Here is a 57,671-nt window from a genome sequence, read left to right on the forward strand (position 1 = left end):
CTCAACTTCGAGAACATCATAACCGGGAGCGGCAATGACAATGTGATTGGTAGTGAAGCAAATAACACAATCATCACTGGGGCTGGTAACGATACAGTTAGTGGTGGTGGTGGCGATGATTACATGGATGGTGGTGCTGGTATAGACACCGTTGATTACACATACTGGAATGGTGGAGGCACTTACAACCTGGCAACTGGTGTTGCATCCTTCCCAGGCTTCTATAACGAAGACATTCTCAACTTCGAGAACATCATAACCGGGAGCGGCAATGACAATGTGATTGGTAGTGCCGCAAATAACACAATCATCACTGGGGCTGGTAATGACTACATAAAAGGTGGCAGCGGACAAGACGTACTGTATGGCGGTGCTGGCGCAGATACATTTGTCTTCGATAGCTTCTACGAAGGCGTTGACATTATCAAAGACTTTGAGTGGAAAGAGGGTGACAAAATCCAGATTTCTAAGTATGGCTTTGGCGCTACCTCTAACAGCCAGTTCAGCTACGACTACAATAATGGAAACTTATCCTACAATGGAAGCCTATTCGCTACCATCGAGAACAAACCCTCTGGTCTTAGTACTAATCTAGACATTGTGCTGGTGTAATTGCTATTGAGCTTGTGCATCAATTAATTTCAAAAATAGAGTGCGATCGCACTCTATTTTTTGGCTATTTTTACTTGGGGTATTGCATCAAAATTCGGCATCAAAGGTTCTAACATCAGAGCGATCGCTTTGGTCTGTCAATGCTTTATTTTGTAACAAAATCTGTAACAGCAATGCTATTTTACCTATCTCTCGTCTAGATTGATGACAAATCTACGGGGAATCCCTGAATTAAGGGTTGATGTTACTAAAAGATATACGAGATTATCAGATTTTATTTTTGGGCTTGTTCCTAGTCTTGGGAATCGGTACACGAGATTGGACGCTGCGACCAGAGTTAATTGCGGTAGCGATCGCCACAAGTCTAGCAACTCAATGGATATTGTCATGGGTAACAGGCAAAGAACAAGTAGCAAATTTTCGCAGTGCTTTAATTACATCACTGGGACTGAGTTTACTGTTGCGGGCTGACCATTGGACGACAATGGCAATAGCCGCAGCAATTGCGATCGCTAGCAAATTTATCTTCCAAGTCGGCGATAAGCATTTCTTCAATCCCGCCAACTTTGGCATCATATCTGCCTTAATTCTCACCCCGGATGCTTGGGTTTCGCCGGGACAATGGGGTGAAGAGTGGTGGTATGGGCTATTATTTCTCGGTACTGGCGGTATGATTTTGCAGCGCATTGGTCGTTGGGATACCACAGCAGCTTTTTTGGGTTCCTACTCTTTGCTAGAAGCCATTCGCAATTTCTGGCTGGGTTGGACTTGGGATGTTTACTGGCATCGATTGATGAGTGGATCTTTGCTGCTGTTCGCCCTATTTATGATTACCGATCCGCGATCGATTCCCAATTCCCGAATTGGGCGTATAGTTTGGGCAATTTGCATCGCCGGATTAACCTTTATCCTGCGAAATTATTTCTTTGTTTCCACAGCAGTTTTCTGGGCGCTGTTTGCCCTTGCACCGTTGAGTATCCTCCTAGATGGTTTCTGGTTAGCCCCAAGGTTTACTTGGCAAGAAAAAGATCAGGAAGCAGAGATAGAACTCCTAACTCCTAACTCCTAACTCAAAAAGATAGAGGTATAAAATAATGAAGTTTTTTCGACTTTTAACACCATTATTGTTAGCAATTGTAGCTGTTTTGTGCTTTGCCCCCGCAGCTTGGGCATTTTGTGGATTTTATGTAGCCAAAGCTGATACAAAACTGTATAACAAAGCTTCTCAGGTAGCGATCGCGCGGGATGGCGATCGCACTATCATGACAATGGCAAACGATTTTCAAGGCGAAGTCAAAGATTTTGCAATGGTAGTACCAGTGCCAACAGTGCTGCAAAAAGAACAAGTTCGCGTCACTGAACCTAAGATTATCGAGCGGCTAGATGCTTTTAGTGCGCCGCGATTGGTAGAATATTTTGACCCAGATCCTTGTGCCCCAGTTTACGAAAGAGAGTTATCAGCAGCACCAGCGCCAGCAGCAGCGAGAAGTGAGGCGGGAAGTGCAAGGGACGATGCTAGTTTGGGTGTGACGGTTGAAGCACGTTTTAACGTTGGCGAATACGATATTGTGATCCTCAGTGCGAAAGAATCTGGTGGGTTGGAAACTTGGCTTAAACGCAATGGCTACAAAATCCCCAGAGGTGCGAAACAGTTACTTCAGCCTTATATTCGCTCCTCAATGAAATTCTTTGTTGCTAAAGTCAACTTGGATAAATTCGAGCAATCTGGCTACCAGTTTCTCCGTCCGTTACAAATTTCCTACCAATCACCTAAATTCATGCTGCCAATTCGTTTGGGCATGATCAATGCTAAGACAGAGCAGGATTTAATTGTCTACATTCTCTCGCCCCAAGGACAGGCAGAAATCACTAACTATCGGACGGTAAAAATTCCCTCCGACGCGAATATTCCCTTATTTGTCAAAGATGAATTTGGTGAATTCTACAAATCCATGTTTCAAACTATCTACACCAAAGAAGACAGGAAAGTTGGTTTTTTAGAATACGCTTGGGATATGGGTAGTTGCGATCCTTGTTCTGCCGAACCCCTGACTCCAGAAGAACTCAAGCAAGCAGGTGTATTTTGGCTAGATGATAATTCTCCAAGTAATGTGCCAGTACCCCCCAGCTTTCGTCGTCCCTCTCCTAGAAGTAACGTCTTCATCTCTCGCTTGCATGTTCGCTATACCCGCGACAAATTCCCTGAAGACTTGATATTTCAACAAACAGCCAACAGTGAATCTTTCCAAGGACGTTATGTTTTGCAACATCCGTTCCAAGGGGAACTCAAATGTCAGGCTGGTAGACAATATAAGCAGTCTTTACCTAAACGTTTTGAACAAGAGGCGCAAACTCTAGCTAAACTAACCAACTGGAAAATCCAAGATATTCGCAACAAAATGAAATTGAGTGTAGGTAATCTGAGATATTCTTGGTGGGAAAATATCCTATCCTGGCTAGGATTATATTAAAGAGAGTGGGGAGTAAGATAAAAATCAAATCTGATACAGCAGAATTCAGAAGGAAAACCTGGTTTATATCTTGGTGACAGAGTTAGCTAGTGTAACTCCCCAACTTGAAATATACTATAATTTTATTACCTTAATTTTTATCATTTGATAAAAATTAAGGTATTGTTGTAAGTACTCTTCACCGAACCTCTCAAATCTCGAATAAGCTAATCTTAATTATTGAGGTCGCTCCGTTTTTTACGGTTTAATAATCCAGACATACTTATTCCTGTCACCAGCAACCCAATCAATCCCAATCCATTAAAAATTGGGTAAATTGCTTCTAAATGCAAGATTTCCCCTGTATGAATTCTTAACAGCAAACTAGAAGAAAGCCCAGTACTAATTGACCATTCCTTAACAATAGTTGTCAATATACCAGTCAATACAGTTAACATTAAAGGTAGACAAATTATGATACCGATCGCGCGGTGATACTTGCGAAATGCTCGTTTCATAGTCTTTGCTCCAGAAAGATTATTATTTTATACTAGTGGTTATTAAAATTAGGCTTTGCGGAATTAGGAACTGACAAGAAATAAATTATCCATCTTGTAGGGTGGGCATCCTGACCGCCTTGAATATGTGACGGATGAGGACACCCATACTACAAGAGAATTTGGGATATTTTTTATTTGGAAGTCTCTTATGGGATAATTTAAACCAATATGGCTTGAAATTTCGATGCTTACAGCCGCCAATTTATCCTGCAAAGGAAGCAGTTATCTCCTGTATAAAAAATTATTAATCAAATGCCCGTCTTATGTTACCTTTTTTTGCTTTTGAAACTTATTATAGAAATAAGTATAGGATTAAATGATATATTTAGCTAGTAGAGACTATCTCTATAAATGTTGCTGTTAATACTGGCAAATATGAGACTTTTTTCTTTCATCAATTAGATTTTAATAATTCAGGACTTACGCAAAATCATGAAAAAACGAACCGCATTCGCGTTAGCGTCTCCCCTTGGAATAAGGACGCATTCGCGCAGCGTCTCGTTAAAGAAGGACACAAAGGAACAAGAGTTTCAGAGAGTTTTTGCGTAAGTCCTATAATTAATCAAGGAGTTTTACAATGAAGTTTTTTCAACTAATGTCGAGCGTTGTAGGTATCAGCTTGCTAGCTTTGGTAGGCTGTAACAGTCCCGAACAAGCTACTACCCAAACTACCCCAGCGGTGACTCCTAATCCTAGCGTAGCATCAGCCCCGGCGACAACATCTACTACAGGTAATAGTAGTTTACTAACTATAGTATCCAAAACTAAAGCCGCAGTTACATCTGGCAACTTTGTTCAAGCTAAAAAAGAATTTGATAAATTTGAGGATTCTTGGAAAGAAGTTGAAGACGGTATCAAAGTTAAATCTCGTAATAATTATGAAACTATAGAGACAAATATGGATCAGATTACAGGAGAACTTAAAGCTTCTAAACCCCAAAAAGGCAAATTATTGACAGCATTGCAATCATTAGAAAAAACTATTACTGCTGTTTCAAAAACTTAACTAAAATATGCATTTAAAATAACTTGAATGCACCACCGCCTTTTAAAAAAGATACTAGTATCTTGACGAAAGGTAATTCTTTCGGGTGTTGTTATACGCAATACTAAGATATTCTTGCTTTCTTCGCCAAGATTGTCATGGTTCAATTCGATGAACAGCTACGCCGCTTAGTTACAGAAGCCTGTGGACACCAACCTGGAAGCCCTCAGCGTCAGAAGCTGCTCACGCAAATTATTCGCTTGACAGCAAGTAGACTCTGGAGGGAAACTACTCCCTACTATCAAGACGCACTACAACAAACTTGGTTGTATTTCTGTCGTAATGTTTGTGAAGGTTTGACAGGTCAAATCTACGATCCAAATTATGGCAGTGTGATCACCTGGCTGAATGCTTACCTAAAACGGAGACTACAAGACTTTTACCTTAAGCAGAACCGAGAACAAGCCACAACAGTCCCTTTGAGAATTCGTCAGTCTACATCTAGTGGAATAAGTGAAACCATCGATCCTGTAGATAACCTACACGCTACCCCCCAAGCACCTCCAATTTTGGAAGAGTTGGAGATATGGGCGAAGACAGATTCGGATGGGGAACTGCGCGGTACTTACATTAAAGGGCGTCCAGATGTGAATTGTCAGGTGTTAATTATCAAACGCTTACCCCCAGAAGTTAGCTGGAAAGATTTATCTGAGGAATTTGGGTTGTCAATTCCGACATTAAGCAGTTTTTATCAACGCCAATGTTTACCGCGTTTGCGTAAGTTTGCAGAATTGGAGGGATTATTATGATCGGTGCTGTTAGCGAATAGCTAGGGTTGAGCTAGTGCTGAGTCAGAAGTAGTACTGATGAATCTTCCCATTTTCAGCCGAGGTATTCATCCTCGGAATTGATTTAATGTCTAGACCTAGTTAATTTTACTTTTTACTCAGTACTGTTTCGGCGGGTTTTTGGTTAAGGTTAGCGATCGCCTTTTAACTATACTTTGCTAATCAAGTTTCACCGCGATCGCCATAAATAAGAAAATTGTGGAAGCTCAAAGATTGCTGAGGGATGGGAATGGTAACATTACCCTGTTAGCCTATAGTTCATCCTATGTGTTTCTGGTTATCACCTACCTCTCGTCATGCTTATGGCTAAAACAACTAGGATTTTTGGCGCAAATTCTCTAAAGTTTAAAAGCAGGAGTAGAGAAACGGCAAGGACGCGCTGGCTCACTGCACTAGCTCACTGTTTACGTTTGCCTTTGTACTTTTTGATCGCTTTGCTATGCATTGTCGGTTCACCAGTGCTAGCAAAAGTTCCTAGCTCAATCAATTCTTTATCCCAACTGCCAATAAATAGTACAATATCGCTGGCTGTGCCCACTGATGCCGCTTCACTCCTACAGCAGGGCAAAGTTTTATACAGGAATGGCAAATTTGCCAAAGCTGTAGAAGTATTACAACAGGCTGTCCAAATATATAAGCACACTTCGGCATTGCTCAGTGACCAGCAAGGGGAGAGCCTTGCACTAGCAGTGACACTGAGTAATCTTTCCCTAGCTTACCAGCAACTCGGTGCATGGAGTCAGGCGCAGCAGGCAATTACAGAAAGCTTAAATTTACTCCAAGGACAGGATAAAAACCAAAATCTGCAAATATTTGCCCAATCATTAGATATTCAAGGTCGTCTGCAATTGGCAATGGGACAGTCTGAGGCGGCTTTGGCAACTTGGCAGCAGACAGAAGAAATTTACAAACAAGCAGATAATCAAAGTGGCGTGGTGCGATCGCTAATCAATCAAGCACAAGCGTGGCGCACCCAAGGATTTTACCCGCGAGCGTTCAAAACACTCGATCGAATAAGTAAGACGTTAAAATCTCAACCAGATTCTAGAGAAAAAACAGTGAGTTTGCGATCGCTCGGTGATGCCCTTTTGGTATTGGGCGATTTGAAAAAGTCACGCAAAGCCTTAGAAGCAAGTCTGATAATTGCTCAAAATCTCCAATCAAGCGCTGATATTGGGGCTAGTCTGTTCAGCTTGGGGAATAATGCCCGTAAACAAAACCAAAAGGAACAGGCGATCGCCTATTATCAACAAACAGTTGCAGTATCTCCCTCACCCCTCACAAAAGTTCAAGCACAACTCAATCACCTGGGACTACTGATTAAAGATAAAGAATGGGCAAAGGTGCAAACTATTTTGCCGTCCATTGAGTCCCACCTCAAGCAACTTCCCCTCAGCCGTGCGAGTATTTACGCTCAGGTTAACTATTCACAAAGTTTAGCCAAAGTCAAGAGTGGTGTATTGCAAGCATCAAGTCAGAGTTCTTACTCAGGATTAAGTACAAAAGACTCAGCAAAATTACTCGCTAGTGCCATCCAGCAATCCCGCAGTTTAGAAGACAAACGGGCAGAGGCTTATGCTCTAAAGAGTTTAGGCGGCTTGTACGAAGAAACCAGACAGTGGGCAGAAGCGCAAGACCTGACCCGGCAAGGATTAGCTTTGGCACAGAGTAGCAATGCCTCAGAAATTACCTATAGCTTGGAGTGGCAGTTAGGTAGATTGCTTTGGGCACAAAAAGATATTAATGGTGCGATCGCCGCTTATGATGCTGCTGTAGACACTCTTGAGTCTCTCCGCAAAGATTTAGTAGTCAATAAAGATGTCGTGAACCAAGATGTGCAATTTGACTTCCGGGACAGTGTAGAACCCGTTTACCGCCAGTCAGTGGAGTTGCTACTGCAATCCCAAAAAGGAAAACCAAATGAAAAAATATTGGAGAAAGCACGCGAACGGATTGAAGCACTCCAACTAGCAGAATTAGACGACTTCTTTCAGGAAGCTTGTCTGCAAGGTCAGAAAGTAGCCCTCGATCGAGTAGTAGAGAAAGATAATTCCAAGGCTGCCATCCTTTATCCAATTATTCTTCGTGACGAACTCCAGGTAATTGTCAAAATTCCTACACAATCTTTGCAAAGCTACAGTACTAAGATTTCCCAAGCCGAAGTAGAGAACCTTTTAATAGAACTGCGAAGAAATCTTGTCAATCCAACTGCTACTAAGATCGTCCAAACCCAATCGCAAGAAGTTTACAACTGGCTACTTAAACCTATTGAGTCACAATTGCAACAAAGTGGCGTCGATACGTTAGTGTTCGTCCTAGATGGGCCATTACGCAATTTACCAATGGCAGCTCTCTACGATGGTAAACAATATTTAGTAGAGAAATATGCGATCGCTCTGAGTGTCGGTCTGCAACTCCTCGACCCAAAACCGCTGGTAAAACAGCAACTGAGAGCGCTAACCGCAGGACTGACTCAGCCACCGCCAGGATTTCCCAAGTTTGCACCATTGCTGGCGATCAAATCTGAATTTGACGGTATTGCGAAAGCTGGAGTTTCGACAACCAGCCTATTAGATGGCGATTTTAAGAAAAAGAATTTGGAAAGTGAAATTGGTGCTACTTCATTCAACATAGTGCATTTGGCAACCCACGGTCAGTTTAGCTCCCGCCTTGAAGACACTTTTATTTTAGATTTCGATGGTCAGATCAATGTCAAAGATTTTGATACTCTCTTTCACAGTCAGGGTAAAACCATCGTAGAATTATTGGTTTTGAGTGCTTGCCAAACAGCAACAGGAGACAGCCGTGCAGCACTCGGTCTAGCAGGAGCAGCTGTCCGTGCTGGGGCACGTAGTACCATCGCTTCCCTGTGGCAAATTGATGATGAATCAACAGCGATGTTTGTTAGTGCCTTCTATCGAGAACTCAAGAGTGGCAAAATCACCAAAGCCGAAGCAGTCCATCGTGCCCAACTACAACTGCTAAAACATCCCAACTACAGAGCGCCAAGCTTTTGGTCTGCCTATATATTGATTGGTAATTGGTTGTGATTGAACGCTCAAATTGTCGGCTCAAAATTTGGCAACCTATCTGCTAGTTGATAAACCGCTTTTAGCAGTTTGAGGCTATCTTCATAGAAGTATAAATACTCAAAATCTCTATCTCCCAGATCATTTCAATATACAATCTTTTAATTTTATGGGATATTTTTACCTAATCCCCAGTCCCCAATTCTCTTTTTCCAGTATTCAGTTTTTTTTCCAGTATTCAGTTTTGTGGCATAAATTTATTGAATGCGGGTGATATATACATAGCAGCATTGATCCCTAGAAATTGACTTATGAATAACTCCACCTATCAGCTAGATGATGTCGCTTTAACATTGCCGATTTCCCAAACAGCCCGCATAACTGCCCAGCAATTTGCTAACCAGCAACCAAATCTTGAAAAAGCAGAGCAAGTCCGGCTGAATACTTTAGCTGTATGGGTGGTGAATGACTACTTGCAAATGATGGATATTCCTACCGATCTTCAAGCTAGTGACAGTTGGAACCCCATCATGCGCCTTTGTGGGGATATCGCTGATTTAGAACTGCCCTCAATTGGCCGTCTGGAGTGTCGCCCTGTCCATCTGCATCAGCAAATATGTTTTATTCCTCCAGAAACTTGGGAAGAACGGGTGGGTTATTTAATAGTTCAATTTGATGAATCGCTCGAAGAAGCAAGGCTGCTTGGTTTTATCCCTACTGTAGCCACTGAAACAGTTCCTTTAGCGCAACTGCAACCATTGGAAGCGTTTATTGACCACATCTGGGAACTGCGCCAATCCCCACCTAATTCATTAGTGAATTTGAGTCAATGGTTTGCTGGTATATTTGAAACTGGTTGGGAGACTATTGAATCGCTGTGGAACGTGCCAGAACTCATGCCAACTTATGCCTTTCGCAGTATTGAAACTTTGGAATTAGATACCCTCAAACAACCAGAATCAATTACTAAACGGGCAAAAGTGATTGATTTAGGTATCCAAATCCACAACCAACCTGTGATGTTGATTGTAGAAATCAGCCCCGAAAAAGATCAACAAACTAGTATTCATCTCCAATTGCACGCCACTGGAAATCAAATCTACTTGCCACCAGGAGTTCATCTCACTGTTATAGATAGTTCAGGAGCAATATTTCTAGATGCTCAATCGAGAAAATCAGACAACTATATTCAGTTGCAGTTTCGTGGTGAACCTACAGAGCAATTTAGTGTTAGGGTATCCTTGGATAATACCAGTATTACCGAATATTTCCGAATTTGAAATATGTAGCTATCTTCCTTCTTTGTCGGTAATTTATTAAGTGATAATTCATTAATTGAAAATTAAAAATTAAAAATCCAAGCCAGTTTTTGGGGATTTTGAAAAAAATCTGTAGACGCTTGTGATCGGACATTAGAACAGGGCACGATCTTGCATGGGGAAATAGCGACGGTTATGGGTAAATTAGTGGCGATCAAATTTGGAGAGGGTAGTTTTGAACAGGGGTTTGCTGTCACCCTCCAAATTGGTGAAGAACACGAGCGTGCTACAACCGAAATCACCGGGAGGCTCCCTTCATTCCCGGAAATGCCGCTCTATTATAGTCATTGGCAGTCTAGTTATCGGCAGATAGGCAATCGTTATCGCCTCCATGCTGACAAAATGCAGGTGACGAATGTATCGATGGTGCAAGACTGCGAAAACGCTTCTCATATTTTGCGGGCACGCTTTAATACCTGGCTGCGAGCAGAGGAGTTTCGCCCGTTGAGGGAAAAATGGTTAGAAAGATTATCGTCTAGCGACGAAGTACGGGTGATTCTGCAAACAGAAAATAGCCAATTGCAGTTATTACCTTGGCATCTTTGGGACTTGTTAGAACGCTATCCCAAAGCTGAAATTGCCCTTTCTTCACCATCTTACGATCGCACTCAAAAGCCACGCACTCTCAATCAATTAGTCAATATTTTGGCAATTGTGGGCAATAGTAAAGGGATTGACACCCAAGCCGATCGAGCTTTACTGCAACAGTGTAGTAACGCAGAAGTGAGCTTTTTGGTAGAACCACAACGTAAGGAATTGACTGACCATCTCTGGGGAAAAAACTGGGATATTCTCTTCTTTGCGGGACACAGTTCTAGCAACAAAAATGGGGAAAGCGGACGAATTTACCTGAATAGAACTGATAGTCTTACCATTGGCGAGTTAAAGTACGCTCTCAAAAAAGCCATTGAAAACGGTTTGCAATTAGCTATATTCAACTCCTGTGATGGATTGGGGTTAGCGCGAGAATTGGCTGATTTGCAAATTCCTCAAATAATTGTCATGCGCGAACCCGTCCCAGACCAGGTTGCGAAGGAGTTTTTAAAATATTTTCTCCAAGGCTTTGCCGGTGGCGAGTCTTTATATCAAGCGGTACGCCAAGCGCGGGAACGCTTGCAAGGACTTGAAGATAGATTTCCTTGTGCGACTTGGCTACCAGTAATTTGCCAAAATCCGGCGCAGATACCACCGACTTGGGATGAATTAAGGTCTACAAAATCTAAAGAGGAAGAGCAAGCAAGTTTACCTTTGTCTAACAGACGCAAATTTAAGAGAACTGTATTATCCAGCTTGGCAATTACAGCTTTGGTTTTTGGCGCGAGATTGGTGGGATTGCTAGAAAATCAAGAGATTCAAGCCTTTGACCTGATGATGCGATCGCGCCCTGCCGAAGCTCTCGATCACCGACTGTTGATCATCACAATTGACGATGACGATTTAGCCATTCAAAGACAAAATGGCGAGTACTTGATCGGAGCTTCTATTTCCGAAAAATCTCTCAATAAACTCTTAGCAAAACTGAATCAGTACCAACCCCGCGCGATCGGCTTGGATATCTACCGTGATTTTCAGGCCAAAGAGCCAGATTTAATTACTCGTCTCCAGCAAACTCATAACTTGGTTGGCGTATGCAAGGGGAGCGATCGCTCAGAAAATATCAAAGGCATTAAGCCGCCACCAGAAATCCCCCCAGGAAATCTGGGATTCAGTGACTTTATTCACGATCGCGATGGAGTTATTCGTCGGCATCTTCTGTTCATGAGTCAGGAGACGACATCATTGTGTTCTGCTGAATATTCCTTCAGTTTACAACTAGCATCCCTTTATCTGCGCCCTTTAGGAATTCAAACAAAGTTCACCCCTGAAGGAAATTTGCAGTTGGGTAAGACTATTTTTCCAAATCTGAAGTCTCGTACTGGTGGCTATCAGAAGATTGATGCGAATGGCGGTCAAATCTTACTCAACTATCGTTCTTCAAAAGAAATAGCCGAACAGGTAAAGCTAACGCAATTTTTATCTAGTCCAATTAACCCCAACGCCATCAAAAACCGAATTGTTCTCATTGGTGTGACTGCAAAGGGCGATTCTCCAGACACCTGGCCTACACCTTATGGCATTCCTTTAGATGAGCAAATGCCAGGAGTACTGGTACAAGCTCACATGGTCAGCCAGATCCTTGGTGCAGTCCAGGATGGGCGGCCTTTGCTGCGGGCTTGGTCATGGTGGGCGGAGGTCGCCTGGATTTGGGGCTGGTCTTTGATTGGGGGAGTCTTGGCTTGGCGCAGGCTTTCCTTACCCTGGTTGGCATTGTCAATCGGTGTTACTTCTAGCGTTTTGTATGTAGTTTGCTTTGGTCTGTTCATTTCGGGTGCTTGGGTGCCTTTCGTACCCTCGGCTTTATCGTTGGTAGCTATGGGGGTTTTGATGTCAATTTATAATAATTCAAAAACAAAAGCGCGGGCGGGAAATGGGGAATAGGAGCAGGGGCAGGGGAGCATACTTCGACTACGCTCAGTAACCGAGGGAGCAAGGGAGCATACTTCGACTACGCTCAGTAACCGAGGGAGCAGGGGAGCAGAGGAGAAGTAGCAGTAAGTCTTTCGCCTCTGTCCCTCTGCCTCTTTTAAATGCCCAATCTAAAATCTAAAATCTAAAATCTAAAATCTAAAATCCTATGAGGTCAGGTTTCTATGAATTCAAATTCACAACCGATAAAACTGTTTTTAGTAGTAGCTTTTAGCTGTACAAATTTATCAGTTAGTCTGACTCCAGTACTGGCGAAACCAACCCCTAATCGCTCTGATACTAAAACGATCCTTGCTCAAGCGAAAACCTTTAATCAACCTCCAATTCCAGCTGGCTCCCCTCCTGGAGGTCGCGTTCGTGGTGGAGCGAAGCGTGGGGAAACTGGATGTCCTACAACTAAAATTGACTTGACTGCTTTAGTACCCTTTACTGAGGAAGCTAACTCAGTGATTAATGTCTGGGGACAAACAACTGTAGAACATCCAAGTTGGTTTTTCTATGTGCCATATACCAAAGATTCGCCATATACAGTTGAATTTGTACTGCAAGATCCAGACGCTAACGAGGTATACAAAAAAGCGATCGCTTTATCGGATAAGCCAGGAGTAATCCGCGTTTCTTTGCCTAGCAATGCTCCCGCTTTAGCAGTAGACACACAATACCGTTGGTTTTTCACAATTAACTGTGACAAGCAAAAGAACTCGCCCCCAACTTTTGTTGAAGGGGTAATCAAACGAGTTAACCTGAGTCAACCAACAGTCAAAGAAATAGAAACAGCAGAACCTATAAAGCGCTATGCTATCTATGCCCAAAATGGGATATGGTACGAGGCACTGACGACGTTGGCTGAACTGCGTCAACAAAATCCTCAAGATGCAGCCCTGAAAGCAGAGTGGCGAAATTTGTTAGGCAGCATCCGCTTAGATGATGTTGCCGGAGAACCGATTCTTCCAGGAACACCTTAAACTACAGGACTTACGCAAAATCATGAAAAAACGAACCGCATTCGCGTTAGGTCTCCCCTTGGGAGAAGGACGCATTCGCACAGCGTCTCGTTAGAGAAGGACGCAAAGGAACAAGAGTTTCAGAGAGTTTTTGCGTAAGTCCTAAACTAAAAAATAATGTTTAGTTAAGCCAATATTTAATGTTGTAGAGATGTTGTATTGCAACATCTCTACATAGGTGTTGTTTAGTTTGCAGCTGCACTTACTAAACCATTGTGCCTGAGCAAAGCGATCGTACTTGGCTCACGACCCCGGAAAGTTTTAAACACCTCCATTGGATGCTTGCTACCACCGAGTGCTAGCACCGTATCCCGATACCGCCGACCTGTAGTTTTTATAGCTTCTTCATTTTCTAGCCCAGCTTCTTCAAAAGCGGCAAAAGCGTCAGCACTAAGGACTTCAGCCCATTTGTAACTGTAGTAACCTGCTGCATAACCACCCTCAAAAATGTGCCCAAAAGAACACAACATTGAATCTTCTGGAAGTGGTGGTAAAACAGTAGTAGTCTTAGCTATGCGATGACGCACATCTGCTGGAGTTTCATTGCTGCCAGAACGATAGCGGTAGTGTAGTTCTAAATCAATACTGCTAAGGTGAATTTGCCGTAACATACCAGTACCACTCATATAATTACGCGCCGCTAGCAGCTTTTGATAATAATGCTCTGGTAGGGCTTCTCCAGTTTCGTAATGTTTAGCCATGCCAAACAAAGTGGGTCGTTCATAACACCAGTTTTCCATAAACTGACTGGGTAGTTCCACTGCATCCCATTCCACATTATTGATGCCTGCGGCTCCAGCATAGTCAACCTTGGTGAGCATGTGATGCAATCCATGACCAAACTCGTGGAACAAAGTCTCTACTTCATAGAAAGTCATCAAACTCGGCTTGCCATCTACTGGGGGAGTTTGGTTACATATCAAATAAGCCACAGGCAACCGGATGGCAGTTGCACCATTTTCAGTTTTGGCACGATTAATGCATACATCCATCCAAGCACCGCCGCGTTTTTCTGCTGGACGGCTATAGGGGTCTAAGTAGAAGTAAGCGATGGGAGAACCAGTTTCATCGGCTATTTGGAAATAACGGACATCCTCATGCCATACTGGAGCTTTACCATCGGCAGGGGTTACTGTAACACCAAACAGCCGCTTAACAAGCCCAAACAAGCCATCTAGCACTTGGGGAAGGGGAAAGTAGGGACGTAATTCTTCAGCGGTAAAGGCAAATTTTGCTTCTCGTTGGCGTTCTGCCCAAAAGCTGATGTCCCAATGTTTTAAATCTTGATATTCTTCTCCATAAGATGCAGCAAAAGCTTGGAGTTCTTTTAAGTCTTTGACAGCAGCATCATAACTGGCCTGGCGTAGTTCTTCTAATAGTGCTTCGACTGCCTCAACATTAGGAGCCATTTTACTTGCAAGGCTCAACTCGGCAAAACTCTTAAAGCCAAGTATATCTGCGAGTTCTTGCCGTAACTCCAAAATACGCACAATTAACGGATTATTATCTAAATCGCCACTAGAAGCGCGAGTAATATGAGCTTTGTAGAGCTTTTCACGCAAATCTCGACGGGTGCTGTGCTGTATGAAAGGGCCGTAACTGGGGAAGTCTAAAGTGATGCGCCAAGGGCCATTTTCTGGTGTGGCGTTCTCTTCTTTTGCGGCTCGTGCAGCTTGGGCAGCTAAACTCACCAAACTTGGTGGTAAACCGTCAATTTCTGCTTTTGTTGTCAGGGTTAAGCTAAAGGCTTTCGTGGCATCAAGTACATGGTTAGAGAATTTAGTAGAAAGTTCTGCCAACTCCATCTGAATGGCGTTGAAACGGTCTCTTGCCTCTCCTTTTAAGCCAACACCAGAAAGTTCTGCATCTCGAATGGCGGCTTCTACAATGCGCTGTTGCGCTAATTCTAAAGTTGCCCAACTATCACTGCTACGGAGTGCCTTAAAAGCATTGTAGATGGGTTGGCTTTGACCGAGTTTGTTGATAAATTGTACAACTAGTGGCTGTACGATTTCATGAGCTTCGCGCAGTTCCGGGCTATTTTTAACACCCATTAAATGATTTACCGTCCCCCAACTCCAGGTAAGCCGTTCTGTCAGCTTTTCTAAGGGTTCTACTAAACCACTCCAAGTGGGCTGTACACTAGCCTCTAAGCTGGCAAGTTGGTGGTCAAGTTCTGCTAGCAACTGATTGAAGGCTGGTACTACTCGTTCTGGTTTAATCTCTGTAAAGGGAGGTAAACCATTGCCTTGGAGTAAGGGATTATCGGAAATAATGGTACTTGCACTCATGATTTTGTGTGAACTGCGAACGAAAAAAAATCATTGTTGATTTTTATTTATATATCTTCTAATGTAACGATCGCTGTGCTATTTATTATTGTCACTGTGGCAAAAAGGTAAAAAAAACTATAATTCCTCACAAAAGTATCCTGATATGATTATTTTGTTTAGTTTATGAACTTTGCGATCGCATATCATAGGCACTTTGCATCGGGAACAGAGTGTATTCACCTAGCTGACTCTGACTAAAGGCGATGCCTATGGCGGGCTACGCCTACGCAAAAAGACGCGATCGTGTACTATATCAAATAGGTAACTCGTCCGTCAGCATAGGCGTTACCTTGAAAGCGCAGTTTCAACCGAAGAATTCCACATCTTGAAAATGTGGCAGCGTACAAATCAACTGACCATCAGCGAGCTTCCTTACAAACCGCAAAAGAAAGCTCTATATTTCTATATTTATGATATTATTTGGCAACTCATCTTTTTACTCGTAAAATCGAAGACAAGATCAAGGTCAGTAGAAAAGAGTCCCTAAATTAATGAATACGTTAATCAGTCAGGGTGGAAGAGCTATCACTAAATTTCAGGTGGTAGACCGGATAAACGATATAGCTTGGCAAGCTCACCAAGGCAGCGTTGCGGCAATTATTCAGCTATTGAACGAAAAGCTAGCCCAGTCTTGTGTCAGAACTAGAGCCATTTTTTCTGATGGTGTCTTACAAATTCTGTGCGAGGCAGCTAAAGTAGAGCAACTAGAGCAATCTCCCCTGGTAGAACAAATCCAGCAAATTCTTGAGTCTATCGCCCCGCGTCACATTCGCCGTGTTAAGATCAATAGTCGGATTGTTCGAGAACAACAATTGCTGTGGTTAAAAGAAATAGATAGCGATCGCGAAAACCAATTGCTTTGGTCACAGGAAATTACATTAATTCAGCCAAGTATTCTAAAGCAATTAATTAAAGATTTCACAGAAGCTCAAGCTGAACTAGGAAAACCAAATTATCCTAAAACTCAAGTCTCTCGTCCTTTAGTACTTATTAACAAAGAAAAATACAAAAATAAACCTAAAACAAAGATATTAGCAGCAGCTGGTTTATGCTCGCTGTTGTTGCTTAGTTGGGTTGTTTATGCCCAGCTAGGTAATAAACTGAAAAACCTAATACAACCAGAAAGTTCCAAATCTTTAACTACAGAAAATACTAACGAGAGGAAAGCCCAAACACCATCTCGCTCTCCTAACAATAGCTTTTCTGAGCCATCTGACGATCCATTTCAAATATCTGTGCGAATTGCCAACCAAGCCTCTGCATCTGGAAAAACAGCTACAACCTCAACTCAGTGGTTAGAGATTGCTGCTAAGTGGCAACGGGCTTCAGATTTAATGAGTACAGTACCACAAACCCACAGTCGTTATCAAGAAGCTAAGATTCGTACTCAACTATATAAAAAATATAGTGAGGCGGCACAGAAAGAATCAGGTAAGAGCAAATCTTAGTACAACATTTCATTAATTCTTAGCGAATTCTTTGCGTACCTTTGCGTTTAAATTTCAACCCTCAATTGCCATGATTTTACGCAAAGCTGTACTTATAGGACTTCAATTTGATTTCTGAAAACATAATGAGACTCAAAAGCCCATTTGTTCGGGGTTTCATCTGAAATATTCTTCAAAAATCAGAATCGTGAAACTTTTTTTTGTATAGTAGTCAAACAGTCTTGTACAAAATACTGTTCTGGACAATTGGAAAAAAAATCGACTTTATTGGCAATAAGGTCGATTTAATCAAGCAGATTAATTTGTAGGGTCAATCCAAAATCCCAAATGTGTATGTCGCCTAACTCAGAAGTTCTCCTGTTTCTTGCAGGGAGTGCAAGCGGCGGTAAATACCCTCGTGACGCAAGAGTTCGTCGTGGCTACCCACTTCTACAATCTTTCCTTGCTCTAGAACGACAATTTTATCTGCTTCCCGTACTGTGCTTAAACGGTGGGCAATAACAATCGTGGTGCAAGTGCCCTGAATCGATCGCATCGCTAGCTGAATTGAACGCTCAGACTCATAATCTAAACTAGAGGTGGCTTCGTCAAAAATCAGCACGTCTGGTTCCACTAACAACGCCCTAGCAATTCCTAAGCGTTGTCTTTGTCCTCCAGATAACCTGACACCTCGTTCTCCCACCACGGTGTAATAACCTTGGGGTAAGTGCTGCACTACTTCATCGACTCTGGCAATTCTACAGGCTTCCTTAACCTGCTCCAAACTGGCATTTGTTCTGCCATAAGTCAGGTTATCCAAGATAGTACCGTTGAAAACGTCTACTTCTTGGTGAACGATCGCTAGCCTTCGTCTATACTTACCTACATTCAAAGTGCGAATATCTTGACCATCAATCAGAATTTGACCTGATTGAGGTTCAAAATATCGCAACAGCAATTTCACTAAAGTAGACTTACCAGAACCGGAACGCCCCACTAATGCCACTGTTTGGTATGGCTCAATCAACAAGTTGATATCTTGTAAAACTTGACGGTTGGGATCATATCCAAAACTGACGTGTGACAACTCGACTTTTCCAGTAAATTTATAAGGTGATTCTGTCTGGTTACTCTCTTCTAAAAGAGTAGCTGAATCAGATGCAGTTGGTTCTTGGAGAAATTCGTGAAACCGCAACATTGAAGAATAACGACGAGCAAAAATTTCTGCCAAATTGCTAATAGGTTCTAATTCGGCATAAGCCATGCTAGAAAGAGTTAAAGTCATGACAAAGTGACCCAGAGAAATTCTTCCGTCTGCGGTTGCTGCGAGAGTCATACCCAGAATAGTAAAGACGCAGAACTGAATTACAGTTCTTTGCCAAGTAGCCAGTTTCGTATAACCTTTGTGGACACGATACTCAACCACCATTAATTCGCGATCCAAACGTTGCTTTTGCCGCTTCAGTTCGTTAGCTTCTGTGGCAAATGCTTTCACCGTTTTGATGTTGGTGATCAGTTCCGAATTGCGACTTTCAGTATCCTCTCCATATTTATCCAGAATAGTTTCGTGCCAAATTAGCTGCTTTAAATCTTTCAAGGTAAAGCTAAGAATAAGCACAAAGGAAATCAGATATAAAATCGCAATTCGCCACTCAATCACTAAGATAAATACGAAAATTCCCAGCACCCGAACTAGTTTAGGAATCAACTGCCCCGCGATTTCGGGGTACGTAAAAGTGTGGTTAGAGATACCTCTAGCTATTCTTCCAGCGATGCGTCCAGGGTTATTTTCATCATAAAATTCTAGTGGAAGAGTGAGAATTTTTTCTATGGCTGTTTGGGCTTTCTGCCGACGCAACCTTAAGGTTATATCCCAATGAAACCAGTGGGTTAACCAAGGTTGTGTTGGCGCTCTCACTACAGTGACAACGAAAACTAAACCCAGCAATAAACTCAAAGATAGAGTTTTAGTAACTGGATAATTAGTGATGTCCGAAAAAGTTGCGATCGCACTTTGAAGTGGTTTGTCCAAAGGTTGAGCAGACAAAACGTTTAATATCTGCCCGATCGCATAAGGAACAACTAAATCAATAATTTCGTAAACGCTGGATGCTGCGATACTAAAGAGACTCAGCTTCCAGTCAGAGCGAAAGTAATTGACAATATCTTGAAATTTAGCCATGATGCACACCGTCCAAGAGCGCGATCGTAAACTTGGAATTTATATACTACAGACGTATTACAAAGTAGTCAAGAGCTAGATGACAAATCACCCTTTGGGAGTAGTTGGTAGTTCTTGAGGGAAAAATTCGAGGCGATAGCGGTAGAGAGCAACTGGTCGAGAACCGGCTTTAAAGTAATCTGGATCTTGGGGTGAAAGATAGACAGCAGTTACTTGATCTGCCTCAATCGCCGGATTAGATTTTGGAAGTTTATGATAAGCCGTAGTAGATTCTACAGAGTTTAAATAAGGGCGCGAACCGCCTTTAAATAGTTGTTGAAACACTTCTGTGGTGATGAACTTACCATTAGGGGTAGTTTCTGTGGCGCGTGCAGTCACAATGGAAACTAGTTGGCGACTGCTACGCAAGAATGTAATTTGACGATTAGGTGAATCTGGATCTACTTTGACTGATAACACTGCTTCATCCCCTAAATAAGCCCTTGCCAAATTCAAGCTATTAAATGCTCTATCCGCTACTAAGTTGGGGGATTTATCATCTATCTCAGGTAATATTTTTAACCAAGGAGTATGTGCTTGCTCCTTCACAAATCTTACAACAAAACTCACAGGCTGATTTAATTGTCGGCGATTACCTTCAAATCCTGGTGTTACAATCTCTGGTGCCAAAGGTGCAGCTAAATCTACTAAGGTACTTGTAACTTTCCAAGTACCAGACATCCATTCAGGGTAAACTAAATCACCCGAAGCCGATTGCACTGAAGTTAGTTTTTCCCATTGGGGAAAATTTGCTAACCTTTCAGACAACTCTCCTGCTAAAGCATCGCCACCCCAGATAAGGAATAAAAATAGCAAGCAAAAACTCCAAATTACCTTCATTACAAGCATTAGCAATTTTGTATTTAATGGTTATTGTTTATCGATTAAAAATTAAGTAATTTTCTGTAATAAATTAAAACTTTGTAGTGAGATAATTAGCCCTATCCCGAATTTATAGTAATAGCATGACATTGGCATTAGGCATGATTGAAGTTTATGGCGTTCCCGCAGCAGTGGAAGTGGGAGATGCCATGTGTAAAGCTGCCCGTGTAACCCTTGTTGGTTATGAAAACACTGATTTGGGACGAATTACTGTCTTAATTCGAGGAGCTGTAGGCGAAGTGAATGTAGCAGTGACAGCAGGATTAAAGGCGGTGCTGCGAGTTGACGGTGGCGAGGTACTTTCTAATCACATTATTCCCCGTCCCCACGAAAATTTAGAATATATTTTACCGATTCATCGCAGCGTTAATATCGAGCAGTTCAGTGCAGATATCCGATTTCCTCCACCCCTATCAGTTTAGCTGTATTAAATTTCTGCTGGTAAAGGTTGCCAAACTTCGCCATACTTCTCTTTTAGAGTTTGCCAAGCTTCCACTTGTCCTGGTTCATATTCTCCCGGTTTACCCCATTGTAAAAAGAGGCTTAAAGCAGATTCCTGTTTATCATCTAAAAACCGGATGGCATAAGTTGTAAAGTTACCCCTCTTCGCTTCACCTGTTTCAAATTTAACCTGAGTGATTTTATCCATATTCAAGTGAAACTCAAAGCCTTCAGTATGCATATTCGCATACTTTCCTTTAGGCAATTCTGCATAAAATAACTTTTCTACCTTACCTCGTGCTTCTAAAACAGCAGCGCTACTAGTAACAATTAAACGCAACGTTCCAAGAGTCTCGCAAGCTTCTAAAAATTCTTTCAAAGTAGTACTCATCAATTGTTATCCTTTGTCAGTTTTTTCACTAATGACTAATGCCCAATCCCTATTTTTCATATTGTTCATAAGCAGCGACAATACGCTGAACTAGAGGATGGCGCACGACATCTCTTTGGGAAAATTCGCAAAAGGCAATGCCTTCAACGTGTTTTAAAATTTGTAAAGCCACTCCTAAACCCGATTGTTGATGAAGCGGTAAATCAGTTTGTGTCATGTCGCCTGTAATCACCATCCGCGAACGGAAACCCAAACGAGTCAAAACCATTTTCATCTGAGCGGGTGTAGTATTTTGAGCTTCATCGACAATTATAAAAGCGTTATTGAGAGTGCGTCCCCGCATATAGGCGAGTGGTGCGACTTCAATCACACCGCGTTCCATTAAACTGGGTATTTTTTCTGGGTCGATGAATTCATAAATAGCATCGTAAAGTGGGCGAAGATAAGGATTAACTTTCTGCTGTAAATCTCCAGGCAAAAAACCGAGTTTTTCACCGGCTTCGACGGCAGGGCGAGTTAAAATTAGCTTTTCCACTTGGTTGGCAAGGAGTGCTTGCACGGCGACAACAACAGCGAGATAAGTCTTGCCGGTACCAGCAGGGCCAATTCCAAAGGTGAGATCGCGTCTACGGAGTGCGTCGATATATTGGCGCTGGCGGAAGGTTTTGGCACGGACTTCTTCACCGCGGCGACTTTTGGCGAGGACATCTCGCTGTAAATCTTGCAGTTCCCCTTGCCGATCGCTATCTATGGCTTGACGGGCTGTTAAAATATCGGCACTGGAAATAGTATTGCCTTTAATCCAGAGGTCTTCAAGCGATCGCACTAATCGAGAAGCCAGATCAATTTGCTTTTCAGTACCAGAAATCACTAATTCTTGCCCGCGTAGCACTAAAGCGGCTCCTGTTTGCCGAGATAGGATTTTGAGATTTTCTTCTCCATCTCCTGCAAGAGCGATCGCACTGGGAACATTCGGCAGCTGAATTGTTAAGGCACCTGCCATAGTATTTCTTAATTGGTGAGGATCTGTATTTGACAAAGGTTAATTTTTTCTTGCTAAGGGATCTGCGGGTTAATAGTGTCCCAGCCAGGAGGGTTTCGACACTTCGACTGCGCTCAGTGCATCGCTGCGCTCAACTCTCGACATCTGAGGGTTGAGCGCAGTCGAAACTCGGTTTATTGGTACTTTATTTTCACGCAAGTCCCTAACGGCGAAATTATGTTTTTATTACCTAACATTTTGAAAAATTTTTGTAATAAATGAATCATCCCTAGGGGCGTACAGCTTGCCCTCATCCCCTAACCCCTTCTCCCTGTAGGGAGAAGGGGAACTGGAGAATTTACTCCCCTCTCCTATGTTGGGAGAGGGGCTGGGGGTGAGGGCATAGCCCCTACTGGTGAAGAGTCCAAAAAAAGATTTTTAAATCTTTTTGCTACTTTCCATCTTTATAAAAATTCTGAGCGGAGGTAACAACAACCGCTCAGACTTGCTCTTTAGTTTCAACCTAGCGGAGGCGTGGTTTAACAATGGGTTTAGGCCCATCATTTCGCGGTTCTCTCTTAGTCGGCGGTGGCGATCGCTCTTCTGTCTCTTCATCAAAAGACATACCCTCGCGGCCCGGCGTGGTGCTGCCGTAGATATCCAGGTATGTTGATTGCCCAGCTGCGGCTGCGGCTGCGGCAATTACTGTACGAATCGCCTGAATATTGCGTCCCCCTCGACCAAACACTTTTCCTTTATCTGTGCTTTCAAAGGCGATGCGAACCCAAACCCGGTTGAGGGCCTGAGAAATTTCACAATCGACACTTAATGTCTCTGGAGATTCCAAAAACGGCTGCACCAAAAACCGAACCAGCTCAACATAGTTGGGGCTAGCTGTTGGGAGTTTTGTTCCGAAATTATGATGCGGCTGTTGCACTGACCTGCTCAAAAACATTAGCTTTTACTAGAATGCGACGAACGGTGTCAGTGGGTTGAGCGCCTTGTTGTAGTCGCTTGACGATACCGGGAACGTCTAGTCGCACTTCATCAGTTCTGGGGTTATAAAAACCCAATTCTTCTAAGGGACGGCCATCGCGGCGAGCGAGGTTGTTAATGGCGACAATGCGGTAACTTGCTTCCCGCTTTTTACCGAATCGTTTCAAGCGCAGTTTGATCATGGTTGAAGAATCATTCTCCTGTTGTTAGATATTAGTTAGCAACTAATTGGTGAGGAAGTATCCTAAATGTGGCTATTGCCAAGAAATTGAGGGTTAGTTTCCTCTGCTGATAAATTCTGAGGTCGAAATGCTAATTTTAGCACTGCCTAGCATTTGCTGCTATTTGTCATTAGTCCTTTGTCATTTGTCATTGGTAATAGACTTATTGCCAAAGTCCATAACACCCCACCCCCAACCCCTCCCCGCTTGCGGGGAGGGGAGACAAAGCATAGCTTTGGCGGGGTGGGGTTCTTATTTTTGATTTATGCAAGAGGCCCCATGCCCAATAATTAAAGATTACCAAAGCCTTTTTTCTTTTTATCTTTGGGTTTTTTCTTTTTCGTGGCTGGGACACCATCATAACCTCGCCATCCGGGGGCTGCGGGACGATTACCAGCGCCTGCGAAGGCATTACCCATGCCACCGCCACCGCCGAACATTCCCGGCATTCCAGGGAAGCCACCTTGGCCCATTTGCTGCATGAGCGATCGCATTTTTTGGAAATCACCTACCAGTTTGCTGACATCTGACTCTCTATAGCCTGAGCCAGCAGCAATCCGCCGCCGCCGGCTGGGAGAACTGGCTAATAAATCGGGGTCGTGGCGTTCTTGGCGAGTCATGGAGTTAATCATCGCCTCACAGCGCTTTAACTGGGTTTCTCCCTGTTTGAGTTGATCGTCTGAAAGCTTGTTCATCCCTGGAATCATCTTGATCAAGCCTCCCAGAGAACCCATGTTTTTCAGCATCCGCAACTGCTTGAGAAAGTCAGTAAAGTCAAACTTCGCTGACAAAATTTTCTCCTGCATTTTCTCAGCGTCGGCTAAGTCAAACTCTTCCTGGGCTTTTTCTACCAAAGTGAGAACATCGCCCATACCGAGAATCCGCGATGCCATGCGATCGGGATAAAACGGTTGCAGTGCCTCGACTTTTTCACCTACGCCCACAAATTTAATCGGCGCTCCCGAAATCTTTCGCACCGAAAGCGCAGCACCACCACGGCTATCACCATCTAATTTGGTGAGAATCGCTCCAGTAATTCCGATCTGTTCGTGGAAAGTGCGGGTAAGATTTGCAGCCTCTTGACCAGTCATCGCGTCCACCACCAGAAGAGTTTCATGGGGTTGGACAGTTGCTTTGATGCGGGCTAATTCCGCCATCATGTCTTCGTCAATTTGCAGACGACCAGCAGTATCAATAATTACTGTATTTACGCCTTCTGCCCTAGCGCGTTCTACACCTTGTCGGGCAATTTCTACGGGATCGGCGTTGCTTCCTAGTTCAAATACTGGTACGTCAATTTGTTTACCCAACGTTAGCAACTGATCGATCGCGGCTGGGCGATATACGTCTGTCGCCACCAACAAGCAGCTACGCTCTAATTTTCTCAGATGTAAGGCTAATTTAGCGGTAGCTGTGGTTTTACCAGTACCTTGCAACCCAGCCATCAGAATAATAGTCGGCTGTTCCTGGGCTTCTGCAATGGGAACATTTTCTTCTCCCATCACCTCCACCAATTCATCATGAACAATTTTGATGAACTGTTGGTCAGGTCGCACGCCACTAATTACCTCGGCTCCCTGTGCCTTGGCTTCGACTTCGCTAATAAAATCTTTGACTACCTGGAGATTGACATCTGCTTCCAACAGGGCGCGGCGCACTTCGCGCAATGCATCTTGAATGTTGGATTGAGAAATTTTGTCCTGTCCCCGCAGTTTTTTCCAGGCGGATTCTAAACGGTCAGATAATGCATCAAACATAATGTAATTACAGGTAGTTCGCCAATGGAGAATTCTAAAGCGCCGATGAATGCGATTTGGAATTTCCGCTAAAGTTTTAACGTGCTATCTACCAGCTTAGTATTTTTCACCGCGACTGTAGCAACCAGATACGGATTGATAAAGAGGCAGAGGTGCAAATGGGAAGGTGGGGTCTTCTCTGGGGATAAGGGGCGGGGGTAAAGGTATGGAATTTTCTCTTCCCGCTCTTCATGACGATCGCGCGTTTTATCCCGCATTTCTCACAAGCTTAAGGCATTTGATGGAGCGAGGAGGAGTAATGAGTAAGGAGTAATAAGTAATAAGTTTTTACTCATTACTCATTACTTATTACTTCTCCCCGGCACAAACGCAGGCTTTAAGAGGTGTGGTGAGAAATCCGGGTTTATGTGTAGGGCTTATCCGATGCGATAGATTTAGACTGACCGAATCGCACCACTTATTTCGACAAGACACCAACTATACAAAGATAGAACTTTTTCTGGAGAAATATCAATGAGTATTTCAATGTATCAAGCTTCAGTACCAGTGTTTATTCACACACTGAATAACCTTGTAAGTATTCTTGAAAAAGGTGCTACATACGCAGAAACCAAAAAAATAGATCAGCATGTGTTGCTCAATAGTCGTCTATTCCCAGATATGTTTCCATTGTCAAGACAAGTACAAATTGCCTCTGACATCGCAAAGAGAGGTGCTGCACAATTAGCAGGGGCAGAAGCACCCAAGTTTGAGGACAATGAAACTACATTGCCCGAACTTATTGACCGCGTTCAGAAAACTATCTCTTATTTAGACACATTTAAACCCGAACAAATAGATGGTTCGGAAGATAAAACAATTACCATTACGCAGGGTGACAAGAGCCTATCTTTTGAAGGAATGCCATTTCTCCTATATTTTGTTTTGCCAAACGTTTATTTCCATGTCACAACAACCTATGACATTCTCAGACACTGCGGTGTAGAGCTTGGCAAAAAAGACTTCTTAGGCAAGCGTTAACGCTCCGCAATATAAGAGCGAATTGATTTTCATTCTCCGTATCGGGTGAGCGTATAGCGGCTAAATCGTTGTGTCGCCTGATAAGGGACTTCCAACTAAAAAAATATCCTATCGCTGGGTAGGCAGGGGAGCAGGGAGCAGGGAGCAGGGGGAAGACAACAAAATATTATCTGAGTAAATTGGATAATTTATTTTCTGGAAGTCCCTAATTCCTATTATTGTTATCTAACACAGTGGGGATTGGGGACTCTAATGATTGAATATTGGCTACTGCTGCGATCGCTAATTCGTAATATTATCAATTAGGTAGCTACGGTAGCCAAGATGTCGCAGCGAATCAAAGTATACTCATACTCGATATACCACTCGTCAAATTCATATATTGGTATTGCTCTTGCCGAAAAAGCATTGCAGGGTTTGCCTGTTGATATTAAACGACGACCAATCTACATACCGAAGGAACGAGGTATAAAGGTAGCTGACCTACAAGGACGAAGTGAAAGCACCGTGTTATCGTCGTATCACAAAGAAGATTGTCTGCGATGGGCAAAAAAGTACGGCATTGAAATACGGCTCAAGGAGTTTGAAGAATTTGGTAGGTGGGTTAAGCGCTGGGAGAAAATGAAGTTTGGCCGCGAAGAACTTCCTGCAAGGGCGTATTACGCTGCTTGTGGAACGGGGAAGGAGCATCTGCTTGATGCAGCTTTTTTTCGAGCGACTTACATTGACCAACTTGATGTCAACGATGAGTCTGTGATTAAGAAAGTTGCAAATGATGTTGGGTTGAATGGCGATCGCATTCTTGAGTTAATCTACGGGGAAGCAGCAAAACTTGCAGCAGTGGCAGCTTTGGCAGAATACGAACAATTTGGCTGTCCCGGAGTCCCGACTTGGGTAGTCGAAGGCGAGAGATTTTGGGGAAAGGATCGTGTTGATTGGGTAACAGAAAAGGTAAAACAATTATGTAATACCACTGTTACCAAAACAGTAGTGAGTGCTGAGTAAAAAAGTGATAATTTTTCAGTTTAACTGGTAAAAATCATCACTTTACCTCTTTGCTTATACCTGGTCTAACACCTTGAGTTTAGCTACTGATTTTCTAGCTGCGACCTGACGAATCGGCAACTCAATCACAAACTCTGTACCTTTGCCAAGTTCAGATTGGCAGTATATTTTACCGTTGTGTTTTTCTGTAACTATCTGATAACTGATAGACAGTCCCAAACCTGTACCTTTACCGACAACCTTGGTAGTAAAAAATGGATCGAACAGTCGAGAGAGGACTTTTTCATCTATGCCGAGTCCGTTGTCGGCGATGCGAATGACAATCCAATCTTTATTGAGCAGGGAGGTAGAAATTTGGATTTTGCAGGGGTTTTTTGCCAGTGCTTCAGAAGATTCCTGCGTGGTTCGTTCTTCTAGAGCATCAATGGCATTGGACAGCAAATTCATAAATACCTGATTCAACTGACCGGGATAGCATTCTATTAGAGGTAAAGTACCATAATCTTTGCTCACATGAATGTTGAGGCTATCGGCTGAGGGCTTCAAACGGTTTTGTAAAATCATTAATGTACTGTCGATGCCTTCGTGAATATTTGCTGGTTTGAAGTCAGCTTCGTCTAGGCGCGAGAAGTTCCGCAAAGAGGTGACAATTTCCCGAATGCGTTCAGTACCTACCTGCATGGACTGGAATAATTGAGGTAAATCCTCGACCAAATACTCTATTTCGGCTTTTTTGAAGAACTCTTGGATTTCTGGTGCGGCATTGGGATAATGATGCCAAAAAAGCTGCACGTAGCGAAGCAATTCTTGCGTGTATTGGTGGGCGTGTTCTAAGTTACCGTGAATGAAATTAATCGGGTTATTAATTTCATGGGCAACTCCCGCCACCAGTTGCCCCAAACTGGCCATTTTTTCAGCGTGGATAATTTGCATTTGGGCAGTACGCAGCTCATTCAGTGCTTGAGCGAGTTGATTCGCTTCTTCACGAGTTTGACCCAGTAAACTGGATTGTTGAAATAAGTTGGCTTGACGTAGTGCTACACTGAGTTGAGCTGCCACTTGGGTGACAAATTCCAATTCAGCTTCTTCCCAATGACGTGTATGGGTGCATTGGTGAATGCACAACAACCCCCACAATTCATCCCCTTCCATCAACGGCACAACAATCTGTGCTTTGACTTGGAATCGCTCAATTACATCCAGATGAGGGACTTTGGAGCCAACGCTGTTGACATCAGACATTACTTGCACTTGCCCTTGACGATATTGGGGTGCGTATTGATCGCCGAAGCAATAGTCTTGTACCTTCACAGCAAGGGCAGAATCAAACTTGGGTAAGACATCTTCAGCAATAAATTCACCGCTGCAAAAACCGACATTCGGATCGAAGCGGAAAATGCCAACTCGATCTGTATTTAGCGATCGCCTCACTTCCTGTACTGTAGTCTTAAGGATCGTCTCCAAATCTAAAGATTCCCGAATTTTGACGACCAAATCAAATAAAATCCGGCGCTGTTCAGCCGATTGTTGCAGTTCATCAGCGCGAGTTTGAATTTGAGTCACCATTTGAGAACTTTGCAGTGCTACACCCAGTTGGCTAGCAACCTGTCCTAAAAATTCCACTTCCACACTATCCCACTGGCGCGGTGCAGAATGTTGATAGGCAGCCAGCAATCCCCAGAGATTCCTTCCCACAAAAATTGGGATTAGCGCATAAGCGCGAATCTTAAACTGCTCCAAAATATCGAGGTGACAGCGTGAGTGTCCAGCTTGGTAAATATCCTCTACGGCAAAATTTTCATTGTTGCGATAGCGTCCCCCTTTAGTTTCTTGGAGGTGGGTATCTTCCCAAACGAGATTTTTGCCAAAGGGATTGATGCTATCCCACTGTGCCTCAACCATACCGAAATTACTGACGAATTCGCCACTCCAGTCTTCATTGAAGCGATAAACGCCAACCCGCTCAACTCGCAGCAGTTTACATACTTCTTGGCAAGTGGTTTTTAGGATTAAATCAATATTCAGGGACGAGCGAATTTTACCGACTACTTCAGTTAATGCTCGTTGCCTTGCGATCGCATCTTGTAGGGCAGAAGCCTGTTGTTTCGACTGAGCCAAATTCTCGGCTTGCTGAATCGCTACTCCTAATTGTGCCCCGACCTGTCCCAGAAACTCCACTTCGTAATTTGCCCATTGACGCGGCCCGGAGTGTTGATATGCTGCGATCAGTCCCCATAGTTTTGGGCCGATGAAGATGGGCGCTAAGGTATATGCCCGAATCTTAAATTGCTCCAGAATATCGATATGACAACGCGAGTGTCCGGCTTGGTAGATATCGTTGACAACAAAACTTTCGTTATTGCGGTAGCGTCCACCTTTCGTCTCTTGGAGGTAGGTATCTTCCCAAACGAGATTTTTACCAAAAGGATGGATTCTATTCCACTGTGCTTCTACCATCCCGAATTGGCTGACAAATTCGCCGCTCCAGTCTTCATTGAAGCGGTAAATTGCTGCCCGCTCTAACTTCAGGAGTTTACAGAGTTCTTGACAGGCAGTGTCTAGAATAATTTTGGTATTTACAGACGAGCGAATATTTCCTACTACTTCCGTCAACGCACGTTGCCTTGCGATCGCATCTTGCAGTTCTGCTGTGCGTTGTTTAGTCTGTTCTAAATTTTCTGCTTGCTGCATTGCTAAACCGAGATGGCTGGCAGCTTGGGCAAAGAATTCGACTTCGTGAGGATACCATTGCCGAGGAGCAGAGTGTTGATAAGCTGCCAGCATTCCCCACAATTTTGGCCCGATGAAGATGGGTGCGATCGCATACGCCCGAATCTGAAACTGTTCTAATACTTCAATATGACAACGAGCGTGCCCGGCATCGTAAATGTCAGCTACAGCAAACGGCTCATTTTTGCGATATCGCCCTCCCTGAGTTTCTTGCAAATGCGAATCTTCCCACACCAAATCCTGTCCAAAGGCAGTCAATGCATCCCAAGGATGTTCTGCAAAGCCAAAACGATTGAGAAAACTACCGCTCCAGTCAGTGTTAAAGCGATAGATTGCAACTCGCTCAATCTTCAATTGCCGACAAATATCTTGACAAGAAGTCGAACAGAGGGATTCGATGTTTACAGATGCGCGAATCTTAGCCAGAATCCTCGCCAATATTTTTTGATATTGAACCGTGAGATGTAACTGTTTGTGACACTCTTGCAGGTCTAAGTGGTTCGACGTTTCATAACTGTTCGTTGTCATAAATGTATAAAGAAAATACACTACCTGCTTTCAGTATTCCCTTGTTTATTTGTAATTGCTCAACTAGTCTTGCTTGGTGGATAGTCTTGATTACTTGTCGCTTCCAGTGCGGTTTTTAGTTTCTGGATTTCCTTTCATAGCTAAACTATCAAGGCTTCTGTTTCCTCCTTTGATAGTTGTTCGAGTCCGGGAAGTTTGTGTATTTATTCAGTTAATCTTTATCTCGTCTCCTTGTTAAAAGTGTTGAGCAATTACAAAATCAATTCATAATTAACTTTGGGTATACAGAGGTCTAACTTTAATTATGAAAAATAGAAACCTGGTAAGTATTTTTATTCAGAGATACCGGGATTTATCCGTAGTGTAAAAATTACATAAAGAACTCATATTGATTGCGTCAAAAAGCTCAGTATAACTCAAATAGTCTTCTTGCTCTTGCCTCTTGCCTGCTAAATCAAGTAAATTCTCCAAATCAAAATGAATTTCTATCTTTCTCTCTGACTGCCAACAGAATTCAAAATAGACCTCTTGCAAAAATATATTTTTCCAAGAGAGGGAAAAGGGTAAAGGTTAAATGGGAAGGATTTTGAGTTTCTTTACCCTTTTCCCCTTCACCTTTACCCCGACTTTTGCAAGAAGTCTAATTAGAGAGCCTACCTGCTACTAAAGGTGTAATAAACACTAGTGGCGCACAGCTAGCTGTGCGCCACTACGAATCACCTATATTCCAACCTAAGAAAGTTTCGGGTTATAAAATCCAGATTACTTAGTAATGATTCAGGTTAATCCCAGCTGCTTTTGCCATTGCTTCTAACCCATTAATTTGTAGGGTTTTAATTGCTTTGGTAGACAACTTTAGTCTTACCCAGCGATTTCCGCCTTCCCACCAAACACGCTTGTCTTGCAGATTAGCGTGCTGAAGGCGTTTTGTACGGCGGTGGGAGTGAGAAACAGAAAAAGCGTTATTTGCCTTCTTACCAGTTAGTTCACAGCGACGGGACATAGCTACTATCTCCAGATTGTTATTTTAATACAGCCTTTCCATTTTAGGTCTTAGGCAGCAGAAGTGGGGAGATGAGGGAGATGAGGGAGCAGGGGAGGTAGGGGAGGCAGGGGAGGCAGGGGAGCAGAGGAGAAGTTACACTAAGTTTTTCCCCTCTGCCCTCATCCCCTCTGCCACTCTGCCTCTTTTCAATGTCCAATGCTCCACTCAGCACTATTTACTCGCTTGTTCTGTCAGCTTGGTGAGTACTTCATTTGATCGCTCGACGAAGGATTTCATTCCCTCAGCGTCAAATCCTTTCTGAGACATCAGCGCTAAATCGTAGACGTGTTGGCAAATCAAGTTGACTAACTGATTTGTAGACGATTCACCATCACCTTGAATGATACTACCTTGGTTCAGATTTGCCAGATTTTGAATGAGCGGGTGAGCAGTATTCACCAACAAAATGTGGTCTTCGGGAAACTCTGCTGTTCCCTGCTGCATCATGGCGCTCATTTCTCGCAGCCGGCGGAGAATCTCTGGTAAAAGCACGATCGCAGGTGGTGTACCATGAGGATCGTCTGATTTCAACGCTTCAGTACGGATGTTGAGTTTGGGTTTGTTGAGAGATTTCTCAAATAACTCTTTGATTGTCTCACTCCGGGTTTTGTTCGTCTTGGGATCGACAATTTCCTTATCTTTATCTTGTTCCAGCAGGGTATTATCTAAATCTGAGTCTACCCGCGTAAACTTGACATCCTGATATTCCCGCTCTAGGAAGTTAATAAAGTGGGTGTCGATGAAGGAGTCCATAAACAGGACTTCCAAACCTTGATTTTTGTGCAGTTCTATGTATGTAGTTTGGGTTGTTTCATCAGTGCTGTAGAAAACCCGGTTTTCGTTACGTTCTTTGTTCCGTTCTAGATACTCTTTCAGCGTAGTATAGGGAGCTATGGGAGTTGAGTCAGAACTGGGTGAAGGAGTGACATCTTGCCAAGCATCGCCGTCTGAAGACTGGACTTCAACCACTGGTGTTTCAGCAGCAACTTTTTCTGTCAGCTTGGCGGTGGTGCGGAAGACGATGATATCTTCGATTTGTTTTTTGAATTTCTCGTCGTTGAGAACGCCGAATTTTACGAAAGTGCCAAGATCCTTCCACGCACTAATGTACTGTTCACGATTATCGCGGAAAAGTTCTTTGAGGCGATCGCCTACTTTTTTGGCAATGTAATCACCAATTCGCTTCACGGTGCGATCGCCTTGTAAGGCACTGCGCGATACGTTCAGGGGAATATCGGTACTATCAATCACACCCCGCATCGGCATCAGGAATTGCGGGATAATTTCTTCGCAGTTGTCGCTAACGAAAACTTGATTGCAAAATAGCTTGATCTGCCCTTTGGTAACATCTACATCCGGTCGCATTTTGGGAAAATACAAAATCCCGTTGATGATAAAGGGATAGTCTGTATTTAAATGTACCCATAACAGCGGTTCTTCCTGAAAAGGATACAGGTAGCGATAAAACTCTAAATAATCTTCTTGAGTTAAGTTACTTGGAGACTCTCGCCACGGTGCTTTTTGCTTATTTATTACTTCGCCATCGAGTTTAATTGGGACTGGCAAGAAGTCGCAATAAGTCTTGACAAGATTCTTGATTCGTGCTGATTCGAGAAATTCCTCTTCTTCCCCTTGCAGACTGAGAATAATAGTAGTACCGCGAGTTGTCCGGGAAGATTCTTCGAGAGTAAAAGCTGGCGAACCATCACAAGTCCAGTGAACCGCTTGCGCCCCTTCTTGATAAGATAAGGTATCAATCTCTACCTTTTGCGCCACCATGAAGGAAGAGTAGAAACCAAGACCAAAGTGGCCGATTATCGGTTGATCTGATTTGCCTTCATATTTATGAATAAATTCTTCAGCACTAGAGAAGGCAACCTGATTGATATATTTCTTAACTTCATCTGCGGTCATCCCGATACCGTTATCGGAGATGGATAGAGTTTTCTTATCTTTGTCAATGGCAATTTCAATTTCTGGTTCGCCGATATCTCCAGCATAATCGCCGGCGCGGGATACCATTTTTAGCTTTTGGATGGCGTCTACAGCGTTGGATACCAGTTCCCGCAAGAAGATTTGGTGGTCTGAGTAAAGCGACTTCTTAATGATCGGGAAAATATTCTCAGTATGAATACTGATAGTGCCTTGTTCTAGCATAATTGGTAATTTTCGATGTTAGTATCTGAAATGATGATAGTAGGTAATACAACCTAGCCATCTGTTTTCCAGGATAAACCCGGAGAACATAGAAGGGTATGATACCAATTAGGATTTTAAAAGCATAACTTAGGCGATCGCACCTTTTTTGAGCATTGTTTGCCGCCATTTTCTGATTCGGATTCCCCTACTTCCGACTCTCCACTCCCCACAGATTGCTGTTTAAGTATTACTAAAATTCTTCTCCAACACTAAAAAATAATGGTATGGATAACTGGGATCGATAAATTCTTGCTTAACAGTTAACCCAGCTTTGGCAACAGAGTTTAAAATCCGCGTTTTCGGATAACCTTTTAAACCCATTTCCCAGCAGTGTTCGTCACAGACTGGCGTTGTACTCCAGAATTTTGGCACATTGAATAGTAAATGCCTTGGTCTGCCTGAGAAAGAGGTTTTCACCTGAAACGAGAGGTACTGAGTGCAATAGGGAATCGAAATCACCAAAAATTTCTTGGTTGCAATGGCAAGTTTTCTCAATGCTTCTTCCGACTGTTCGTAAGGGAAGTGTTCCAGAACTTGAAACAGGACAATTGCATCAAATTTATCTTTTGGTAAGGAAAAATCTGTAGTCAAATCCAAAATTATTTCTGGTTTGAGGCTGGGGTCAACATCAGCAGTGGAGACGTTGTATCCATTATTCTTCAAGATGTCTGTTAACAGAGAATTAAAAATCCCAATTTCCAGAACGTTTTTTACCTGATTACCCAGCGAAAAAATTAGACGCAACTGGTGATGATAACTAATGAGGCGATTTTTTGATAAATATTCTGAATTTCTAATATCTAACGAGGTGATGAGTTGCATAAATAAGCCTACCTAAGCTGAGAGATTAATAAATTTGGTGGGTATACAACTACAGGATTCCCGTAAAAATCAGCAAAGTAACATCTGAACCTCTCTCCAAACCTCTCTCCTTGTAGGAGAGAGGCTTTGAATCTTACTCCCCTTCTTCTCCTACAAGGAGAGGGTTAGAGAGAGGTAGAGAACAGGTTAGGGGGATTTTCCAGGGCAAAATATCACTAACACCAAGCGTATTGCTTTAACGAGTAGGATTCTACGCGCTAAAGTATTTTGTGATTAGTTCTCTGAATCATATATATGGGGAGCTAGACTTTCAAAGTCCCTCTCTCAGATATGGGAGAGGGATTTAGGGTGAGGGCGAAAACTACGGTTCTCAACTTGGATGAGGTTTAATTAACGCAACATAATAATACGTCAAATGTAAGGTGCGTGAGACAAAAAGCCTCACGCACCTTTGTGTAAAACAGAAAATACTCACGTATCAGTACGTTTGATTTTAGATGGGTTTTGAGAGTTTTGTGTAGTTTGTGGCTGATTTCCTGATGTGATGGCGATTTTTTCTGTATGGCTTGGGCTATTGTCCCCCAATCGCCCAAAATCAGGAGTATCGCCCTCATGCTTGAGACTCATGAAGAGTGTCTTGTTTGTCTGGAAAAAATTCGCTGGAATGGGACGCCAATCTGTCCATACTGTGGTTCAGTTAAAGCAACACAGTATAAGAACGAACAGAGATACCGTTGTAATAGTTGCTTTACTTCGTATAGTGTTACGGTTGGTACTATTTTTCATAAAACTCATGTGAATTTACACAAATGGTTTCGAGCTATCTTGCTGCTTTGCAAGGTAAATCGTGACATTAGTGTTCGCAAACTTGCTCAGGAAATTCAGGTCAACCGAGCAACCGCATCTCGGATTGTTAATCAAGTGCTAAACGTGCCTCCTGAGCAAGTAGAGATTTTAAAAGAAATTGTTCGCGTTTTTGAAAAGTCAATGTGAGGTGCATCAAAAATGTCGCAATCTCCAAAAGATAAGACGGTAGTAGCATGGCAAGAAGCACTCAAAGTTTCTATATGTGTGTTCATTCCGGCTTTTGTGCTTATGGTAGTAGCTTCCTTTTTATTTAACCCTGCTCAAGTGAATATGTTCAAAGCTTTGCAAAGAGAGCAGGTAGAGAAAGAAGTAAAAAAGCAATTGGGTGAGGAAATCAAAAAACAGGTACAAGAGGAAGTTAAGAGTCAGGTAGCGGCGGAACGATCCAAAATATTCGATGGACAAAAAGCTCTGTTGAATCTTGATAAAGAATCTCCTTTAGGAAGAACCTATATTAGTGGAGAAATCAACAAACAGGTTAAGGAGGAGGCGGAGAAAGTAGCAAAAGATGAAATCAGTCAAGCAAAGGGAGATTTATTTGGTCAGATTACTTTTCCCGTAATATTTACCATAGCCTCAATATTTGCAGCTTTTGCAGTTAAGGATATTCTTACAGAAGTTTTAAAGGAGCAAGAACGGGACAGAATTAAGAGAGATATCGAAACAAATTTGAGAAATGATTTGAAAAGTGAGATAGTGCCAAAACTTGTTGATAAGGAAAATAAAAATACTACCAAAAAACTTCAGGAAATTGAAGGATATGTAAACTGGTTAGAACATCAGATATTGAATATTATCATCACTGAAGTTATAGATGAACTTAAGAAAAATAATGTATCGGAAATCAACCGAGAATTTTCATTAGCAATTAAAAAACTTAGCGATAGATCAATAGCTACTTTAGACAAGTCTTCTGTTAAATTTAGTAAAGGATATTTTCAACAAATTAAAGTTTGTGAAGATTCAGTTCTCAATTTTCAACTTAAAAGTACTGCATTGAATAAAGACTCAAAAAATACTCTCACTTCAATTTTTGATAACTCTAGACAGAAAGGAAGTGAGCAGGAAGAATTTTACGAAGGTGAAAGCATTTTTCAAGCACAAATGGGACTACTTATAATCACACTGCGTAAGCTAGTAATAGCAGGACAAGATTCTAGTGAAGTAACAAATCTTATTAATAAAGTTTTTCAAGAAATCACAACAGATCCAGTTGCTAAACAGCAAGAAAATCTGACAATCGTTCATGAACTGGAAGAAGATGGAGTTCAACCATAACCTTTAAATCCTTAACTTGTGAGTAGTTCTAATCATTTTGGAGATAAAGTTCTAGATGGTGCTTGGAACTCTACTCCATCTTCACGTGTAATTCAGTCTGCGATAGCTGATTCTTACCTTGTTATTTATGGAGAAAGTATATCTCTATTAGCCTGTTCGTAGTACTCTGCTAACTTACTTGCCATTTGTCTTTTTTTTTCATCTTTATCTTTTTTGGCTTGTTCTTTTTTTTTCTTGACTTTACGCTTTAAAAAGCTACTTGTATTTTCAAGTATCTGTTTGATAGAAATTTTATCGCGAATTTTCTTCTCGTCACAGAAAGATTTCAAATCATTCCTCAAATCAACAATATATTTTCCAGCACCTTCTGCATATTCTAAATCAGTACTAGCATGATATTCTATAATTTCCTGTAACCCATTTGCAAGTGAGAGATATATTTCATTTTGCTCAGGCTTATCATCCCATTTCTGTTTGATAGCGTTGTAGATATTGTCAAACTTTTTCTGCACTATAACCATGAGTTGTTCTCTCTGTTGCATTCTTACTCGTATTACGCTGATTCCCCAATCAATAATTGAGTGATCCTCTAGTGGAAGTTTTGCTTTTTGGCTTTCTAATTTCTCTAAAATATCTTTCAACTTTACCTCCGTTAAATTTTCTATCTGAGTAAGTTTTTGTCGGAGTATTTCAATCAATAATCGTTTGTTCATAAAGTACTTTCCCTTGCATAGAAAAGCTGTACCGCTAACTATGCCAATTCACTAGTTCTTATGCACTACTTGGGTGCTAAATTATTTTAAAAATGTGAAATAACTAGTTTTTGATGGGCGATCAATGAGCTACCCTAAAAATTATGACTGGTGAGATAATCCTGCGATGAGTGTCATAATTTCAGACGAAATCTTGCAAGCATCTGGGCTTACTAAGAGTAAGTTTCGCCAAGAGATTGCACTATACCTGTTCCAAACAGATCGCTTAAGAGACTTCCAAATAAAAAAATATCCAATTAACTCTTGTGGGGTGGGCGTCTCGCCCGCCCTATAGACTGGGCGGGCAGGATGCCCACCCCACAATATTGGATAATTTATTTCTTGGAGTTCCCTAACCTTAAGCTATGCCAGCCAACTAGCGGATATGCAACCAAACGACTTTCGCCAACTCCTTAAGCAGCGAAATGTCCCTCTCTATCCCTATGACGAATGGTTAATTATTGAAGACCAAGTTTTAATGGTTATTAGTTAGCGTAGGCGCAGCCCGCCGTAGGCATCGCTTGATAATACTTACTCTAAATAATTGATAAACTCTTACTATTTGAATTGCCAAAAAATAAAATTAGAATAACTCCTAATCATACCACAAAATATTTATGAGAGAGTTATAACCTATATATGATAAGAATTAAACCCCCCGATCAATTGGGGGGTTGGGGGAATCTTCCAGGGCAAAATATCACTAACACCAAGCGTATTGGGTTAACGAGTAGGATTCTACGCGCTAAAGTATTTGGCTAACGGGTGATAGGTAATAATCGCAGTGGTAGACTGTTCTGGATAAAGTTGTTCGCTTTCATCCATATACAAGTTAATCCTGTCAGTCTGCAATAACTCCAGTTGCTTGTACTGATCCTGAATATTTGGACAAGCTGGATACCCAAAACTATATCGTGAGCCACGATAGCGTTGTGCCAATATATCCCGAATATTGTCGGGTTCCTCAGCAGTAAAACCTAACTCACGACGAATTCTGGCGTGTGTCCATTCAGCTACAGCTTCCGCTACCTGCACCGCCATGCCGTGGAAATACAGATAATCGGTGTATTGATTGGCAGCAAACAGCTTTTGGGCAAACTCTGTGGCAATTTCCCCTACAGTCACCGCTTGCATTGGGAAGACATCAATAATTCCCGACTCCTTTGGTGCAAAGAAATCTGCTATGCACAGCCGTCTTAAAGACTTTTGTCTGGGAAACTCGAAAGTTGCAATCTGTTGTGATTGGTTTTCTGAGTCATATATATGTAGAGAATTGCCCTCAGATTGACAAGGGAAATACCCATAAATCACTTGGGGATGCAACAGATTTTCTTCGATAATTCGCTGTTTCCAACTTTCTAAAATTGGGTAAACTTTCTCAGCTAAGAAAGCCTGATATTCCTCCTTAGATTGTTCCTTTGGTTTGCGGAATTGCCACTGTCCAGCAATTAAAGCTTGTAAATCCAAGTGCCAGAATATTTCCTCAATGGGAATATCGCTAGGCTGCAACAATTTCGTTCCCCAGAAAGGTGGGGTGGGACGTTCAATATCTACAGCCACAGCTTCAGAACGTCTTGTATCTACTACTTTTGGTTCAGCAGATGTTTCTTCAGCAGTTGTAGCTTTTGGTTCTTTGTAACCATTTGTCGAAACTTCAGCAGTTTCCACTTCATTCAAAAATCCCTGCAAATCTTCCCAGTTATTAGTTGCCTTTGCTGGCATTAATTTATCCATGAAGTGCAAGTCAGAAAAGGCATCTTTGCCATAAACGACTTTACCTTTATAGGTATTTTGGCAATCTTCATAGACAAATTTAGGAGTCAGCGCCGCACCACCTAAAATTACAGGGACACTAATTCCCTTTTCGTTAAATACCTCCAAGTTCTCTTTCATGAAGGCGGTGGATTTCACCAGCAAACCACTCATGGCAATACAATCAGGTTTGTGCTGTTCGTAAGCGTTGATGATGTTTTCTACTGGCTGCTTAATTCCCAGGTTAATCACCTTGTAACCATTGTTGGACAAGATAATATCCACCAAGTTTTTACCAATATCGTGGACATCGCCTTTGACTGTGGCAATGATAAAGGTTCCCTTGGCATTGTTGCCTGATTCTGATTTTTCCATGAACGGTTCGAGAAATGCTACCGCCGCCTTCATGGTTTCCGCAGATTGCAGAACAAAGGGTAGCTGCATTTGTCCAGAACCGAATAATTCCCCGACAACTTTCATGCCATCTAGCAAGAAGGTGTTGATAATCTCCAAGGGGGGATGTTCTTCTAAGGCTTTTTTCAGATGTTCTTCTAAACCAATGCGTTCGCCGTCGATGATATGGCGTTTGAGACGTTCGGGGATGGGGAGACTTTCATCTAAGGAGCGATCGCGTTTAGTTGTTACCCCGGCAAACGCTGTGGTAAGCTCTCCCAAGGGATCGTAAACGCAAACATTACCCTCAAACTTCCGCTCATCATAAATCAACTGCCGACAAATTTCTTGATGGCGTTCTTCAATCTTCGAGAGTGGTAAAATCTTGTTAGCGCTAACAATGGCCGCATCCATTCCCGCCGTCGTCGCTTCGTGCAAAAACACTGAGTTTAGAACCATCCGTGAGGCTGGAGTTAAACCAAAGGAAATATTGGAAACACCCAAAATCACATGACATCCAGGCAATCCTTCACGAATGCGCCGGATAGATTCAATGGTGGCTTTACCATTTTCTCGGTCTTCTTCAATCCCGGTGGAAATTGGTAACGCTAGGGTATCAAAGAATATTTCTGTGGGTGGTATGCCGTATTCTACAGCTTGGCGGTATGCGCGTTGGGCGATCGCAAACTTTTTGTCTGCTGTCCGCGCCATCCCATCTTCATCGATAGTACCAATGACTACACCAGCACCGTATTTTTTCGCTAACTCCAGCACCTTCAAAAAGCGCGGTTCCCCATCTTCGTAGTTGGTGGAGTTCAGCAAACACTTACCACCGGCAACCTTTAAACCCGCCTCCATTTTTTCCCATTCGGTGGAGTCAAGCATTAAAGGCAGTGTGACATTATTAACAATGCGCGAAACTAATTCGTGCATATCCCGCACACCGTCACGTCCCACGTAATCGACGTTGACATCGAGGATGTGTGCGCCTTCTTTAACTTGCGCCCGCGCCATTGAAACGAGTCCATCCCAATCTTCGGCATTTAGCAAATCGCGGCACTTTTTGGAACCACTGGCGTTGAGACGTTCGCCAACAATCAAGAAGGAATTATCTTGATCGTAGGGCTGAGTGGTGTAAATTGATGCTGCTGCTGGTTCTAAACTTGGCTGTCTAACTTTTGGCTTCAGACCTTTAGCGACTTCTGCCAATTGTTGAATGTGTTCTGGACGCGTCCCACAGCAACCCCCGATCACTTGGACACCCAAATCTTCAACAAAATGCATCAGCGACATCCGTAATTCTAACGGTGTCAGGCGGTAGTGCGCTTGACCGCCGACGTTCTCAGGTAAACCCGCGTTGGGAATACAGGAAACAATGAAAGGTGAATGTTCTGACAGATACTTGATATGTGGTTTCATCAAGTCTGGGCCAGTGGCACAGTTTAGACCGAGAATATCTATTGGGTAAGGTTCCAAAATTGTCAGCACAGCACTGATTTCTGAACCAACCAACATTGTGCCCATGCTTTCCATTGTCACAGACACCATCAACGGTCTGCGATCGCCTTTTTTGGCAAACACTTCTTCAATGGCATTCAGCGCCGCTTTAATTTGCAGCACATCTTGGCAAGTTTCCACCAGAAATAAATCCACACCACCATCCCACAGCGCCTCTGCTTGTTCAGCAAAAGTCGCTTTCATGGTGTCAAAGTCAATATGTCCCAAGGTTGGGAGTTTCGTTGTCGGGCCGATAGAACCTGCCACAAACCGGGGTTTTTCTGGCGTGGAAAATTCCGCAGCCACACGCTTCGCCAATTCTGCGGCTGTCTTGCTGAGGTAATAAGCTTGGTCTGCCAAGTCATATTCCGCCAGCACTAAGGACGTACTACCAAAGGTATCGGTTTCAATCACATCAGCACCAGCAGCGAGAAAGTCGCGGTGAACCTTAGCGACTGCTTCGGGTTTGGTATGGACTAGGTATTCGTTGCAACCTTCATACTGTGCGCCGCCGAAGTCTTCAGCGGTGAGGTTTTGGGTTTGTAAGTTGGTTCCCATCGCCCCGTCGAATACGAGGACTGGGCTATCTGGACTACGCAGGCGTTCAAGGAAAGAATGAGTCATATTTTCCGAGAAGAATTTGGGTTAGTCGTATAATATTCGACTTACTTTATTATTTTCCAAAATTTTGAGAGTTTCGGCAGTATGTAGTGGAAAAGTTTTGATACTATACTGAAATTGCTAATGTATCTATAATATCACTGTAAATAATAAACTAGTTCATAAAATAGAGGTTGTTCTATGGAAAGAAGGAAAATTTTAATTGCAAATTAGTACCAAATATCAATAAACAGTCTGTACCGCAGGAGTTTTATTAGATGATGACGAGAAACCAGTTCAGTGGATTCGCATTTATCCCATTCGTTTCCGTCAATTAGATTTTGATAAGCGTTATCCAAGATGGTCAATTATAAGTGCTAAAATAGAAAAAAATGACAAAGATTATAGAGAAGAAAGTTTTCGTATAGATGATTCTTCGATAGAAGTAATACGAAAAATTGATACTCGCAAAAACTGGGAAGAGCGAAAAGCCTTGGTTCTGCCGCTAGAATTCAAATCTATTCGGGAGATTAAAGAACAAGGTAAGTCTCTCGGTATTATTAAACCACAAACTATAAAAAAATACTTCTGTAACGAGACAGAACGAGAATGGAACCCAAAACAGCAAGGAATCTTGGATCAACTAGACTTGTTTGAGCCTTCAGTGCAGTTAGATAAAATCCCTTACAATTTTGGTTACGAGTTTATTTCTCAAGATGGAGATAAGCATCGTTGTACAATAAGCGATTGGGAAATTCAACAACTTTATAGAAATTGTCGATATAGATCAAATGAAACAAGTATGGAAAATAAAGAAAAGGAGGCTTTAGAAAAAGTACGCCAGAAACTAGAAGACGAGTTTTTAAACAAAAAAGATTTATACTTTATCATGGGAAACCTAAAAACTCAAAAAAATAGCTTTATGATTATTGGGATATTTTACCCACCATTAATAAAAATGTAATATTAAAAGTTGATTGTTCCAGGAATTAAAATGAAAGTTAAAGATATTGCTAAAACAAGATGTATACTTACTTTTGGATATGGCAATCGCAAAGACTACGATGCCTTCTTGGAATACCTACAAAAGTTTGATGTGGAATGTGTTGTTGATGTCAGGATGGTTCCTCGTGCTTGGAGTCGTAAATGGTACGGCGACAAAATTAAAATATTCTGTGAATTGAATAATATTGAGTATATTTCTAAAACCGCTTTAGGTAATACATCTGGGAAGGAAAATTGGATTCCAGTAAATCAAGAAGAAGCAGATATAGCTCTACATGAAATTGCACAAATTGCTCAAACGGGTAATGTTTTACTGTTGTGCGCTGAAATGAACCCGAATCGCTGTCATCGGAAAGAAGTTGCTGATTGCTTGGGAAACCTGGTATCAATGCCTGTTAAACATTTAGAGTAGTCAACTACAATTTTTCAATACTTAGGGAAGAGTGCTTAGTACATCTTATCTCAGAAGAGGCGATTGCCTGTAGCGTTGGTGATGTCGCAACTACGCCTGTCGTAGACATCGCAATTATAAAGCGATCGTAGTCGTAGGGTGTGTTAGCGCAAAAACGTAACACACCCTTTGTTACTCGTGAATGACAGTAGTCAGCTTGACTGCCGAGGTTCTCAGGTAAACCCGCGTTGGGAATATAGGAAACGATGAAAGGTGAATGTTCTGCCAAATACTTGATATGTGGTTTCATCAAGTCTCGGCTAGTAGCGCAGTTTAGACGGAGAATATCTATTAGGTAATGTTCCAGAATTGTCAGCACAGCACTGATTTTTGAACCTACCAACATTGTTTTTCAGGAGAATTATCTGATGAAATTAGTCACAAAGCTTGGTATTGCTGCCGCTAGTGCTGTTATAGGTATCACTGTTGTCAGTGCATCTTCTGCGGCGCAAGCTGTACAACTATTTGATTTTCAGTACTCTTTTCCCAGTTATGAAGGAAATAGTACAATTTCCGCTAGCGGCATCGTTACCACCGATGATCTAGATCCGATAAAAAACAATTACACAATCACAGGAATAACTGGTACAAGGACAGCCCAAGGGATTACTGAAACAATCATGGGGTTGCTCTCACCAGGTACATACGGAACCAATGATAATCTGTTGAATGGGAGTACACCACTGTTAACCCAGAACGGTTTTTCTTACCTAGTTTCTGGAAGCGGGGAAGATGGAAATGGCAATGTTAACGTATTTTATAGTAGTTTCGACGAAGGATATTCAGAGCTTTCAAGCAATGTAGATTATGGCAGCTTTAGTGTCATACCACGCCCAGTTCCCGAACCCTACACAGTAAGTGGCTCATTGGTTGCTGTTGGTTTTGGCTGGTGGACGAAGCGAAAGCAAGCAGTAATTTCCCAGAAAAAGCTTCTTAAGATCGGATAACCTGTTCCAAATCTAGTTTGCATATCTAAGATTTAATCAAAGTCTTGTAGGGTAGGCAGAGTCTTACCCACCCTAATTATACCAGTTTAAGGTAGAACAGCTTATCAGCCGTAGCTTGATTAAAAGCTTCCAGGATTGTCATCAAGTGCCAGCAAGAAATTAACTAGGTCTGCTTGCTGATTGGAATTAAACCCAGCCTGTCTATCTACATAGAAGTCATGACCTGTGCCATCAAGGTTACTACGCACTAAACTAGGGTTAGCTTTGTTGGCTTTTATAACTAAGGCACGAAGATTGCGATCGACCAAGGCACGCAAGCTGCTAGCTGGATCGGCAGGTATACCCTGACTAAGAGTGCCAGATAGCCCTAAGCCAGTCTTATCAACTACCGTAAAACTACCATTTGAGTAAAATTTCAAGCTTCCTGCCCTTACTGCTGCACCACCATCGTGCAAATATGGTGCGTTTACATAAAGACCACGTAACGTAGTCGTTTTGTAACCGCCTTTGGGCAATATTCCTTTGGGTAAAGTTGTGGGAGTATCAGATATACCCTGCGTTGGTACATTCAGCACTTCAGCATTAGCAGGTATGGGAACGGGAGTATTAAAAGTGTATAGCTTGGGTGCTACTAACAATTTATTCAGCCCCAAGCGAGACTGGGCACGGGCTGGGTTAGTACGAATTTCATCAAGTGGATGAATTTTGTTGTCGGTGAAGAAGGGTGGAATATGGCAAGTTGCACAATTAGCTTTCTCAAATACTTTTGCACCACGCTTAACAGAATTGCTGGTCAAGGCTTGCCAGTTTTCTGAAGTCTGGTTGGCGGGTGGTACTAAGCTATTTTGGAAAGCAGACATAGCATTGTTAGCAAATAAGAAAGTGCCGCTAGCAATATCTTCAGGCTTTCCAGTATTTGGGCTGAAAACTAAACCGTTGTAAGTAAACAAACTGGGACGCAGGTTTGGGTAAGTTCCTGTGCCAGGAGTAGGAATTTGGTCTTCTAATTCTGCTTGTATAGGATTCGGTAGGATTTTCCGCAGCCATTCAGAGGGTTTTACTATAACTCCTTCTGGTAAACGTAGGCTCTTAACGGCAGCATTTTGCAGTAATGTACCAATATAAACTTCTGGATCAATACCAAGAGTATCTGCACTGATTTGAGCGGCTGCGAACAGATTGACTTCTGAAGAGTGAACGCTGTTAGTCAGAGCGCTGAGTCCAGCAAACGGGCCAACAGCTGCTTCTCCTGATGCTGCATAAGGATGATTTTTAAAGGTGAAGAGACTGGGAATTTTAGTACTGTCTCTAATACCATCCGGTGAACTCTCGAAAAAACCGAAAGGTACATCTAACACAGCATCATCAAAGGCATCTTCTAACTTCTTTGGATCGGGTAGTTCTACTTTATTGCCTTTGCTGTCAATAATAGTCTTACCCTTGCCTTTGTATTGTGGATCTAATGGGTTGAAGTTTAACCGCGCAAACCCTGCGGCTGTATTTGGTGCTAAGGCAATCAACAAAGGGATTGCGAGTTCCCCATTAGATGTTCCTGGAATGATTTTACTATTGGAAAGAGTTGCATGACAAAGGGCACAGGTAATGTCGCCGTTAGGTTTTAATCCTAGTGCAACACCCTGTCTTGCTGGAACTTTTAAACCTGTATTAACTACAGTCCCTTTAGGAAAAGTTCGGCTACCTAAGGTTAAATTCTTCTGGAGAGTAATTTTTAGGTTTGTCGTTGGCTGACCTTGCAAACTAGCGATCGCTACACCTATTTCATCAGATATTTTATTTAATCCCTGTGCAAAACCAAATACTCCTTGGAAACCAAGTGTGTCTCCAATCTTACGGTTGAAGAATATATTTTCACCTTGCGCTATTAATTCCTGAGTAATTTTAACTGCCCCTACCCGTTGATAGGAAATGGGGTCATTAGAATTGAGTCCCTTATTTGCAACTACTCTTGCTGCTTCTTGAGGACTCAGCAGTTTGCCGAAATAGTCGTAATAGCCTAGCGGTTGAGTAGGAGCAGGTTGCAAAAGGTCAATCTTAGCTAAAGCTGTCTGGCTCGTCATCAACCAATTTGATAACAAAATGCCAAAAACACTAATGATAAAAACGCAGATTAATAAGAAAATTTTGGTTTTTGAACCATACAATATCCTAACAACACGAGTCTTAGGGTTGTTGTTTTTTTGTTTCATAGTGAGGTGTTGACTAAAAAAATATGATATGTCAGTAGGTATATCACAGTCTTACGTAAGTATATATAATAAAGTGTTTAAGTTTTGTATCAAATTGATGGCTAGTTTAGTTTCTTATACCAGTCCCAGTAATTCTTAATTTAAGAATTGATAAGGGATTAAACAGTAGGTATAAGAAGAAAGTATTAACCGAAAGTAGCGAAACTTAGCTATACACTTGTGGCAAAGAAAGAGTAAAATCTAGCAATGGTAATAATTGCTTATCATTGAGTTGTTCAATTTCACGTAACAGTTATTGATTAACACTAATGGAATTGCCGACTGCTAACTATAAAAATCCGCTTTGTCTGAACTAATTTGCGTAGACAATAGGCAGGAGGCAGAGGGCAGGAGGCAAGAGATAGAAGGGTTTTAAGACTTAATCTTTTGAATGCTTGACACTAAAATTCCTTGCAATCTATCAACTTCTTCCAAAACAGGAGTAAATAGTTCAGGCGATGCTAATCCGACTTCTTTAGAAATAATCAACTGAGTATCGAGTTCTCAAAGCGAACCTAAAGCAATGTGCAGAAATTGGATATATTCGTTCTGCGTTCGTCTTCCATAGCCTTCAGCTATATTTGATGGTACGGAAACTGCCGAGCGTCTAATCTGGCTAGTTAATCCTTGAAGAAGGCAGAAGGCAGGAGGCAGAGGGCAGAAGGTTCAATTTAGAAGGGGATTCAACGCTCCCATTTTGACCTATCTTCGAGCCAGGTTAGAAGCTAAAGGATAATATTTTTCTAAGCTGCTAGTAGTTGGTGAAGAGGATGCGGGCAAAACATCATTAACAGCGCTACACGATGAAGATTTTTACACCCACCAATCCACTACCCACGGCATTGAAATTAAATGGCTTTTAACAGCACCATTGCAGGGATTATCAAGGTATATTTGACTAGAATTAAGGTATTATAGCGATGATTATTTGGATACCATAAGCGGTAGGGGTTTACAGAAGTGCGCCTCTACGACTGAAATACCAGTTTAGCTATAAATTAATATCTACCGTTTTACGGGTATTAGAAAAATGAAGTTTACAGACTGGGTGACTAGAGTGCTACTAATCTGGCTGATGTTCGCCACTCTAATTGTAGTGCTGCTAATTGGACGAGCAACAAAATTACACAACAATCCGACAATATCCCGTGCAGCCAATCCACAGGTTACAGCTTTCAGTAAATATCCCCAGGCGCAATTTCAATCAGCGAAAGAGCCAGAGAAGAAATTTCAAAATGTTATCAAGTCCCCAGTCAAGACTAACCAGCCTGTAGCAAGGTATGTAACCACTCAAGCTTTTGCACAGTACAGACCTAATTATGAAGTTGTCGCAGTTAACCCAACTAACTATGGAGAACGGTACGCCCAAGATGCTAACGGACTTCCTCTCAACAACCAACCAATTATCGTCATCCATGAAACTGGTTATTCAGCTTCTAGCGCCATCAATTTCTTTCAAGTAGCCCATGATGATGAAAGTGTGCAAGCAAGTTACCACGCTTTAATCAAGTTAGACGGAACGGTAGTTTATCTAGTACCGCCAGAAAAGCGGGCTTTTGGTGCAGCTAACTCTGTGTTTGAGACTCCACAGGGAGTGGAAACTGTGCAGACTAATCCGACTTTACCCGCGTCTGTAAATAATTTTGCTTATCACGTTTCTTTGGAAACACCGCCAGATAGTTATGACGCTAGTAGTCAACAAACCCATAGCGGCTATACGGAGGCTCAATATAATTCTCTTGCTTGGTTAATTGCTCAAAGTCAAGTCCCAGACGATCGCATCACTACCCATAAACTAGTAGACCGTTCTAGTAAAAAAGTTGACCCGATAAATTTTGATGGGAATAAATTTCTCAGCTTGCTTAATACTTATCGTCAGGTTAGACCAGTCTATCGAGTCAGCAAATAAATTATTCAATATTTTGGGCTGGGATCTTGCCAGATTTTGCCCTCACCCCCAGCCCCTCTCCCATACTTGGGAGAGGGGAGCAAATTCTCTAGTTCCCCTTCTCCCAACATGGGAGAAGGGGTTAGAGGATGAGGGCTATCTTTAATTTTGAATTGTTAACTTGCTCAAGAAGGCGCGATCGCGTCAAAATAAGAGTTAAGACGCTGTAATCTAACTTAACAATGGCCATAACGCAGCTTGAGCAAATTTCCCCTCAACTAACACCGCCAAATGAGCGGGGATATGAATATGATTTGGTAATTGTCGGCGGTGGGATTATTGGATTAACTCTAGCCTCTGCTTTAAAAGATTCTGGCTTGAGTATTTTGCTAATTGAGGCAAAAGTGGCATCAGCGGCGGTAGCGAAGGGACAAGCCTATGCAGTTCATCAGCTTTCGTCGCTAATTTATCAAGGAATTGGCGTTTGGGACAAAATGTTGCCTCAAATCGCTAAATATTGCCGAGTTCGTCTTTCGGATGCCGATCATCCTGATGTGGTGGAATTTACCACAGATGATATAAGTACAGCAGAGTTGGGTTATGTGGCGGAACACCAAGCTTTGTTGCAGCCGTTGCAAGATTTCGTCCAAGATTGCCCAAATGTGACTTATCTGTGTCCGGCGGAAGTGGTAAATACGCAATACCACCAGAATATAGTCGCCATAGATATTAAAGTTGCCGATCAACTAAGAACAGTTCGCAGCAAATTAGTTGTAGCAGCAGATGGATCGCGATCGCCTATTCGGCAAGCTGCTGGAATCAAAACTTCGGGCTGGAAATATTGGCAATCTTGTATTGTCGCCTTTGTCAAACCAGAAAAACCCCACAATAACACCGCTTACGAAAGATTTTGGTCTAGCGGGCCCTTTGCGATCTTACCTTTACCGGGGAACCGTTGCCGCATTGTCTGGACAGCGCCCCATGAAGAAGCAAAAGCTTTGTGTGCTTTAAATGATGAGCAATTTTTGGCAGAATTAACCCGCCGCTATGGCGATCAGATGGGGAAACTGGAATTACTAGGCGATCGCTTTGTTTTCCAGGTACAACTCATGCAAAGCGATCGCTATGTTCTCCCGCGACTAGCATTAATTGGTGATGCGGCACACAATTGTCATCCCGTAGGCGGACAAGGTTTAAATCTGGGTATCCGGGATGCAGCAGCTTTGGCGCAAGTAATTCAAGCAGCGCACAAAGCGGGTAAAGATATTGGTGACATTCAGATTCTCAAAGGTTATGAACACTGGCGCAAACTAGAGAATCTGACAATTTTAGGTTTCACTGATTTGTTAGATCGGATGTTTTCTAATAATTTCTTCCCTATGGTGGTAGTTCGTCGCTTGGGTTTATGGTTCTTGCAGCGAGTACCTGTATTAAAAGTATTTATGCTGAAATTGATGATTGGCTTGAAGGGGCGGACTCCAGAATTAGCAAAACGCTAAGGCTTGAGAACGTCATGGAGGAGGACAAGGGGAAAACCTCATAGACAAATCTATGAGCTGCTGAAAAAAAACAATCGCGATCGCTGATACAGCCAATTGCAAGGAAAGTGAAGTACACAACGATTCGCCTCAAAGCCAGGTAAAAAGACTGTTTTACTCCTGAATTCTGACTCCTGTTAGCGGATAGCTAAGGTTTAGCCCATTCTGACTCCTGAATTCTGCTTTTTTAAATTTGCAAAAAGTTAGCGATCGCTTGCGGTAATGGCAGAATAATTACAATCAGCAAAGCCATTGCCAGTAAGCCCCAAACGTCACGTTTGTTATCCAATTCAGTGACATCATTCAGTGCAGGTTCATCAATCAACGGCATAAATAATAAGATAATTGCCCACACCAAAAATTCTTCCCTAACTAAAGAAAGTAATAGCAACAGCACGCGAGAAATTTGACCAATAACGATCGCAGTTCGTTGTCCAAACATCGCATGGACAATGTGACCTCCATCTAATTGTCCCACAGGCATTAAATTTAACGCTGTGACAATTAGCCCTAAAAAACCTGCTACTGCAACTGGATGCAAATCGAGGGCTGATGTTGCTGTTAACTGACTTCCCAAAGCTAACTTCGAGAGGATAGCCAGTAAAATTGAATATTTGGGATTAAGGGCATCAGGATTTAAAAGTCGGGTTTTTTCACTCAGGGAAACTACATCAGAATGAGCCAAACCCCAGATTAGTAATGGCAAGGTGACAACAAAACCTGCAATTGGCCCAGCAATACTAATATCAAATAAAGCTTTGCGGTTGGGAATGGGACTACGCATCTGAATAAATGCGCCAAAAGTTCCCAAGAAGAAAGGTACGGGAATAAAGTAAGGCAACGTCGAGCGAATCTTGTAGAATTTAGCTGTCAAATAATGCCCAAGTTCGTGAGTGCCCAAAATAGCCATCAGCCCTAAAGCATAAGGCAATCCCTTGAATAGGACATCTGGGTTAGATAGAAGTTGGAACAAAGATCCAATTTGCCAAATAGGCGGCAGAGTAACACCAGCATTTTCCACTCCCACCAAGGTAGTAGTGATCAAAGTAGCTATTAGCAGCATCAGCGCTAATCCTGGACGAGTTAATCGTTCCTGGTTGCGTCGTGGTGTATCTGTCTGTTTCGCAGCAGCTTGAGTGTTGGGAACTAGGACAAAGAAAGGTTTGCCATTGAAGCCTTCTTGAAAAATCAGCAAGAAGCGATCGCCAAATTGTGCTTCAATATTAGTCTTAATCTGCTGGTAAGCGTTGCTGGCTTTAGTTCGCAACTGCCCCCGACAAATCACAGATTGTGGTCGATACTCAATATTTTGAACGTAGTATACAGACCAAGGAAAACAATTTCGCAGTTGAGTTTCTTCGGCTAGTTCAATGGGACGCACTATTGGTTCTGGGGTAGGCTGGATAGTTGGTTGTGATTCTGAGGCTGGGGTTTGGGCTTCGTCTGTCTGTGTATCTCTTGGTACTTGACGCCCCCATTGAAACAACGCCCAGTACAAGACTGTGCAGACAAATACCGACCAGAGGATCAGTCCTGGCGGTGGAGGTTGTTTCGCCCCGTAGATTAGCGTCCATCCACTCAACAGGAATGCTGGTGTCATTAAAACCAGCCACAACAACCATACTGGTGTGCGGGTAATGAGAGCAACGCTGCGCTGCACCATTAGATAAGTAGCAAGCCCCAGCAGGAGGATAAACAGAAACCAAAATGCCATGTTCTCTTCAGTAATTTTGACAAAACGCCCCACCAGTAGCTTCAGCACCATAGCATTAACTACAAGGCAGACCTCAAATCCCAATAACAGTGCTGTTTAACGCTCAAGTTGCAATTCTTGAGAATTTCCACACTGTCATCAAATTGTCCACAACTCCTCAGTTTCGGTTCTTTGATTATGTGCCCTTTACCTCAACAGCCAAGTCATACAACTAAGCCACCACGGGCTGTCTTCCTGGACGAAGTACTCAGCGGAGGTTCTCTGCAATCGGACTTCGCACAAGAGAGCATTTTTGCTTTTCCACCCAATCGGGACACATTAGGGGGAACCTCTTATTTTATTGTAAGAAATGAAGGCAATATCCTCATAGATTGCCCTGCACTAGAAAAAACAAATCAAGATTTTTTAACAGCACATGGAGGCGTGCGTTGGTTATTTATCACCCATCGCGGCGCTATTGGCAAGACTGCTGAATTTCAGCAAGCCTTTGGCTGCGAGGTGCTAATTCAAGAGCAAGAAGCGTATTTATTACCAGGCTTAACCGTAACTACTTTTAGACAAGAATTTACTCTTGATACTGCAACACAAGTAATTTGGACACCAGGACATTCTCCCGGCTCATCTTGTCTCTACTACAGTGAACTTGGAGGTATATTATTTTCTGGTCGCCATTTACTCCCAAACCAGAATGGTCAAGCAGTACCATTACGGACAGCTAAAACCTTTCACTGGCCAAGGCAAATTCAGAGCATTCGATTATTGTTAGAACGTTTCACACCAGAAACTCTCCAGTATATTTGTCCTGGAGCTAATACAGGTTTTCTTAGAGGTAGGCGAGTTATAGATCGAGCTTATCAACACCTCGCCTCTCTGGATTTACCAACTTTGCTGGGGATACAACCACTTTAGAGGCAGCATGGCTGTTGAGAACCGCAAGGATGAAATTTTGTCCAGACAGCAATTTTCATGTATTTGAACCATACATGTCGTAGGGGTGCAAGGCCTTCATAGGTGTCAACTTAACGCTAAACCCACTTGGTGACAACGTTTTGCCCTCACCCCCTCTCCCTTGGGGAGAGGGGAACTAGACATTCAATTCCCCTTCTCCCAAGGGAGAAGAGGGGATGAGGGCGTGAGGTATTTGCAAAACGCCTGTCCGATATTTTTCCCCACAATGCCAAGAAGTCTACTGAACTATCTTGAGGTCTAATCAAGATTTAGGTTGAGCGTGAGTGCAAGGCTACAATAACTCGGTGATGGAAAATAACCGTTGTCGGTCTATTTGTTGAAGCTTGATTTTTTCAGCGTAGAAGGCCTGATAATAATATTCATAGCGCTCTGGTTCCGCTTCTGGATCGGTTTGTTGCCATAGTTCCAAAAAGTGACGATAGCGTTTTTCAAGCATCACTAAATCCATACAAGCGATCGCAGCTTGAACTACTTGCGGAGTCCGCAGTATTTCTTTCTGGTTTTTTTCATCCACATGAAATAAATGGGAAATTAACCCAATCTCGCTGTCAAATTCTAAAAACCGATCTTGGAGACGGGAAATTAAATTTGGTAGAGACGCAAAGTTTTTCGTCTCTCCATCACCGGATGACATTTCTAAAATCTGTTGCCATAAAAATCGGTGGTGGGAAAGACTAAATTGCAAATCTCGCTCCTCTAGTTCGTCAACAATCATTTGACGCTGTTCGGGACAATGCAAGTAAATCCGTAGTAATAATGCCTCTGCGTGTTCTAAAAGGCTGCGTTCTGTGGGGAGTGGAGAGTTGGGACTTGTACTGAGAGAAGCCGAAGTAGTGGACAATGCGGATTTGCCACCTCCCCATGCTTTCTTTGCTGATACGGGCTTAGAATATGTAGCCGCAGCCGGAGCAATTTGAGTTAGCAGATTTTCGACTCTTAGGGGTATAAGTCTGGTATCTCCCAAGCTGAGTATTTCTGCACAGTAGGAAACATAATAATTTCGTGTATCGCTGTTAGCTATATTTTTAAGTAATTTGACTATTTGCTGAGTTACTTGCTGAAAATCGGTAGCCTGTTTTAAGTCTCGGTCTTGAATAATTTGCTGAATCTGCCAGTCTAGCCAAAGTGGCGCATTTTTTAGCAGTTCTCCATAATCTTCTGGAGTGTGACTATGCAAATATTCATCAGCATCTTTGCCATCGGGTAAATTGAGAATTTTTAGCTGAACTTCGCCCTTATATGCTAGTTCGGCAATTTCACCGATCGCCCGTTCGGCGGCATTGGTTCCGGCTTTATCAGCATCAAAGTTGAGTACTAATTGTTTCGATTCGGTGTAGCGTAATATTAACCGGACTTGTTCTAAGCTTAAGGCTGTACCAAGTGAGGCGATCGCGTTATTAATACCAGCAGCGTGGAGAGCGATCGCATCAAAATATCCCTCTACCACCACAGCTTGATCGAGTTGAGAAATCCCATCTTTAGCTTGATCGAGGGCAAATAATGTTTTACCTTTACTAAAAAGTTCGGTTTCTGGTGAATTCAGATATTTAGGTTGTTCATCAGTGAGAGTTCTCCCACCAAAGGCAATGACGCGTCCTTGAACATCGCGGATGGGAATCATCAAGCGATCGCGAAATACATCATAATATCCGCCCCCTTCCCGGCGTGGCTTAATCAATCCCGCTTTTTCCAGTATTTGCACTGGGTAATGTTTATCATCCACTAAATAACGATAGAGAGTTTCCCAACCTGCGGGGGCATAACCTAAACCAAATTGCTGTATAGTTTCTTCTTTGAATTGGCGGTTAGATTGTAAATATTTAAGTGCCTTTTGCCCTTGTGATTGTCTGAGTGCGTGTTGATAAAACTGTGCGGACGAAGCCAGAACTTCATACAACTGTTCACGCAAAGATAGCTGACGCTGTAATTCTTGGCGTTGTTCGGGTTCGAGAGTTTGCACAGGGACTTGGTAACGCCGTGCTAAATCCAGCACCACGTCAGCAAAAGAACGCTTTCCCAACTCCATGACAAACTTAATGGCATTTCCCCCAGCTTGACAGCCGAAGCAATAATACATTTGCTTGGTCTGGCTAACGGTGAAACTAGGAGATTTTTCATCATGGAAGGGGCATAAACCAACGAAATCCTTTCCACGTTTGCGTAAAACTACGTATTCCGAGACGACATCTACAATATCAGCCCGTAGTTTAACTTCTTCAATTGTGTCTGGGTGCAAGCGGGGGATTTGCATGGCTTTGTCATTAGTCACTTGTACTGAGTTTCGACTGCGCTCAACTACCGCGTTCGCGTAGCGTCTCGTTGGCGCAGCTCTCGTAGAGAAGAGAAGCCGAAGTATTGGTCATTTGTCATTGGTCATGAACTTTGGAGAAATACCAAAGGACAAATGACTTTAGACTTCTGATAGCTATTATATTCTTGTTGCTAGACCAAAAATGATTTGTAGAATTGCTTACACTAAAATTTATCAGAGGAAATACTGAAAATGGGGCGTATTTTTATATCAGCGGCTCATGGAGGCAAAGAAGCGGGAGGAATAGATCAAGGTGCGATCGCAGGTGGTACAACTGAAGCTAGAGAAATGATTCTGCTGCGGGATTTGATTGTCACGGAACTGAGGGCGCGGAGTTTGGAAATTTTAGCGGTTCCTGATGACTTGAGCGCCGCCCAAACTATCACCTGGATCAATTCCCGCGGCCGCCGGGGTGATGTCGCCCTAGAAATTGCAGCTAATGCGGCTAATAGCCCTTCTGTGCGTGGGGCTAGCGTTTTCTACATTGCTAATAATAGCGATCGCAAGAGTAATGCTGAACAGCTACTAGTGGGGTTGTTGCGCCGCGTACCCCAATTACCGAATCGGGGAGTTAAGCCAGATACAGATAGTGGATTGGGTAGTTTAGCATTTTGTCGTCAGACAACGCTGCCAGCTTTGGTAATGCAAGTAGGGTTTCTCAGCAATCCAGAAGATCGGGCTTTGCTGCAAACTCGTCGCCGCGATTTTGCTTTGGGAATTGTCGATGGATTGGTAACTTGGAGTCGTGTAATTGACCCCACTCCTGGAACTCCGACAGAAGCAAATTATCCGCCAATTAATATCAATATTAATGGGCAAAGTTACTCGGAACAAGGAGTGCTAGTTAATGGTAATGCTTACATTCCCATCGATTTAGTAGATCGTCTAAGAATTGACCTTTCAAAAGCAGCTAATGTCAATCGCATTACCTATCGCAAAGTAGTTTATGTTAAAGCGATTGAACTGCGAGATTTTAATGTTGCAGTTAGTTGGGATGCGGCAACTCGTACTGTTAGCTTGCGATCAAATTTGGTGGTTTGCCCTGGTCAATTTGAGCGGTTAATGTCGAACGGTAATACTTCTGAAATACAGTTACAATTATTCCTCAGAAACAATAATGAAAATGCCTTAACAAAGTTTCCTGATATCCCAAAACTTTATCGGGAAGAAGCAGGTATAGAAGGAGTGAACTATGATATTGCCTTTTGCCAAATGTGTGTAGAAACTGGATTTTTACGGTTTGGTGGCGATATTAGACCTGAGCAAAATAACTTTGCAGGCTTAGGTGCGATCGGTGGCGGTTCGGAGGCTGCGTCTTTTCCAAGTGCCAGAATTGGAGTCAGGGCGCACATCCAACATTTGAAAGCTTACGCCAGTTTAGAACCTTTGGTACAAGAAGTAGTAGATCCCAGATTTCGCTTTGTAACGCGGGGAATTGCGCCATTAATCGATCAGCTATCAGGGCGGTGGTCAGCAGATTTGGATTATAGTACAAAGATTTCAGCAATGCTTAAACGATTATATGAATCAGCAGGACTTCTTTGAGTAAGGATAAGAAAATTACTCAGGTTCTGCAATGTGCGATCGCCTATGGTGGGCGAAATGCGATCGCAAACACGATCTGCTTCAGCCGGAATGTGGGTTTTGAGTATCTTAACATTGCGATTTTTTTTGCTATTCTGCCCACTCAGAGACGATTGTACTTTCATAACACTCATACATCCCCGTTAGAGGAATTATAAAATTTTTATTAAATTCCTTAATTGTCTTAACTGTCCTTGCTTTTTGTTGAATTAATTTTTAATATTTTTTCATTGAGTAAAAGAAGGACATAAATATATCGGTATAAAAAATAACTGTTAATGACGTGATTATTTTGGATGTAAAAGGCAGCATAAACATTGCAGAAGGTTCTGTACCTCTTGGTAAGGCAGTTATAAACGCCCTTGAAGGTGGGGCTAAAAATGATATTCAAATCATACTTCAATAATTTCTCATAGAAATTGTCACAATCAACACATATATCTTGGCACTTTGCAAACTACTGCCACAGTATTCTGCTCTAGTGTTTTACCAAGACAATGTGCTTACAGGCATCGCAGGGAGGTGAGAAATCCCTCTGTGAAAAATCATTCATTACAAGTAATTGGAAATTATTTAATGAAAGCATTACTGGCTGAAGCTACATGGACACCAAAGAAGCAAAACCTTAACAAAAATTTAGGTGTTGTCGGGAGCCTTGCTTGGAAAGATCCACAATTGAAGATTGTTGATAAAAGCTTCCCTGTTCTTAGGCATGATGAGCTTCTAGTAAGGGTTAAATATTGTGGTGTCTGTGGATCAGATATTCACGTTTATGAGACAGATAAAGAAGGGTATATTCTATTTTCTGGCCCTACCAAGTTACCCGTTGTTTTAGGACATGAGCTTTCAGGTGAAATCGTCGAAGTTGGTAAAGAAGTTAAAGGATTTTACCAGGGTGATATTATAACTACAGAAAGCATTTTATGGTGTGGACACTGTACACCTTGCCGCACAGGAATGCCTAATCAGTGTGAAAATGTCGAACTGTTGGGATTAACAGTAGATGGTGGCTTCGCTGAATATATAACTCTCAAAGCAAAATATTGTTGGAAACTTAATCATTTACAAGAAAGATATTCCTTTGAAGAGGTTTGTAAAATAGGTACTTTAATAGAACCTATCGGTTGTGCTTATAACGGTATCTTTATATCGGGAAATGGTTTCTTACCTGGTGCATTTGCCATAGTCTATGGTGTAGGAGCAATTGGACTAGGTGCTGTGATGTTACTTAAAGCAGCAGGTGCAGCAATAGTAATAGCAGTTGATTCTATTGAAGAAAGACTCAATATTGCTAAATCAATGGGAGCTGATTACGCTTACAATATAGCCTCCACAAATGATTTTTCGGAGATGGTTCAAGAAATTACAGGAGGTTGGGGAGCCGATATTCAAGTTGAAGCCGCAGGAGCAGCTAAATATACCATCCCAATGATGGAAAGAAATATTGCCAAAAGAGGAAAAATTATTTATTTAGGTAGGGCAGACTCAGAAGCATTTATAGATTTGAATAGTCTTGTAAGTGGGGCACATACAATAGTAGGTTCTC

The 57,671-nt window shown here is 42.4% G+C and carries 43 protein-coding genes and 2 pseudogenes (1 of these 45 cut by a window edge); 25 read left to right on the forward strand and 20 right to left on the reverse strand.

All coding sequences use genetic code 11. From position 1 onward, the window contains the following. The 3 genes from RMX69_RS05070 to RMX69_RS05080 all read left to right on the forward strand — a co-directional run. On the forward strand, positions 1–612 hold a 612-nt coding region (locus RMX69_RS05070), incomplete at its 5' end, for a calcium-binding protein (RefSeq protein WP_322636702.1). Positions 613–853: 241 nt separating this feature from the next. Then, complete coding sequence (locus RMX69_RS05075; RefSeq protein ID WP_322636703.1) at positions 854–1,681, forward strand: RnfABCDGE type electron transport complex subunit D; 828 nt, start codon at positions 854–856, stop codon at positions 1,679–1,681. Between the two features lie 25 nt (positions 1,682–1,706). Then, positions 1,707–3,083 (forward strand): DUF2330 domain-containing protein, encoded by a 1,377-nt coding sequence (locus tag RMX69_RS05080; RefSeq protein ID WP_322636704.1) that lies wholly within the window; start codon positions 1,707–1,709, stop codon positions 3,081–3,083. Positions 3,084–3,295: 212 nt separating this feature from the next. On the opposite strand, the gene RMX69_RS05085 is transcribed toward RMX69_RS05080, so the two are convergent. Beyond that, the gene (locus RMX69_RS05085) at positions 3,296–3,580 is read right to left on the reverse strand and encodes a peptidase (RefSeq protein ID WP_289797760.1); all 285 of its coding nucleotides are present in this window, start codon (positions 3,578–3,580) and stop codon (positions 3,296–3,298) included. A gap of 619 nt (positions 3,581–4,199) precedes the next feature. Between RMX69_RS05085 and RMX69_RS05090 the strand changes: the two genes are divergently transcribed. The 6 genes from RMX69_RS05090 (at position 4,200) to RMX69_RS05115 (ending at position 13,294) form a co-directional block, all read left to right on the forward strand. Further along, on the forward strand, positions 4,200–4,628 hold the full coding sequence (locus tag RMX69_RS05090; RefSeq protein WP_289797761.1) for a DUF4363 domain-containing protein: 429 nt from the start codon (positions 4,200–4,202) through the stop codon (positions 4,626–4,628). Positions 4,629–4,765: 137 nt separating this feature from the next. Continuing rightward, positions 4,766–5,416, forward strand: coding sequence for a sigma-70 family RNA polymerase sigma factor (locus RMX69_RS05095; RefSeq protein WP_322636705.1), 651 nt, complete (start codon positions 4,766–4,768; stop codon positions 5,414–5,416). A gap of 341 nt (positions 5,417–5,757) precedes the next feature. Continuing rightward, positions 5,758–8,505: a CHAT domain-containing protein gene (locus RMX69_RS05100; protein WP_409878988.1), complete on the forward strand. Its 2,748-nt coding sequence runs from the start codon at positions 5,758–5,760 to the stop codon at positions 8,503–8,505. Positions 8,506–8,795: 290 nt separating this feature from the next. Beyond that, entirely contained in the window at positions 8,796–9,764 is a 969-nt protein-coding gene (locus RMX69_RS05105; RefSeq protein WP_289797764.1) for a DUF1822 family protein, read from the forward strand. A 174-nt stretch (positions 9,765–9,938) separates the two neighbouring features. Then, positions 9,939–12,281 (forward strand): CHASE2 domain-containing protein, encoded by a 2,343-nt coding sequence (locus tag RMX69_RS05110; RefSeq protein ID WP_289797765.1) that lies wholly within the window; start codon positions 9,939–9,941, stop codon positions 12,279–12,281. 212 nt (positions 12,282–12,493) lie between these two features. After that, complete coding sequence (locus RMX69_RS05115; protein WP_289797766.1) at positions 12,494–13,294, forward strand: DUF928 domain-containing protein; 801 nt, start codon at positions 12,494–12,496, stop codon at positions 13,292–13,294. Between the two features lie 224 nt (positions 13,295–13,518). On the opposite strand, the gene RMX69_RS05120 is transcribed toward RMX69_RS05115, so the two are convergent. Continuing rightward, positions 13,519–15,624, reverse strand: a complete 2,106-nt coding sequence (locus RMX69_RS05120) for a M3 family metallopeptidase (RefSeq protein WP_289797767.1) — start codon at positions 15,622–15,624, stop codon at positions 13,519–13,521. Between the two features lie 533 nt (positions 15,625–16,157). On the opposite strand from RMX69_RS05120, the gene RMX69_RS05125 reads away from it, so the two are divergent. Continuing rightward, complete coding sequence (locus RMX69_RS05125; protein ID WP_289797768.1) at positions 16,158–17,114, forward strand: hypothetical protein; 957 nt, start codon at positions 16,158–16,160, stop codon at positions 17,112–17,114. A gap of 340 nt (positions 17,115–17,454) precedes the next feature. Here RMX69_RS05125 and RMX69_RS05130 read toward each other — a convergent pair whose 3' ends face one another. Both RMX69_RS05130 and RMX69_RS05135 read right to left on the reverse strand, forming a co-directional pair. Continuing rightward, positions 17,455–19,275 carry an ABC transporter ATP-binding protein gene (locus RMX69_RS05130; RefSeq protein ID WP_322636707.1) on the reverse strand — a complete coding sequence of 607 codons (1,821 nt, stop codon included), beginning with the start codon at positions 19,273–19,275 and terminating at the stop codon, positions 17,455–17,457. Positions 19,276–19,362: 87 nt separating this feature from the next. Continuing rightward, a complete protein-coding gene (locus tag RMX69_RS05135) occupies positions 19,363–20,163 on the reverse strand; it encodes a DUF6816 family protein (RefSeq protein ID WP_289797770.1) in 801 nt (266 codons plus the stop codon). A 116-nt stretch (positions 20,164–20,279) separates the two neighbouring features. Between RMX69_RS05135 and RMX69_RS05140 the strand changes: the two genes are divergently transcribed. After that, a complete protein-coding gene (locus tag RMX69_RS05140; protein ID WP_289797771.1) occupies positions 20,280–20,618 on the forward strand; it encodes a carbon dioxide-concentrating mechanism protein CcmK in 339 nt (112 codons plus the stop codon). A gap of 5 nt (positions 20,619–20,623) precedes the next feature. Here the strand turns inward: RMX69_RS05140 and RMX69_RS05145 are convergent, their stop codons facing one another. The 5 genes from RMX69_RS05145 to ffh all read right to left on the reverse strand — a co-directional run bounded on the left by RMX69_RS05145 (position 20,624) and on the right by ffh (position 24,984). Then, positions 20,624–21,028 (reverse strand): ChuX/HutX family heme-like substrate-binding protein, encoded by a 405-nt coding sequence (locus RMX69_RS05145; RefSeq protein ID WP_289797772.1) that lies wholly within the window; start codon positions 21,026–21,028, stop codon positions 20,624–20,626. 49 nt (positions 21,029–21,077) lie between these two features. Continuing rightward, on the reverse strand, positions 21,078–22,031 hold the full coding sequence (locus tag RMX69_RS05150) for a PhoH family protein (RefSeq protein WP_289797773.1): 954 nt from the start codon (positions 22,029–22,031) through the stop codon (positions 21,078–21,080). 502 nt (positions 22,032–22,533) lie between these two features. Further along, positions 22,534–22,965, reverse strand: coding sequence for a KH domain-containing protein (locus tag RMX69_RS05155; protein ID WP_322636708.1), 432 nt, complete (start codon positions 22,963–22,965; stop codon positions 22,534–22,536). Beyond that, positions 22,928–23,188, reverse strand: coding sequence for a 30S ribosomal protein S16 (gene rpsP / locus RMX69_RS05160; protein WP_012409382.1), 261 nt, complete (start codon positions 23,186–23,188; stop codon positions 22,928–22,930). The genes RMX69_RS05155 and rpsP overlap by 38 nt, the downstream gene beginning before the upstream one ends. Before the next feature lie 329 nt (positions 23,189–23,517). Continuing rightward, complete coding sequence (gene ffh, locus RMX69_RS05165) at positions 23,518–24,984, reverse strand: signal recognition particle protein (RefSeq protein WP_322636709.1); 1,467 nt, start codon at positions 24,982–24,984, stop codon at positions 23,518–23,520. A 513-nt stretch (positions 24,985–25,497) separates the two neighbouring features. Here ffh and RMX69_RS05170 point away from each other — a divergent pair. Then, positions 25,498–26,004 carry a DUF1993 domain-containing protein gene (locus tag RMX69_RS05170; protein ID WP_322636710.1) on the forward strand — a complete coding sequence of 169 codons (507 nt, stop codon included), beginning with the start codon at positions 25,498–25,500 and terminating at the stop codon, positions 26,002–26,004. 324 nt (positions 26,005–26,328) lie between these two features. Next, the gene (locus RMX69_RS05175; protein ID WP_322636711.1) at positions 26,329–27,009 is read left to right on the forward strand and encodes a 2-hydroxychromene-2-carboxylate isomerase; all 681 of its coding nucleotides are present in this window, start codon (positions 26,329–26,331) and stop codon (positions 27,007–27,009) included. Between the two features lie 54 nt (positions 27,010–27,063). On the opposite strand, the gene RMX69_RS05180 is transcribed toward RMX69_RS05175, so the two are convergent. The 4 genes from RMX69_RS05180 to RMX69_RS05195 form a co-directional block, all read right to left on the reverse strand. Beyond that, the gene (locus RMX69_RS05180) at positions 27,064–30,267 is read right to left on the reverse strand and encodes a GAF domain-containing protein (protein ID WP_289797779.1); all 3,204 of its coding nucleotides are present in this window, start codon (positions 30,265–30,267) and stop codon (positions 27,064–27,066) included. 766 nt (positions 30,268–31,033) lie between these two features. Continuing rightward, positions 31,034–31,270, reverse strand: coding sequence for a 50S ribosomal protein L28 (gene rpmB, locus RMX69_RS05185; protein WP_289797780.1), 237 nt, complete (start codon positions 31,268–31,270; stop codon positions 31,034–31,036). A gap of 213 nt (positions 31,271–31,483) precedes the next feature. Beyond that, positions 31,484–33,469 (reverse strand): molecular chaperone HtpG, encoded by a 1,986-nt coding sequence (htpG, locus tag RMX69_RS05190; protein ID WP_322636712.1) that lies wholly within the window; start codon positions 33,467–33,469, stop codon positions 31,484–31,486. A gap of 222 nt (positions 33,470–33,691) precedes the next feature. Then, positions 33,692–34,333 carry a class I SAM-dependent methyltransferase gene (locus tag RMX69_RS05195; RefSeq protein WP_322636713.1) on the reverse strand — a complete coding sequence of 214 codons (642 nt, stop codon included), beginning with the start codon at positions 34,331–34,333 and terminating at the stop codon, positions 33,692–33,694. Between the two features lie 612 nt (positions 34,334–34,945). Here RMX69_RS05195 and RMX69_RS05200 point away from each other — a divergent pair. Then, the gene (locus RMX69_RS05200) at positions 34,946–35,326 is read left to right on the forward strand and encodes a transposase (protein ID WP_322636714.1); all 381 of its coding nucleotides are present in this window, start codon (positions 34,946–34,948) and stop codon (positions 35,324–35,326) included. A gap of 12 nt (positions 35,327–35,338) precedes the next feature. Continuing rightward, on the forward strand, positions 35,339–36,478 hold the full coding sequence (locus RMX69_RS05205; RefSeq protein WP_322636715.1) for a hypothetical protein: 1,140 nt from the start codon (positions 35,339–35,341) through the stop codon (positions 36,476–36,478). A 125-nt stretch (positions 36,479–36,603) separates the two neighbouring features. Here RMX69_RS05205 and RMX69_RS05210 read toward each other — a convergent pair whose 3' ends face one another. Beyond that, positions 36,604–37,191 (reverse strand): hypothetical protein, encoded by a 588-nt coding sequence (locus RMX69_RS05210; RefSeq protein WP_322636716.1) that lies wholly within the window; start codon positions 37,189–37,191, stop codon positions 36,604–36,606. Positions 37,192–37,567: 376 nt separating this feature from the next. On the opposite strand from RMX69_RS05210, the gene RMX69_RS05215 reads away from it, so the two are divergent. Beyond that, entirely contained in the window at positions 37,568–37,723 is a 156-nt protein-coding gene (locus tag RMX69_RS05215; protein ID WP_322636806.1) for a UPF0175 family protein, read from the forward strand. A gap of 245 nt (positions 37,724–37,968) precedes the next feature. Here the strand turns inward: RMX69_RS05215 and metH are convergent, their stop codons facing one another. Beyond that, positions 37,969–41,496, reverse strand: a complete 3,528-nt coding sequence (gene metH / locus RMX69_RS05220; RefSeq protein ID WP_322636717.1) for a methionine synthase — start codon at positions 41,494–41,496, stop codon at positions 37,969–37,971. A gap of 469 nt (positions 41,497–41,965) precedes the next feature. Between metH and RMX69_RS05225 the strand changes: the two genes are divergently transcribed. Beyond that, entirely contained in the window at positions 41,966–42,436 is a 471-nt protein-coding gene (locus RMX69_RS05225) for a hypothetical protein (protein WP_322636718.1), read from the forward strand. 30 nt (positions 42,437–42,466) lie between these two features. After that, positions 42,467–42,889: a DUF488 domain-containing protein gene (locus RMX69_RS05230; RefSeq protein ID WP_322636719.1), complete on the forward strand. Its 423-nt coding sequence runs from the start codon at positions 42,467–42,469 to the stop codon at positions 42,887–42,889. A 187-nt stretch (positions 42,890–43,076) separates the two neighbouring features. On the opposite strand, the pseudogene RMX69_RS29385 reads toward RMX69_RS05230, so the two are convergent. Further along, positions 43,077–43,277 (reverse strand): annotated as a pseudogene (locus RMX69_RS29385) (homocysteine S-methyltransferase family protein); the annotation flags it as partial. Between the two features lie 19 nt (positions 43,278–43,296). Here RMX69_RS29385 and RMX69_RS05240 point away from each other — a divergent pair. Further along, on the forward strand, positions 43,297–43,875 hold the full coding sequence (locus RMX69_RS05240) for a PEP-CTERM sorting domain-containing protein (protein WP_322636720.1): 579 nt from the start codon (positions 43,297–43,299) through the stop codon (positions 43,873–43,875). Positions 43,876–43,994: 119 nt separating this feature from the next. On the opposite strand, the gene RMX69_RS05245 is transcribed toward RMX69_RS05240, so the two are convergent. Then, the gene (locus tag RMX69_RS05245; RefSeq protein ID WP_322636721.1) at positions 43,995–46,082 is read right to left on the reverse strand and encodes a di-heme oxidoredictase family protein; all 2,088 of its coding nucleotides are present in this window, start codon (positions 46,080–46,082) and stop codon (positions 43,995–43,997) included. Positions 46,083–46,493: 411 nt separating this feature from the next. Further along, positions 46,494–46,754 (reverse strand): annotated as a pseudogene (locus RMX69_RS05250) (four helix bundle protein); the annotation flags it as partial. A 397-nt stretch (positions 46,755–47,151) separates the two neighbouring features. Here RMX69_RS05250 and RMX69_RS05255 point away from each other — a divergent pair. Both RMX69_RS05255 and RMX69_RS05260 read left to right on the forward strand, forming a co-directional pair. Next, positions 47,152–48,030 (forward strand): peptidoglycan recognition family protein, encoded by an 879-nt coding sequence (locus tag RMX69_RS05255; protein ID WP_289797788.1) that lies wholly within the window; start codon positions 47,152–47,154, stop codon positions 48,028–48,030. A gap of 221 nt (positions 48,031–48,251) precedes the next feature. Next, entirely contained in the window at positions 48,252–49,508 is a 1,257-nt protein-coding gene (locus tag RMX69_RS05260; RefSeq protein WP_289797789.1) for an FAD-dependent hydroxylase, read from the forward strand. Between the two features lie 226 nt (positions 49,509–49,734). Here RMX69_RS05260 and RMX69_RS05265 read toward each other — a convergent pair whose 3' ends face one another. Continuing rightward, positions 49,735–51,261, reverse strand: a complete 1,527-nt coding sequence (locus RMX69_RS05265; RefSeq protein ID WP_289800036.1) for a site-2 protease family protein — start codon at positions 51,259–51,261, stop codon at positions 49,735–49,737. 177 nt (positions 51,262–51,438) lie between these two features. On the opposite strand from RMX69_RS05265, the gene RMX69_RS05270 reads away from it, so the two are divergent. Next, positions 51,439–52,170 (forward strand): MBL fold metallo-hydrolase, encoded by a 732-nt coding sequence (locus RMX69_RS05270; RefSeq protein ID WP_322636722.1) that lies wholly within the window; start codon positions 51,439–51,441, stop codon positions 52,168–52,170. A 331-nt stretch (positions 52,171–52,501) separates the two neighbouring features. On the opposite strand, the gene dnaG is transcribed toward RMX69_RS05270, so the two are convergent. Then, on the reverse strand, positions 52,502–54,481 hold the full coding sequence (dnaG, locus tag RMX69_RS05275) for a DNA primase (RefSeq protein ID WP_322636808.1): 1,980 nt from the start codon (positions 54,479–54,481) through the stop codon (positions 52,502–52,504). A gap of 252 nt (positions 54,482–54,733) precedes the next feature. On the opposite strand from dnaG, the gene RMX69_RS05280 reads away from it, so the two are divergent. From RMX69_RS05280 to iolM, 3 genes are all read left to right on the forward strand, one after another. Continuing rightward, on the forward strand, positions 54,734–56,086 hold the full coding sequence (locus RMX69_RS05280; protein ID WP_322636723.1) for an N-acetylmuramoyl-L-alanine amidase: 1,353 nt from the start codon (positions 54,734–54,736) through the stop codon (positions 56,084–56,086). After that, on the forward strand, positions 56,083–56,283 hold the full coding sequence (locus RMX69_RS05285) for a hypothetical protein (RefSeq protein ID WP_322636724.1): 201 nt from the start codon (positions 56,083–56,085) through the stop codon (positions 56,281–56,283). The genes RMX69_RS05280 and RMX69_RS05285 overlap by 4 nt, the downstream gene beginning before the upstream one ends. Before the next feature lie 379 nt (positions 56,284–56,662). Continuing rightward, positions 56,663–57,671 carry the 5' portion of a scyllo-inosose 3-dehydrogenase gene (gene iolM, locus RMX69_RS05290; RefSeq protein WP_322636725.1) on the forward strand. 179 nt of this gene lie beyond the right edge of the window, so only the first 1,009 of its 1,188 coding nucleotides appear in the window; it begins with the start codon at positions 56,663–56,665; its stop codon lies off the right edge, out of view.

It is taken from the genome of Nostoc sp. EspVER01 (assembly GCF_034530635.1).
GTDB lineage: Bacteria > Cyanobacteriota > Cyanobacteriia > Cyanobacteriales > Nostocaceae > Nostoc.

Excerpts from the sequence above, each read along its gene's own strand:
- RMX69_RS05155 (WP_322636708.1), bottom strand. The coding sequence starts at position 22,965 with ATGTTTTTGAGCAGGTCAGTGCAACAGCCGCATCATAATTTCGGAACA.
- rpsP (WP_012409382.1), bottom strand. The coding sequence starts at position 23,188 with ATGATCAAACTGCGCTTGAAACGATTCGGTAAAAAGCGGGAAGCAAGT.
- RMX69_RS05260 (WP_289797789.1), top strand. The coding sequence starts at position 48,252 with ATGGCCATAACGCAGCTTGAGCAAATTTCCCCTCAACTAACACCGCCA.
- RMX69_RS05145 (WP_289797772.1), bottom strand. The coding sequence starts at position 21,028 with ATGAGTACTACTTTGAAAGAATTTTTAGAAGCTTGCGAGACTCTTGGA.
- RMX69_RS05125 (WP_289797768.1), top strand. The coding sequence starts at position 16,158 with ATGAATACGTTAATCAGTCAGGGTGGAAGAGCTATCACTAAATTTCAG.
- RMX69_RS05280 (WP_322636723.1), top strand. The coding sequence starts at position 54,734 with ATGGGGCGTATTTTTATATCAGCGGCTCATGGAGGCAAAGAAGCGGGA.
- RMX69_RS05105 (WP_289797764.1), top strand. The coding sequence starts at position 8,796 with ATGAATAACTCCACCTATCAGCTAGATGATGTCGCTTTAACATTGCCG.
- RMX69_RS05085 (WP_289797760.1), bottom strand. The coding sequence starts at position 3,580 with ATGAAACGAGCATTTCGCAAGTATCACCGCGCGATCGGTATCATAATT.
- RMX69_RS05130 (WP_322636707.1), bottom strand. The coding sequence starts at position 19,275 with ATGGCTAAATTTCAAGATATTGTCAATTACTTTCGCTCTGACTGGAAG.
- RMX69_RS05180 (WP_289797779.1), bottom strand. The coding sequence starts at position 30,267 with ATGACAACGAACAGTTATGAAACGTCGAACCACTTAGACCTGCAAGAG.
- RMX69_RS05100 (WP_409878988.1), top strand. The coding sequence starts at position 5,758 with ATGGCTAAAACAACTAGGATTTTTGGCGCAAATTCTCTAAAGTTTAAA.
- ffh (WP_322636709.1), bottom strand. The coding sequence starts at position 24,984 with ATGTTTGATGCATTATCTGACCGTTTAGAATCCGCCTGGAAAAAACTG.
- RMX69_RS05205 (WP_322636715.1), top strand. The coding sequence starts at position 35,339 with ATGTCGCAATCTCCAAAAGATAAGACGGTAGTAGCATGGCAAGAAGCA.
- RMX69_RS05270 (WP_322636722.1), top strand. The coding sequence starts at position 51,439 with ATGTGCCCTTTACCTCAACAGCCAAGTCATACAACTAAGCCACCACGG.
- RMX69_RS05135 (WP_289797770.1), bottom strand. The coding sequence starts at position 20,163 with ATGCTTGTAATGAAGGTAATTTGGAGTTTTTGCTTGCTATTTTTATTC.
- RMX69_RS05210 (WP_322636716.1), bottom strand. The coding sequence starts at position 37,191 with ATGAACAAACGATTATTGATTGAAATACTCCGACAAAAACTTACTCAG.
- RMX69_RS05240 (WP_322636720.1), top strand. The coding sequence starts at position 43,297 with ATGAAATTAGTCACAAAGCTTGGTATTGCTGCCGCTAGTGCTGTTATA.
- RMX69_RS05265 (WP_289800036.1), bottom strand. The coding sequence starts at position 51,261 with ATGGCATTTTGGTTTCTGTTTATCCTCCTGCTGGGGCTTGCTACTTAT.
- RMX69_RS05120 (WP_289797767.1), bottom strand. The coding sequence starts at position 15,624 with ATGAGTGCAAGTACCATTATTTCCGATAATCCCTTACTCCAAGGCAAT.
- RMX69_RS05175 (WP_322636711.1), top strand. The coding sequence starts at position 26,329 with ATGTCGCAGCGAATCAAAGTATACTCATACTCGATATACCACTCGTCA.
- RMX69_RS05080 (WP_322636704.1), top strand. The coding sequence starts at position 1,707 with ATGAAGTTTTTTCGACTTTTAACACCATTATTGTTAGCAATTGTAGCT.
- RMX69_RS05195 (WP_322636713.1), bottom strand. The coding sequence starts at position 34,333 with ATGCAACTCATCACCTCGTTAGATATTAGAAATTCAGAATATTTATCA.
- dnaG (WP_322636808.1), bottom strand. The coding sequence starts at position 54,481 with ATGCAAATCCCCCGCTTGCACCCAGACACAATTGAAGAAGTTAAACTA.
- RMX69_RS05140 (WP_289797771.1), top strand. The coding sequence starts at position 20,280 with ATGACATTGGCATTAGGCATGATTGAAGTTTATGGCGTTCCCGCAGCA.
- rpmB (WP_289797780.1), bottom strand. The coding sequence starts at position 31,270 with ATGTCCCGTCGCTGTGAACTAACTGGTAAGAAGGCAAATAACGCTTTT.
- RMX69_RS05090 (WP_289797761.1), top strand. The coding sequence starts at position 4,200 with ATGAAGTTTTTTCAACTAATGTCGAGCGTTGTAGGTATCAGCTTGCTA.
- RMX69_RS05255 (WP_289797788.1), top strand. The coding sequence starts at position 47,152 with ATGAAGTTTACAGACTGGGTGACTAGAGTGCTACTAATCTGGCTGATG.
- RMX69_RS05075 (WP_322636703.1), top strand. The coding sequence starts at position 854 with ATGTTACTAAAAGATATACGAGATTATCAGATTTTATTTTTGGGCTTG.
- RMX69_RS05110 (WP_289797765.1), top strand. The coding sequence starts at position 9,939 with ATGGGTAAATTAGTGGCGATCAAATTTGGAGAGGGTAGTTTTGAACAG.
- metH (WP_322636717.1), bottom strand. The coding sequence starts at position 41,496 with ATGACTCATTCTTTCCTTGAACGCCTGCGTAGTCCAGATAGCCCAGTC.
- RMX69_RS05150 (WP_289797773.1), bottom strand. The coding sequence starts at position 22,031 with ATGGCAGGTGCCTTAACAATTCAGCTGCCGAATGTTCCCAGTGCGATC.
- RMX69_RS05115 (WP_289797766.1), top strand. The coding sequence starts at position 12,494 with ATGAATTCAAATTCACAACCGATAAAACTGTTTTTAGTAGTAGCTTTT.
- RMX69_RS05230 (WP_322636719.1), top strand. The coding sequence starts at position 42,467 with ATGAAAGTTAAAGATATTGCTAAAACAAGATGTATACTTACTTTTGGA.
- RMX69_RS05200 (WP_322636714.1), top strand. The coding sequence starts at position 34,946 with ATGCTTGAGACTCATGAAGAGTGTCTTGTTTGTCTGGAAAAAATTCGC.
- RMX69_RS05095 (WP_322636705.1), top strand. The coding sequence starts at position 4,766 with ATGGTTCAATTCGATGAACAGCTACGCCGCTTAGTTACAGAAGCCTGT.
- RMX69_RS05245 (WP_322636721.1), bottom strand. The coding sequence starts at position 46,082 with ATGAAACAAAAAAACAACAACCCTAAGACTCGTGTTGTTAGGATATTG.
- htpG (WP_322636712.1), bottom strand. The coding sequence starts at position 33,469 with ATGCTAGAACAAGGCACTATCAGTATTCATACTGAGAATATTTTCCCG.
- RMX69_RS05170 (WP_322636710.1), top strand. The coding sequence starts at position 25,498 with ATGAGTATTTCAATGTATCAAGCTTCAGTACCAGTGTTTATTCACACA.